The organism is Sporosarcina saromensis (genome assembly GCF_033253735.1).
GTDB classification, from domain to species: Bacteria; Bacillota; Bacilli; order Bacillales_A; family Planococcaceae; genus Sporosarcina; species Sporosarcina saromensis.
Map to the genome: position 1 here is coordinate 1 of NZ_JAUBDI010000009.1, position 57671 is coordinate 57671.

The 57671-nt window shown below is 37.9% G+C and carries 64 protein-coding genes and 1 riboswitch (1 of these 65 running past the window's edge); of the genes, 12 read left to right on the forward strand and 52 right to left on the reverse strand.

Annotated elements, in window-relative coordinates; all coding sequences use genetic code 11:
- Positions 1-316, forward strand: a 316-nt coding sequence (locus QT711_RS10365; RefSeq protein WP_317944041.1) for an integrase core domain-containing protein, incomplete at its 5' end; no start/stop codon positions are given.
- Between the two features lie 178 nt (positions 317-494).
- Here the strand turns inward: QT711_RS10365 and QT711_RS10370 are convergent.
- Positions 495-902 (reverse strand): UPF0158 family protein, encoded by a 408-nt coding sequence (locus QT711_RS10370; protein ID WP_317944043.1) that lies wholly within the window; start codon positions 900-902, stop codon positions 495-497.
- 78 nt (positions 903-980) lie between these two features.
- Entirely contained in the window at positions 981-1394 is a 414-nt protein-coding gene (locus QT711_RS10375) for a universal stress protein (RefSeq protein ID WP_317944045.1), read from the reverse strand.
- Positions 1395-1655: 261 nt separating this feature from the next.
- On the opposite strand from QT711_RS10375, the gene QT711_RS10380 reads away from it, so the two are divergent.
- Positions 1656-2777 carry a YibE/F family protein gene (locus tag QT711_RS10380; RefSeq protein WP_317944047.1) on the forward strand — a complete coding sequence of 374 codons (1122 nt, stop codon included), beginning with the start codon at positions 1656-1658 and terminating at the stop codon, positions 2775-2777.
- A complete protein-coding gene (locus tag QT711_RS10385) occupies positions 2774-3535 on the forward strand; it encodes a YibE/F family protein (RefSeq protein ID WP_317944049.1) in 762 nt (253 codons plus the stop codon). The genes QT711_RS10380 and QT711_RS10385 overlap by 4 nt, the downstream gene beginning before the upstream one ends.
- 76 nt (positions 3536-3611) lie before the next feature.
- Here the strand turns inward: QT711_RS10385 and QT711_RS10390 are convergent, their stop codons facing one another.
- Positions 3612-3866, reverse strand: coding sequence for a hypothetical protein (locus QT711_RS10390; RefSeq protein WP_317944051.1), 255 nt, complete (start codon positions 3864-3866; stop codon positions 3612-3614).
- Positions 3867-4195: 329 nt separating this feature from the next.
- On the opposite strand from QT711_RS10390, the gene QT711_RS10395 reads away from it, so the two are divergent.
- A complete protein-coding gene (locus QT711_RS10395) occupies positions 4196-5230 on the forward strand; it encodes an EAL domain-containing protein (protein ID WP_317944052.1) in 1035 nt (344 codons plus the stop codon).
- A 67-nt stretch (positions 5231-5297) separates the two neighbouring features.
- On the opposite strand, the gene QT711_RS10400 is transcribed toward QT711_RS10395, so the two are convergent.
- Both QT711_RS10400 and tenA read right to left on the reverse strand, forming a co-directional pair.
- Positions 5298-5750, reverse strand: a complete 453-nt coding sequence (locus QT711_RS10400) for a hypothetical protein (protein WP_317944054.1) — start codon at positions 5748-5750, stop codon at positions 5298-5300.
- Between the two features lie 150 nt (positions 5751-5900).
- Positions 5901-6584, reverse strand: coding sequence for a thiaminase II (tenA, locus tag QT711_RS10405; protein ID WP_317944055.1), 684 nt, complete (start codon positions 6582-6584; stop codon positions 5901-5903).
- 98 nt (positions 6585-6682) lie between these two features.
- Positions 6683-6790, reverse strand: a riboswitch (TPP riboswitch).
- Positions 6791-7012: 222 nt separating this feature from the next.
- On the opposite strand from tenA, the gene QT711_RS10410 reads away from it, so the two are divergent.
- Entirely contained in the window at positions 7013-7897 is an 885-nt protein-coding gene (locus QT711_RS10410) for a DMT family transporter (protein WP_317944056.1), read from the forward strand.
- A 67-nt stretch (positions 7898-7964) separates the two neighbouring features.
- On the opposite strand, the gene QT711_RS10415 is transcribed toward QT711_RS10410, so the two are convergent.
- On the reverse strand, positions 7965-8333 hold the full coding sequence (locus tag QT711_RS10415; protein ID WP_317944057.1) for a nuclear transport factor 2 family protein: 369 nt from the start codon (positions 8331-8333) through the stop codon (positions 7965-7967).
- A gap of 171 nt (positions 8334-8504) precedes the next feature.
- Positions 8505-9029 (reverse strand): D-glycero-alpha-D-manno-heptose-1,7-bisphosphate 7-phosphatase, encoded by a 525-nt coding sequence (locus tag QT711_RS10420; protein ID WP_317944059.1) that lies wholly within the window; start codon positions 9027-9029, stop codon positions 8505-8507.
- Positions 9030-9225: 196 nt separating this feature from the next.
- Between QT711_RS10420 and QT711_RS10425 the strand changes: the two genes are divergently transcribed.
- From QT711_RS10425 to QT711_RS10440, 4 genes are all read left to right on the forward strand, one after another.
- Positions 9226-10611, forward strand: a complete 1386-nt coding sequence (locus QT711_RS10425) for an MDR family MFS transporter (RefSeq protein ID WP_317944061.1) — start codon at positions 9226-9228, stop codon at positions 10609-10611.
- A 111-nt stretch (positions 10612-10722) separates the two neighbouring features.
- Positions 10723-11340, forward strand: coding sequence for an NAD(P)-dependent oxidoreductase (locus QT711_RS10430; protein WP_317944062.1), 618 nt, complete (start codon positions 10723-10725; stop codon positions 11338-11340).
- An 88-nt stretch (positions 11341-11428) separates the two neighbouring features.
- The gene (locus tag QT711_RS10435) at positions 11429-12346 is read left to right on the forward strand and encodes an MBL fold metallo-hydrolase (RefSeq protein ID WP_317944064.1); all 918 of its coding nucleotides are present in this window, start codon (positions 11429-11431) and stop codon (positions 12344-12346) included.
- A gap of 140 nt (positions 12347-12486) precedes the next feature.
- Positions 12487-12873 (forward strand): hypothetical protein, encoded by a 387-nt coding sequence (locus QT711_RS10440; RefSeq protein WP_317944066.1) that lies wholly within the window; start codon positions 12487-12489, stop codon positions 12871-12873.
- 119 nt (positions 12874-12992) lie between these two features.
- Here QT711_RS10440 and QT711_RS10445 read toward each other — a convergent pair whose 3' ends face one another.
- The 4 genes from QT711_RS10445 to QT711_RS10460 form a co-directional block, all read right to left on the reverse strand.
- Positions 12993-14432: an NAD(P)H-binding protein gene (locus QT711_RS10445; RefSeq protein WP_317944067.1), complete on the reverse strand. Its 1440-nt coding sequence runs from the start codon at positions 14430-14432 to the stop codon at positions 12993-12995.
- A 196-nt stretch (positions 14433-14628) separates the two neighbouring features.
- Complete coding sequence (locus tag QT711_RS10450) at positions 14629-14979, reverse strand: DUF2200 domain-containing protein (RefSeq protein WP_317944069.1); 351 nt, start codon at positions 14977-14979, stop codon at positions 14629-14631.
- A 272-nt stretch (positions 14980-15251) separates the two neighbouring features.
- Entirely contained in the window at positions 15252-15689 is a 438-nt protein-coding gene (locus QT711_RS10455; protein ID WP_317944070.1) for a cell wall hydrolase, read from the reverse strand.
- 80 nt (positions 15690-15769) lie between these two features.
- Positions 15770-16147, reverse strand: a complete 378-nt coding sequence (locus QT711_RS10460; RefSeq protein WP_317944071.1) for a hypothetical protein — start codon at positions 16145-16147, stop codon at positions 15770-15772.
- 402 nt (positions 16148-16549) lie between these two features.
- On the opposite strand from QT711_RS10460, the gene QT711_RS10465 reads away from it, so the two are divergent.
- Both QT711_RS10465 and QT711_RS10470 read left to right on the forward strand, forming a co-directional pair.
- Positions 16550-17350, forward strand: a complete 801-nt coding sequence (locus QT711_RS10465) for an alpha/beta fold hydrolase (RefSeq protein WP_317944073.1) — start codon at positions 16550-16552, stop codon at positions 17348-17350.
- Positions 17351-17368: 18 nt separating this feature from the next.
- On the forward strand, positions 17369-18310 hold the full coding sequence (locus tag QT711_RS10470) for a GGDEF domain-containing protein (RefSeq protein WP_317944075.1): 942 nt from the start codon (positions 17369-17371) through the stop codon (positions 18308-18310).
- Positions 18311-18642: 332 nt separating this feature from the next.
- Here the strand turns inward: QT711_RS10470 and QT711_RS10475 are convergent, their stop codons facing one another.
- From QT711_RS10475 to QT711_RS10500, 6 genes are all read right to left on the reverse strand, one after another.
- Complete coding sequence (locus QT711_RS10475; RefSeq protein WP_317944077.1) at positions 18643-19881, reverse strand: GIY-YIG nuclease family protein; 1239 nt, start codon at positions 19879-19881, stop codon at positions 18643-18645.
- 28 nt (positions 19882-19909) lie between these two features.
- Positions 19910-21112 carry a hypothetical protein gene (locus QT711_RS10480; protein ID WP_317944079.1) on the reverse strand — a complete coding sequence of 401 codons (1203 nt, stop codon included), beginning with the start codon at positions 21110-21112 and terminating at the stop codon, positions 19910-19912.
- 116 nt (positions 21113-21228) lie between these two features.
- On the reverse strand, positions 21229-22797 hold the full coding sequence (locus QT711_RS10485) for a recombinase family protein (RefSeq protein WP_317944080.1): 1569 nt from the start codon (positions 22795-22797) through the stop codon (positions 21229-21231).
- 1 nt (position 22798) lies between these two features.
- Positions 22799-23215, reverse strand: a complete 417-nt coding sequence (locus tag QT711_RS10490; RefSeq protein WP_317944082.1) for a recombinase — start codon at positions 23213-23215, stop codon at positions 22799-22801.
- Positions 23215-24777 (reverse strand): recombinase family protein, encoded by a 1563-nt coding sequence (locus QT711_RS10495; RefSeq protein WP_317944084.1) that lies wholly within the window; start codon positions 24775-24777, stop codon positions 23215-23217. Before QT711_RS10495 ends, QT711_RS10490 begins: the two co-directional genes overlap by 1 nt.
- A gap of 118 nt (positions 24778-24895) precedes the next feature.
- On the reverse strand, positions 24896-25057 hold the full coding sequence (locus tag QT711_RS10500) for a hypothetical protein (protein ID WP_317944086.1): 162 nt from the start codon (positions 25055-25057) through the stop codon (positions 24896-24898).
- Between the two features lie 200 nt (positions 25058-25257).
- Here QT711_RS10500 and QT711_RS10505 point away from each other — a divergent pair, with 200 nt between their 5' ends.
- Positions 25258-25818 carry a class I SAM-dependent methyltransferase gene (locus QT711_RS10505; RefSeq protein ID WP_317944087.1) on the forward strand — a complete coding sequence of 187 codons (561 nt, stop codon included), beginning with the start codon at positions 25258-25260 and terminating at the stop codon, positions 25816-25818.
- Positions 25819-25912: 94 nt separating this feature from the next.
- Here the strand turns inward: QT711_RS10505 and QT711_RS10510 are convergent, their stop codons facing one another.
- The 35 genes from QT711_RS10510 to QT711_RS10680 all read right to left on the reverse strand — a co-directional run.
- Positions 25913-26620 carry an N-acetylmuramoyl-L-alanine amidase gene (locus QT711_RS10510; protein ID WP_317944088.1) on the reverse strand — a complete coding sequence of 236 codons (708 nt, stop codon included), beginning with the start codon at positions 26618-26620 and terminating at the stop codon, positions 25913-25915.
- Positions 26617-27027, reverse strand: coding sequence for a phage holin family protein (locus QT711_RS10515; RefSeq protein ID WP_317944089.1), 411 nt, complete (start codon positions 27025-27027; stop codon positions 26617-26619). Before QT711_RS10515 ends, QT711_RS10510 begins: the two co-directional genes overlap by 4 nt.
- A gap of 76 nt (positions 27028-27103) precedes the next feature.
- Positions 27104-29575: a glycosyl hydrolase family 18 protein gene (locus tag QT711_RS10520; RefSeq protein WP_317944091.1), complete on the reverse strand. Its 2472-nt coding sequence runs from the start codon at positions 29573-29575 to the stop codon at positions 27104-27106.
- Positions 29572-30153 carry a hypothetical protein gene (locus tag QT711_RS10525; RefSeq protein WP_317944092.1) on the reverse strand — a complete coding sequence of 194 codons (582 nt, stop codon included), beginning with the start codon at positions 30151-30153 and terminating at the stop codon, positions 29572-29574. The genes QT711_RS10520 and QT711_RS10525 overlap by 4 nt, the downstream gene beginning before the upstream one ends.
- Before the next feature lie 9 nt (positions 30154-30162).
- The gene (locus QT711_RS10530; RefSeq protein ID WP_317944093.1) at positions 30163-30357 is read right to left on the reverse strand and encodes a hypothetical protein; all 195 of its coding nucleotides are present in this window, start codon (positions 30355-30357) and stop codon (positions 30163-30165) included.
- A gap of 11 nt (positions 30358-30368) precedes the next feature.
- A complete protein-coding gene (locus QT711_RS10535) occupies positions 30369-32888 on the reverse strand; it encodes a phage tail protein (protein WP_317944094.1) in 2520 nt (839 codons plus the stop codon).
- 7 nt (positions 32889-32895) lie between these two features.
- A complete protein-coding gene (locus tag QT711_RS10540; protein WP_317944095.1) occupies positions 32896-33669 on the reverse strand; it encodes a distal tail protein Dit in 774 nt (257 codons plus the stop codon).
- 15 nt (positions 33670-33684) lie between these two features.
- Entirely contained in the window at positions 33685-36306 is a 2622-nt protein-coding gene (locus QT711_RS10545) for a phage tail tape measure protein (protein WP_317944096.1), read from the reverse strand.
- Positions 36307-36377: 71 nt separating this feature from the next.
- Entirely contained in the window at positions 36378-36554 is a 177-nt protein-coding gene (locus tag QT711_RS10550) for a hypothetical protein (protein ID WP_185354217.1), read from the reverse strand.
- A gap of 11 nt (positions 36555-36565) precedes the next feature.
- Entirely contained in the window at positions 36566-36949 is a 384-nt protein-coding gene (locus QT711_RS10555) for a hypothetical protein (RefSeq protein WP_317944099.1), read from the reverse strand.
- A 15-nt stretch (positions 36950-36964) separates the two neighbouring features.
- A complete protein-coding gene (locus QT711_RS10560) occupies positions 36965-37561 on the reverse strand; it encodes a major tail protein (protein WP_317944101.1) in 597 nt (198 codons plus the stop codon).
- Between the two features lie 3 nt (positions 37562-37564).
- Entirely contained in the window at positions 37565-37912 is a 348-nt protein-coding gene (locus QT711_RS10565) for a hypothetical protein (RefSeq protein ID WP_257455529.1), read from the reverse strand.
- Positions 37909-38340, reverse strand: coding sequence for an HK97-gp10 family putative phage morphogenesis protein (locus QT711_RS10570; protein ID WP_061114367.1), 432 nt, complete (start codon positions 38338-38340; stop codon positions 37909-37911). Before QT711_RS10570 ends, QT711_RS10565 begins: the two co-directional genes overlap by 4 nt.
- Positions 38333-38668 carry a head-tail adaptor protein gene (locus tag QT711_RS10575; protein WP_317944103.1) on the reverse strand — a complete coding sequence of 112 codons (336 nt, stop codon included), beginning with the start codon at positions 38666-38668 and terminating at the stop codon, positions 38333-38335. The genes QT711_RS10570 and QT711_RS10575 overlap by 8 nt, the downstream gene beginning before the upstream one ends.
- 3 nt (positions 38669-38671) lie before the next feature.
- A complete protein-coding gene (locus QT711_RS10580) occupies positions 38672-38980 on the reverse strand; it encodes a head-tail connector protein (protein WP_061114369.1) in 309 nt (102 codons plus the stop codon).
- 14 nt (positions 38981-38994) lie between these two features.
- Positions 38995-39222 (reverse strand): hypothetical protein, encoded by a 228-nt coding sequence (locus QT711_RS10585; RefSeq protein ID WP_061114370.1) that lies wholly within the window; start codon positions 39220-39222, stop codon positions 38995-38997.
- An 18-nt stretch (positions 39223-39240) separates the two neighbouring features.
- Positions 39241-40437: a phage major capsid protein gene (locus QT711_RS10590; RefSeq protein ID WP_317944107.1), complete on the reverse strand. Its 1197-nt coding sequence runs from the start codon at positions 40435-40437 to the stop codon at positions 39241-39243.
- A 12-nt stretch (positions 40438-40449) separates the two neighbouring features.
- Positions 40450-41136 carry a head maturation protease, ClpP-related gene (locus tag QT711_RS10595; RefSeq protein WP_317944108.1) on the reverse strand — a complete coding sequence of 229 codons (687 nt, stop codon included), beginning with the start codon at positions 41134-41136 and terminating at the stop codon, positions 40450-40452.
- Positions 41105-42388, reverse strand: coding sequence for a phage portal protein (locus QT711_RS10600; RefSeq protein WP_317944109.1), 1284 nt, complete (start codon positions 42386-42388; stop codon positions 41105-41107). Before QT711_RS10600 ends, QT711_RS10595 begins: the two co-directional genes overlap by 32 nt.
- Positions 42389-42409: 21 nt before the next feature.
- Entirely contained in the window at positions 42410-44008 is a 1599-nt protein-coding gene (locus tag QT711_RS10605; RefSeq protein WP_317944238.1) for a terminase large subunit, read from the reverse strand.
- A 144-nt stretch (positions 44009-44152) separates the two neighbouring features.
- Complete coding sequence (locus QT711_RS10610; protein ID WP_317944110.1) at positions 44153-44599, reverse strand: DUF5412 family protein; 447 nt, start codon at positions 44597-44599, stop codon at positions 44153-44155.
- Between the two features lie 331 nt (positions 44600-44930).
- Positions 44931-45413 carry a gamma-glutamylcyclotransferase family protein gene (locus QT711_RS10615; protein ID WP_450097599.1) on the reverse strand — a complete coding sequence of 161 codons (483 nt, stop codon included), beginning with the start codon at positions 45411-45413 and terminating at the stop codon, positions 44931-44933.
- 45 nt (positions 45414-45458) lie between these two features.
- Entirely contained in the window at positions 45459-46358 is a 900-nt protein-coding gene (locus tag QT711_RS10620) for an amidoligase family protein (RefSeq protein ID WP_317944112.1), read from the reverse strand.
- Positions 46359-46461: 103 nt separating this feature from the next.
- Positions 46462-46689 (reverse strand): DUF4314 domain-containing protein, encoded by a 228-nt coding sequence (locus tag QT711_RS10625; protein ID WP_257455549.1) that lies wholly within the window; start codon positions 46687-46689, stop codon positions 46462-46464.
- Entirely contained in the window at positions 46686-47336 is a 651-nt protein-coding gene (locus tag QT711_RS10630; RefSeq protein ID WP_317944113.1) for a virulence protein, read from the reverse strand. Before QT711_RS10630 ends, QT711_RS10625 begins: the two co-directional genes overlap by 4 nt.
- Positions 47337-47426: 90 nt before the next feature.
- A complete protein-coding gene (locus QT711_RS10635) occupies positions 47427-48932 on the reverse strand; it encodes a DNA cytosine methyltransferase (protein ID WP_317944115.1) in 1506 nt (501 codons plus the stop codon).
- Positions 48919-50157: a site-specific DNA-methyltransferase gene (locus QT711_RS10640; RefSeq protein WP_317944117.1), complete on the reverse strand. Its 1239-nt coding sequence runs from the start codon at positions 50155-50157 to the stop codon at positions 48919-48921. Before QT711_RS10640 ends, QT711_RS10635 begins: the two co-directional genes overlap by 14 nt.
- Positions 50138-51313, reverse strand: a complete 1176-nt coding sequence (gene metK, locus QT711_RS10645; protein WP_317944119.1) for a methionine adenosyltransferase — start codon at positions 51311-51313, stop codon at positions 50138-50140. Before metK ends, QT711_RS10640 begins: the two co-directional genes overlap by 20 nt.
- Before the next feature lie 18 nt (positions 51314-51331).
- Complete coding sequence (locus QT711_RS10650; protein WP_061114380.1) at positions 51332-51883, reverse strand: P27 family phage terminase small subunit; 552 nt, start codon at positions 51881-51883, stop codon at positions 51332-51334.
- Positions 51884-51988: 105 nt separating this feature from the next.
- Positions 51989-52354, reverse strand: a complete 366-nt coding sequence (locus QT711_RS10655) for an HNH endonuclease (RefSeq protein WP_120021212.1) — start codon at positions 52352-52354, stop codon at positions 51989-51991.
- A gap of 214 nt (positions 52355-52568) precedes the next feature.
- Complete coding sequence (locus QT711_RS10660) at positions 52569-53027, reverse strand: hypothetical protein (RefSeq protein WP_317944121.1); 459 nt, start codon at positions 53025-53027, stop codon at positions 52569-52571.
- Positions 53024-54382, reverse strand: coding sequence for a DEAD/DEAH box helicase (locus QT711_RS10665; RefSeq protein ID WP_317944122.1), 1359 nt, complete (start codon positions 54380-54382; stop codon positions 53024-53026). Before QT711_RS10665 ends, QT711_RS10660 begins: the two co-directional genes overlap by 4 nt.
- Entirely contained in the window at positions 54363-54644 is a 282-nt protein-coding gene (locus QT711_RS10670; RefSeq protein ID WP_317944123.1) for a VRR-NUC domain-containing protein, read from the reverse strand. Before QT711_RS10670 ends, QT711_RS10665 begins: the two co-directional genes overlap by 20 nt.
- A 259-nt stretch (positions 54645-54903) precedes the next feature.
- Complete coding sequence (locus tag QT711_RS10675; RefSeq protein ID WP_317944124.1) at positions 54904-57249, reverse strand: virulence-associated E family protein; 2346 nt, start codon at positions 57247-57249, stop codon at positions 54904-54906.
- Positions 57250-57267: 18 nt separating this feature from the next.
- Positions 57268-57671, reverse strand: the 3' portion of a protein-coding gene (locus QT711_RS10680) for a phage antirepressor KilAC domain-containing protein (RefSeq protein WP_450097600.1). Its footprint extends 376 nt past the window's final position; only the last 404 of its 780 coding nucleotides appear in the window; its start codon lies beyond the right edge, outside the window; the stop codon is at positions 57268-57270.

The following is a 57671-nucleotide window of genomic DNA, read 5'->3' on the forward strand; positions in this document are numbered from 1 at the left end:
CCAATATGCATCTCATGACTACCAAAACATTCTGAGGGGGTACGGAATTACAACAAGCATGAGCCGTAAGGGCAACTGTTATGACAACGCCTGTATTGAATCCTTCCACGGAATAATTAAACGCGAGCTAATTTTCCACGAAACGTATGCGACAAGGGAACAAGCAAAAAACAGTATCATGGAGTACATTGAATGTTTTTATAATACAAAACGAATCCATTCCACAAATGGTTATTTGACACCAATGGAGAAGGAAGAGGCCTACTACCAAGGTCTATCAGCAGAAATTGAGGAGAGCCCCTTGACCTTGTCGTAAGTGAATAGAGTGAAACTCTGTTCGCTTATGACAAGGCGAACAAGCAAAGCGCGTTAGCTTGAATATACAATTAGCTATGAAACTCAATTCAATGTGTCCAATTTCTTGACAGAGTATCACACCGTGCCGCCTCCTCACTGATCTTTTCCCTCTATACGTCAATTACGGGGAAAAAGTTTCAGTGATTCTCCTGCATGGATACTGCTGATAGCCAGTCCTGCATCTTTTCTGTGGCATAAAGTTGTTCAAAATCATACCATTGTTGATCAATTCCAACGTTATTTATAGCATCCTTGAAACGTCTAAAAGGTTTTCTTCCGTCTAATGCTGTGAATAACAATTCAGCAATACGTTCAGGTTGTTGCTTCGTAAACACAACCATGACTTCGAACATTTCCGCAGAAGAAGCGGTCAGAATCTCAACTAAAAAGCAAGACTCTTCGTCATCCCAATCGATTGGAGGCTCACCTGTTAGCGACTCTGGTGCGTCCAATAAAATATCTCCAGTGCGAGTATCCAATACGGACATCATTTCCGCCTGCGGCCCTTGCAAATAAATGTCTACTAATTCATCTAGTAATTTCATCTAGTTCAGTCACTCCATAATATTGTTTTTGAGTATCGAAAATACTGTTGCACTTCATCAGTCGAGCCACATACAGCTTTACTTTACAATCGTCACTGGACATTTCATACGCTTTACTGCTTTTTGGTTAAAGTCTCCAAAAACAGAGCCTTTAAAAGCATGTAAACTGTTGCTTCCGATAACAAGCTGATCCACTTCATGTGCGTTGACGTACTTGATGATTGTTGGACCTGTTTGGCCTTTCAACAAGGTAACGGTCGGTTCAACGCCTGCTTCTTGAGCAACTTTCACAATCGGATTTACATTTTTTCGTTGATAAGCCGCTAAATTCTCAGGGCTTTGTGTCAACAGACGTTCGTCTTCGACTTTATTAAAGTCTGTCACGAAAATGATTTCTAACTTTGTATCCGGCAAATGCTTAACGAGCATAAGCGCATGATACGTTGCCCGAATAGCACTTTCAGAACCATCTACCGCTACCGCAATATTCATCCTCAACCACCTCATCGCTTGTTTGTTTATGAATAATATCACCGATTTTACCAAACCTCCATAAGATTTCAATGAAAGCGATTGGCAAATCTCCTTTCTTTCTATACCCGTTCTACTCGCATTAACCCCCACTATTATCCTTTGCATAACTGCTTCGCTTTCTGTAAAGTGATACTAGCTTATTGTCCGTTTTTGGCGGTCATACAATCATTATGCGATCCATCCCTTACGATCTATTTACTCTGTCGAGGTGATTAATTTATGTTTAAAAAATTCACACGTAAACAATTGGTTTACTATACCATCCTTGCTTTTTGTTTTATCACCTCAGTACTATTCGTCAATCATAATTATTCTTTATACAATCGTTCCATTGCTGAAATTACCGCTATATCGATTGAAGAAGAGACACCGATGACAGATCGGCATGGCAATGAAGATTTGCTCGTTGTGCAACAGATTGAGGCTATCGTAAAAAACGGCATTGAGAAAGGACAACATGTCCAATTGACCAATGAATATTCTTATTCAGGCGCATTTGACCAAGCGTATCGAGTGGGACACGAGGTATTCATTCAGTTAGAAACAACCACACGAGATGTCCCAACGTTAACAGGAACAATTACTGACTTGAAACGGGACAAGCACGTAGTACTCATTGCTTGGATTTTCATTTTTGCCTTACTCCTTATCGGCAGACGGAGTGGATTTTTTGCAATTTGTAGTTTTGTCATCAATGTACTCATTTTATCTTTTGCATTAGATGTTTACATCAAACATTCTTCTATTAACTTATTGCTCATTTGCGGTGTCTGCATACTTTTGTTTACATGTATTTCGTTAGTATTTGTAAGTGGGTTTACAGATAAGACGTATGCAGCGATCGTAGCAACATTACTAAGCACGTTCTTATCACTAGCAATTACGTACGTCGTCATTTCAGTGACATCTGGGAATGGATTACGGTATGAAGAAATGCAATTTCTGACGCGTCCCTATGAACTCGTTTTCATGGGTGGTCTCTTCATCGGTTCTTTAGGTGCAATCATGGATATTGCCATTACAATGTCATCGTCCATTTTCGCACTGTATGATAAAAACCCAACTATATCATTGAAAGCGTTACGAAGTTCAGGCATGGCGATTGGTCGGGAGATTATGGGTACGATTACAAACATTTTGTTTTTCGCGTATATTAGTGGTGCTCTCCCTATGCTCATCTTATCTTTTAAAAATGCAACACCGTTAGGATTCACCTTTTCCATGAACCTTTCACTAGAAATTGCTCGAGCATTAGCTGGTGGCATCGGCATCGTTCTTACCATACCAATCGGTGTGTATACGACATTATTTTTCATTACACGAAAGAAGGATCGCTTATGAATGTGCTCATTTTGCTTGCTTTAATTTTATTAGTTTTAATGGTTTGGATTGGCGGCAAACAAGGATTGCGTTCCTTTCTATCATTATTCATGAACTTCGGCGTTTTCTTTTTTACACTAGCCTTAATGCTAAATCCCGACTTTGACCCAATTATCCTAACGTTCATTGCGAGTGCATTAATAGGCTGTATCAGTTTGTTTTTCATTAATGAAGTGAACCGGACAACGGTCATCGCTTTCATCTCAACGATGATTACAATTAGTTTGCTGCTTGTATTCATCGTATTTGTATCTAACACATTAATGATACAAGGTTTTGGGGAGGAAGAAACAGAAGCAATTAGTGGCTACTCACTTTACATTGGTATCGACTTTATGAAAATCGGTGTGTCTGTCATCATCATGAGCACAATCGGCGCGATCATGGATGTCGCAATTTCGATTGCAGCTTCGATGCAAGAGATGCGCAAACAATATCCTTTGATCAAAAAAACTGAGCTCTATCACTCAGGTATCGATATTGGAAGAGATCTTTTAAGTACAGACACGAATACGTTATTTTTCGCATTTTTTGGTGGGTACTTAGCGTTACTAATCTGGTTCAAGGATTTATCGTATTCCGTTGGTGAAATTGTAAACTCCAAAATCTTTAGTTCAGAGATGATGCTTATCTTTTGCGCTGGGACGGGCATCGCTGTCGTCATCCCGATTACTTCCTGGATAAGCGCAAACTATTTGCTGAAAGAAGACGTGGATTGACACATAAAAGGAATCCAATCCTCATTATGCGGGACTGGATTCCTTTTTTATTGCGGGGCGGCTACATGTGCCCATTTTATTTTGAATCGCTTTCACCATCATCTTCAGCGTTTTCGTCTGCTTCACTGTCGGTTGCATCATCGTCCTGTTTTTCGGTTGCATCTTCATCTGTTGTATCTTCTACTTTATCTTCATCTTGTTGACCTGGCTCTTTCAATATTTCCGGGGATTTATCAACGCCGCCCATTTGGTTTCGATTGTCTTTAACATTACACGCTGCCAAACCTACGAGTAGTAAAAGTGATAAAAATACAGAACTGATTTTCTTCATCGTACCATCCTTCCATTCTTGTTTTGTTGTTAGAATACCCTACTTTTCAAAATTCACGCATGGCTCATTAACGATTAGCGAATTACATAACTTGCATCTACACGCCTTCACACAAATCTTTCTCCATCTGCTACAAATCTTGTCTTATTAATAGAATCTTAACTGGCATACACGTATACTGAAACACATGGCTTGTACATATTAGCAACGTCATACAAGCACATTTAGCTATTCACAATTTGAGTGCTTTGATGAGCTTGAAACAAAAAAAGCCACGTTTCGTAACAAACGACACAGTGGCAAGTCGGTAACTAAAAAGGAGATCTCGAATGACATGTGAACTTTGCAATCCCAAGACCATTGGCTATACCATCTATTTTTCAAATGAACAACGCATGGATTTGTTAGTAAAGTATTTTACTGACTATCCGAAAACTACGTGGCAAAAGCTGAATGAACGGATGTTTTGGGCGCTTGAACCTGTTTTATTTGACTTAATGGATTATGTTCAAACTCACATGGATGCCGAGGCAATTTATGCAGTAAAAGCAGACAAAGAAGATCCGATGCGAGACTTAAACAAATTAAAACCAATCAAGTCATTTCAATCTGAACGTGAGGCCAGTTGGATTGATGCAATCATTCAGAAAAAATCAATTCGTACACATTATCAACCAATCGTCAAGATGCTCGATCATGAAGTTCATATTGTTGGAAATGAGCTGTTGAGTAGAGGGATTGATGACCAAGGTCAATTGATTGCTCCGTTCCACCTTTTTGAAGCCGCGAGAAAACGCAATCGCTTGTTTGCACTTGATCGACTATGTAGATTGGAGTCCATCAAAAATGCAGCACCTGTTGCAGACAGACTAATTTTCATCAATTTCATACCAACTTCCATTTATGTGCCTGAACATTGTTTGGCGACGACGTTTGCTGCAATTCAACGAGCAGGCATTCGTCCTGAGCATGTCGTATTTGAAGTTGTGGAGACAGATAAAGTCGATGATATGGCACACTTGCTGTCCATCTTGGATTATTATCGTACGCACGGTGTAAAATATGCACTAGATGATGTAGGAACTGGTTTCAATGATTTGGAGTTGTTAGCTCGCATGCAACCCGATTTCGTCAAACTTGCAAGAGAGTTTGCTGATGGCGTAAGTGTAGATGCCGAGAAGCAAAAAGTCGCTAGAAATGTGATGCGGTTAGCACATAAGGTTGGCGCACTTGCACTTGCTGAAGGAATTGAGCAAGCTAGCGATTTACGCTATTTGCAAGAAATGGGCTATGATCTTTTTCAAGGGTACTTATTCGGAAAACCTGATGCAACACCTATCAAACAGGTTCATGCAATACAGTAAATTGAAGCAACAAAAAAAGAGTCCTTGCAGCTGCAATGTCTGCAGGGACTTATTCTTTTTCATATGCCTACCAATTAAGAATCATTGATACTTCGCAGCAAACAGCGCCATCTACTTCTTTATGGAGTACGAATCGGATTCCACTCGGCGTGTACTTTGTAGTCACTTTCGAAGGAATTCCAACTGACGCAATCAGTTCATCAACTTTACGCTGATCAGATTTTTGTGCAGCCGTCATGAGTTCCTTTGCAAATGTGGTTGACTGAGAAATTTTAGTAACAAGTTGGTTTGCGTGCTTTGTTAACTCCATGGAATACGTTGCCGACTGGTGCAATCGTGTAGGATCGACAGGCGGATAAGGATTTGAATCGTTCGGGATTCCCGTCAAGTTGTTTGCCTCTAAGGTCGAATGGGCAACTTGTTGCAGTTGGGGATAAGCGATATGAACGAAATAAGGATGATACCAATAATACAGCTTCCTTTCCTCCTTTTCGCGGTTCTTACAGTATATGTAGCGCAAATTCCATTGTGCTGATTCGTAGAGAATGAAAGGGAGAAGATCCAGTCGTATCGTCTCTCCCTTTCATTACCTATCTAAGTAAGTGTACAAGGACTAATAGTTTTCCAGCTAGTGAACAATCGTCCGAATAGGATTGGCAAAATCGACTGTCTACACTTGCAATTCCACTTTCTCTAAATCCCAATTTTGCTTTGTATAGGCCATCTCCCAAAACTGTAATTCATAGTGACAGCTTTTTATGAAATGGGCTTTAATTTCTGCACGACGTTTTTGAGATAAATCTTTTGTGAGTTCGTTTAGTCGTTCAATTTGTTCGTTCGTGGATTGTTCAAACCACTCAGAGCTATACATCGCAATCCATTTGTCGTAAATCGGATGATTCGGAGTTGCCTCTTTTAACCGTTCGCCAATCTCATAATAGACCCAATAGCATGGTAATAATGCGGCTAATGTTGCAGCTAAATCCCCTTCCATTGCAGCTCTATAGAGGTGGGAAGTATAGGCATACGCAGTTGGTGCTGGTTTGAATTGTGCTAAATCCTGTTCTGTCACGCCCAATAAGCTGAAATAACTTTCATGTAAATCGATTTCAGCTCCACATGTCCCTTCTGCATGCTGTGCAAACCGTCTTACAGTGTGCATATCTGTTGCTTGTGCGGCTGCTAATGCATGTAGCTTTGCGTAATGCTGTAAATAATAGGAATCTTGAAGAATGTACTCTTTGAAAATGTCTTCCGATAATGTGCCTGTAGCAAGCTCCTCAATAAACGGATGATTGAAATTGGCTTCAAAAATTGCGTCACACTCTACTCGTAACTCTTTACACAACGTCATCTTACCCACTCCTCTAGTTTTTGTAGAAAACCAAAAAACCGCTCCCTCAACACATACGTTGAAAAAGCGGCTCGCAAATCGGCGTAGAATAACCATGGAAGACGTGCGGTCCACTTCCCTACGCTGGTATGAGCCAGATCAGGTTCTAAGGGTCCGCATATTCATACACGTCTCAGTCTTTCACAAAGACTCCCCCAGTGGTTAACTCTTTTTAGTTTTCAACTTCACTATAACATAGATAGAGAGTTTGACAAGTCGTGTGAATGGTCCGACTTTTTTCCAACAATCACTGAGTTCCTCTTCACTTTAATATTCATTTTTGGTGTGATGAAATCGTCAACTCGAAGCAAATGAAGCATGTACCTGCTCTTGAAGAATGGATTGTGGTAACATACAATTCGTATGTATTCAAATACCGGAGGCTTCTTATGACAAACCAAAACAAAGGTATTCTACTATTATTGGCATCCGCATTCGGCTTTTCTCTTATGACATTGTTCGTCAAGCTGTCAGGTGATGTATCAACTTTACAAAAAACCATTTTCAGAAATGGCGTATCAATGTTCATATCGCTATTCTTCGTCCTACATTTTAAAGAAAGACTAATAGGGAAACGTGAGAACCAACCATTGCTATTATTACGTTCAGTTTTAGGTGCAATTGGCATCATCTTACTCTTTTATGCAATTGATCATCTTGTGTTAGCGGATGCAGATATGTTGAACAAAATGAGCCCATTTTTCACGATCGTTTTTGCCGCTATCTTCTTACAAGAACGCGTGAAACCATTTCAAGTGTATAGCATACTTGTCGCCTTTCTCGGTACGTTGTTTATTATTAAGCCCTCATTCTCGCTTGATATCGTGCCCTATGCAGCGGGCATTCTTTCCGCTATATTCGCCGGAGGAGCGTACACCGTATTACGAGCACTAGGCAATCGAGAGCAGTTTTACACGGTCGTATTTTACTTCTCAGGTTTCACGACAATCATCTTGTTGCCTTTCGTAATTTATCATTATGAGCCCATGACCTGGCAGCAGACTGCATATCTATTACTCGCTGGACTAGCCGCTACAATCGGCCAATTTGGCATTACATTAGCTTACAAATTTGCCCCAGCAAAAGAAATTTCCGTATTCAACTATTTTACTGTCGTTTTCACCGCTTTATTTGGTTTTGCTTTTCTCGGACAACTACCGGATGTCTATAGCATCATCGGATATATCATCATTTTCGGTGCGTCTTTCTATATGTTTCTAAGAGGTAAAGAAGGTGACGCTGCGAACGAAAAACTAGTGACACCTAAAGATTAAATGAGGTGTAAACAAAAGCAAAAGGAATCGAGCAACTGTTATCGCTTGCTTCCTTTTCTAATTACAATTAAAACATGCCCTGTTCATTCGGTGAATTACTTACAACGGATTGGCCGACATCCCACATTTCGATAATCTTTCCTTCTTGAAATCGGAAAATATGTACTACAGCAGCACCAAGATCATCGGTATTCTGTTGTATATGTGAATGAATCATAACTCGATCCTCTTCTTCAATTGCTTGGACAACCGTCCATTGTTTGTTTGGACTTAACTCAGCATTGTCCATCATTGCTTTCATTAATGACTGCGCGCCGGCCTCATAATAGGCATTATGATGAATAAACTCGGTGTGAATTGCATCGCCAAATGCTTCTTTAATCTTTCCGCTAACAATTTGTTGGAGAAAGGTCACTGCTAGCTCTTTTTGTGACATAATATACATCCTCTCTATACACGTAATGATTTGTGTACCACACATGTATAAACATTCAACAACAACTCCGAAACTCCTCCCTTTACTGTTAAATAGTAAGTAGGAGTTTAACTTAACCCAATAGGCATTTTAACAGTACCCATACTTTTATGTTTGCGTAATGATACGTTATTAAGTAGCATCGTCAACAATCCAGTGAGCTGCTTGTAATAAATCCGGGTATACTGCGTCTGCCAAAGGATCGCTTTTACCAATGAACACCGTTTTGGTCCCGGCTTTCTTTCCAGCAATAATATCTGTATCCGTATCACCTACCATGTAAGAGGACTTTACATCCACATCATATTTTCGAGCTAAGTCCTCAATGAGCTTACTGTTCGGTTTTCTACATGTACAACCTGATTTTGGTTTATGTGGACAATAGACTACCTCTTGAATGAGTGCCCCTTCTTTTTGCAATGACGTAATCATATCGCTATGAATTGCCTGCAATTGGGCCTCTTTCATAAAACCAAGGCCAACGCCTCCTTGATTGGTGACAACAAACACATAGTCAAATGTTTGATTGAAAAGTCGTATAGCCTCGGCTACACCTGGAAAAAAATACATTTGGTCTGAGCGATTCACGAATTTCACACGATCTGTCAACACTTCATTGATAACCCCATCACGGTCCAGGAATACAGCTTTGTTCATCCTATCACTCACCTTCATTTGTATTACTTCAAGCATGCCCAATACTTGGTTCGAAAAACGTATTTCGATTCAAAGGTGTTTATAGTACCTGTATTGACTAAACTGCCACATAAATAGACAACCACATGGAGGTCTAGTAAAATTACGTCTACTACGGAAGAAGCAAAAGAAAAAATTGTTAGGTGGCTTATCAATTATGGAGAACACTCAAGCATTCGATTTCAAAAAGAACATTCCTTTGTTAGCCGTCTTATTATCGGGTGCATTCATTACAATATTAAATCAAACGCTTTTGGCAACTGCATTGCCGCCGATTATGAGAGATCTTAACGTGTCAGAAAGTACTGTCCAATGGTTACAATCTATTTTCATGCTCGTCAATGGCATTATGATTCCTGTGACTGCTTTTTTAATCGGAAAGTTTACGACACGTAAGCTATTTTTAACAGCGATGAGTATCTTTGCTGCAGGTACCGTTATCGCTGCCATTGCACCGAGCTTCCAATTTTTATTAATTGGTCGGATATTTCAAGGTGCAGGCGCCGGTATTATGATGCCACTTCTACAAACAATCATGTTCCTTCTATTCCCGATTGAACAACGCGGAAAGGCAATGGGGATGTATGGGCTTGTCATTGCTTTTGCACCTGCGATTGGGCCTAGTTTATCTGGGTATCTTGTCGATCATTTCGCTTGGAGAAGTGTTTTCTATGTTGTCATTCCCATTACGCTTCTCATTATTATTGCTGCCTATTTCTTATTAAAGAATGTTACAAAATTAACGAACCCCAAGATGGATAGCTTGTCGATCTTGCTCTCTACACTCGGTTTCGGTGGTTTGTTATACGGATTTAGTGTTGCTGGTAATACGGGTTGGCTACATTTGAACGTCGGTATCTCCCTTGCAGTAGGAACAATTGCACTCGTTGTATTCATCCGACGTCAATTGCATTTGGAACAACCCATTTTAGAATTTCGCGTATTTAAATATCCGATTTTCAGCTTGGCGACAGCACTTGGTATGATTGTATTTGCTTCCATGATTGCCGCTACCGTAATTTTACCGATATTCATGCAAAACTTACTTGGATTTAACGCGTTCCATTCAGGCTTAATGCTATTACCCGGCGCTATTGTTATGGGGATCATGAATCCTGTATCAGGTTCGTTGTTTGACAAATTCGGTGCAAAGTGGTTATTGCGTATCGGTTTCGCCATTTTAGCTGTGACAACGTTCATGTTTGGGAACTTATCGGCAGACACAACCTTTACCTATTTAGCTGTGTTAAATGCAATCCGTATGATTGGTATCTCCATGGTAATGATGCCTTCTACAACGCTTGGCTTAAATCAGTTGCCGAATCATTTAATAGCACACGGAACGGCTATGAACAATACGTTCCGTCAAATTGCAGGAGCAGTAGGGACTGCTGTCCTTGTAGCCATCACCATAACAGCAGCTACAGGCGATTCAATTTCAGGAGCCATTCAAGGCGTTAATGTTGCGTTTCATGTAGCCGGATATATCGCGGTTTTTGGCTTGTTATTGTCTTTTGTTATAAGGGATCCTAAAACAATTTAGCTAATCGTGTAAACATTTCCCGGGAAATGTAAGACGGTGTCATATTTCCGAAAAAGTTGTCGTGGAGATCTATCTTTAATAACTTATTATAAATAAACAGGGGGAATTGCAATGAAAATTGCTTTATTCGGAGCTACGGGGAGAGTCGGTCAACAAATTTTACAATTAGCAATCCATAATGGCCATACGATAACCGCACTTGTTCGCAATCGAAGTAAGTTGGATAAACACGAACAATTGACAACTATTCAAGGCGATGCAAGGGATTCCCAAGCAGTTGAACAAACTATAAAGGGAGCAGATGTAGTCGTTAGTGCACTCTCCACGGATAAGACAACAACATTAACGGATGCATTGCCGCACATAATTCAAACAATGGAACATGCAGCTATTCGACGAATCGTGACAATTGGGACCGCTGGTATCTTAACTAGTCGCACCGAGCCTGGAAAATTCCGCTATGAGACGAGTGAATCGAAACGTCGTTTAACGTTCGCTGCGGATCAGCACCGTCAAGTATATGAGATGCTAAGTGCTTCTGGACTTGACTGGACGATCGTCTGCCCCACTTATTTACCTGATGGTGCCGCCAGAGGAAACTATCGTGTTGAAGAAAATCTGTTGCCTATAGGAGGCAAGGAGATAACTGTTGGGGATACAGCTCATTTCGCGTATGATGTAGTTACTCAAGATAAGTGGATAATGTGTCGAGTCGGCATTGCCTATTAATACCAATACTTAACAAGACGCCGATACTCATAAGACTATATTTTCCTACTCTAGTAATCTCCATTGTTTGACCATAGGGGGTATTTACATGTTTCGTAAGCATCGCTATACAAATTTAGATGAAGTAAATACGACAAAAACGTTTAATGACTTTCGGCTTTGGCAAAAGGAACGGAGACAAAAGAAGAAAGATTTAAGTATTCATATCGAACATGTTCCAGTGCAGCTTGAAGAACTCCATGCCAATCAATCAGAAACATCCATTACGTGGATTGGCCATTCAACATTTTTAATTCAAATGAACGGTTTGAATTTCTTAACGGATCCGGTTTGGGCAAATCGCATGGGGTTTCAAAAACGTTTAACTGCGCCAGGGATGGATATAAAAGATTTACCCAACATAGATTGCGTGTTCATTTCCCATGGCCATTATGATCATTTAGATTTTCATACAATCAAACAATTGAAAGGAAATCCGATTTTCTATGTACCAATTGGACTCGGACATGCTTTTTCCAAGCGCGGTTATGATCATTTCATTGAAGGAAATTGGTATAATACATTTCAGTATCACGGACTAACGTTTTCGTTTGTCCCTGCACAACATTGGACGAAAAGAACTTTGACAGACACGAACACTTCTCATTGGGGTGGCTGGATCATTGAAAACGAAACTCAATCGATCTATTTCGTTGGGGATACAGGGTATTTTAAAGGTTTCTCCGACATTGCTCAAAAATTTTCGATCCAAACCGTATTAATGCCGATTGGAGCTTACGAGCCCGAATGGTTTATGAAAGAAAGTCATATGAATCCAGAAGAAGCAGTGAAAGCTTTTTTACAAGTAGAAGCTAAAACTTTCATCCCTATGCATTACGGAACCTACCATTTAGCAGACGACACCGGTCCAGAAGCGCTTGAACGGCTAAAAGCAGAGTGGAAGAGATTGAAACTGGATGATAAAGATTTATTGACATTACGAATTGGAGAAACATACTGGTTGTAACGAACAACTCGAGTTTTATGTATTAATTCACGCCAACAATGATCACATATGAAAGATGTTAAACTTAATCGTTTAGAAGACCGCTCTCTACGTTTGTGACTTACAACAATTGACTTCGAACTTTCTTGTCGAACTGTGGTATGCTATTCAAAGAACCATTCATTGTAAAAGAGGTGAAAAAATTGAATCAATCTATTAGCAATGAAGTCATTCTTCAAGCCATTACGGAATTGTCATATCTTGTAAAGGACAACCAATCCGACTTGAAAGAATTACGGACTGTCGTTGAGTCGAATCACAACGAATTGAAAGAGTTGCGCTCTGTCGTTGAGTCGAATCACAACGAATTGAGAGAATTGCGCTCTGTCGTTGAGTCGAATCACCTTGAAGTTATGGGACGCATTGACACCGTGGAAGATCATCTAAGTGAAAAGATTCGTAAAGTAGACGGCAAAGTGACCATCCTATCGAATGAACTGTTAGAGACAAAAGCCGACGTCCTTCGGTTACAACAAGCCCGATATTGAAAGAAGCCGATGACCAAGCCTTTTCACTTGTTTGGTCATCGGCTTCTACTTTTAGGGTTAGACTCGAAAATGCATTTTACTATCTATCACATTATGAATTTGCATTTCTTCGCTCTCCGCTATTCAATCATTAACACACCTTTTGTCTCTTCAATAGTACGTTGATTGTTGCACAATGCATGCATATGACGTTGAAAACGCCACATAACAAAAGCGTGCATGTTTGCTTGCGTAATATAATAAATAAACCAAGGCAACGATGGTAAATAATCATGAATGGCAATGATTACTTCTTGGGTACCTGGAATTTTCCGAAATTCCATTCGTCCTCTTTGGTTGACATTGGGATCCATTAGAAAGCCACCCGTTATATAGTACAATGCGCGTTCTTCCGTACTCCGCTCTTGTGAATAATTCAGTTCAAGTAATGTCCGATTGCCAATGAATCCAATTTTGCAATTCAAATTCCCGTCTACAGAAGTCAATACCCACGGGTTTAAGAACGTTTCCAACCATCTTACATAGTAGCGTGCAACACGGTCAGCTGACCATCCGTCGGGCAACTCAATCCGCTGTACAGAACGGACATCTTGTTTCAAAGGACCAAAGCTCGGTGATTTCATACCATGTTTCCAATCGGACGCTTCACCTTGTAAAGCAGCTGCTGCCGCTTCCATAAATGTGAAGTCCCCTTCACTGATGCCGTCAACTTTATTTCTCGGACTCACAACCATCGGATGTTTTAAACTTTCAACTAACGGATATACCATTTCCTTTGACGACTGTGTAATAAGCGTGAGCCATAAGCGAGAAAGATTTAACGAAAAGAAGGGGACATCGACAAATTTACGCTTCACTCCTAGGACTGCAGCTGTTTGTTCCATCATCGACTTATACGTCATCACTTCTGGACCACCAATGTCAATTGTTCTTTCCTTCGGTTCAAAGTCAAGAAGTATTGAACGTAAAGCTCTGAGAAGATCATCCAATGCAACAGGCTGTGTTTGTGACCTTGTCCATTTCGGCAGAATCATTAACGGTAAGCGCTTAACTAACTTTAAAAGGATGGGGAATGAGGATCCTTTTGGACCGATTATTAATCCTGCTCGCAAAGCTGTTACGGGAACACCATATGCGCGTAATATCCTTTCGCATTCTAGCCTACTTTTCAAATGCCTCGACAGATGCTTCTCATCTTCATTTGGAATGATGCCACTTAAGTAAACAATCTCCTGCACACCTTGTCTCTTTGCCGCTTGTGCAAAGTTATCAGCTAAAATGACATCCATATCTTCAAATGACCCTTGTGTGAGTCGGGCAGACTTCAACATTGAATGTACAAGATAGACAGCAATATCCGCTCCCGCTAAACCTTTCTCCGCATCTTTCATCGAAAACAAATCGCAACAACGCCATTCCACATCTTCTGTATTATTATGGTGATTGTCAGTACGAGACAATGCAATGACCTTTGCGTGACCTTTTAATTGTTTTACTAAATTCCTGCCAATGTATCCGCTAGCTCCCGCAATGGCAATGACCAATTTTCGTTCTCCCATTAACGCTCCCCCCGTTCATATCAATTAACTATTCAACTACCCTGCGGATCATGTCGTAAAACTTATGCATCCATTTATATAGCTCATTAACTATACCTCCTATCCGGAGAATAAGTCTTGATTGATAGTAACAAAAAAACAATCACTTTCCTCGGGCGTAACAAGAAAAGTGATTGTTGTTGAATCGGTTATTCCATTAACTACGTAAAATCTTCTCCATCTTCTTCCCTTTCGCCAACTCATCAATCAGTTTGTCCAAGTACCGGATTTCCCGCATCGTCGGCTCTTCTACTTCTTCTACACGTATGCCACAAACAACACCTTTTATCAATTCACGAGATGGGTTCATTTGTGTAGCTTCCGCAAAGAACGTCTCAAAGTCCGTTCTTTTCTCTAGATGTTCATTCATTTCTTTCTGCTGGTAGCCCGTTAACCAACAGATAATTTCATCCACTTCAGCCTTTGTCCGTCCTTTCCTCTCCGCTTTTGCAATGTAATGCGGATAGACATCAGCAAATGGCATTGTGTAGATTTTGTGTTTGGTCATTTATTCGCGACCTCCAAAATTGTCCATTCACTTTATATAAAGTGTTAAGTACAGTTTATAGAGTTATTGGATAAGAAGCCAACTTTTTAAATGTAATCAAACACTAGTTCAAGTGTATTTGTGCACAAGTTAGGCAGGATAATTCTAACTAAAAAGTAATTCCCCCGCTCGGCCATGAACGAGCAAGGGGAATCACTTCTCTTTAGAAATCATTACAACTCTTAGATGTTTACTTACACTTCTTTAATCGCAACTGGATAACTAGCTACTCATCAGCTATAGACACTTGCGCAAGTTCCGGCTGCTGGTTCGTAAAAACAGTGATTTTTATACTGTCCAGTAAACGGTTGCCCGTACCAAGTTGGCGGGCATGGTGCGTAAGGATTAAAATACCAAAGTGCATATTTAGCCGGCTGAACTCTCCAATAATCCAAGTTCTGCTTTGCTAATTTCTTCTCAACATTTCTTGCGCGTTGGTAAAATAGATTCCCTTTTTGAACAGCTTCAAAAGAATAGTTGCCGCCTTGTATTTGAAAAATGACGTCGTTAATAGTCCGAACATCATTAAAATCTAGACAGTTGGCGACAGCTCGGTTCACAATGACATTTCCTACATATAACATACCTTGCTTTCCTTCGCCTTCAGCTTCCGCTCGCATCATCCTCGCCATGACATCGACATCCGCATCTCGGTATTTGACTCTAGGCATTTTGCCACCTCCAACTATAGCATATGAAAGGAGGTGCAAATCGATGCTGATCGTACTCCTGGAAGCGCGTCCATTTCTATTCAGAATTTAACAATGAACTTGAAAATGACAGTCATCGTGATGATAAAAGCTAGCATAATTACGCTAGCACCCACCGCTAAATATTTAAGACGCAAACGGAACAAATCTTTGTGATTCAAAACAGAATTCGTTTGTTCAAACCAACGCTTCTTTCCACATTCCTCACAAAATAATCGGTAGTGTACGCGGTGAGTCGTTTTGGAAAATGGTCCTGCTGCCACCGTAACACTCTTCTCTTTCTTCATTGTAAACGCAAATTTCCAGTCAATTTCAGTCAGTTTTATTTGCTTCTCATGCCGGCAATCAGCAGATCGAAATTCATATTGAAACGTCTCATACCAGTCCTTGCTCGTTAACTCCTTCTTATATTTCTTCATCAATAAAACAATTCCAGTTATAACAATAAAAAGCACAATCCCTATCACAATCAATATACTTACTAACACCTACACTCCCAACCTTTCATACCAACTAAACTCTTATATTTTTAATTTTCTTAATTATTCAGGGGACAGGCACCAAAACAATTTAGATTATTCCGCTTACTACACGAAAAATATAATTTCTTGTATTTTTTCTTTCGACAGTTTTCTACATACTCCTTGTAATTCGTTAAAAACGTTACTTCCTTCTTAGAAATTGCAAGGTTTCTATAATTTTTTTAGACATTAGACACATTGATTCCTAAACTTTTTACCTGATTGCCGATATATGCAGTAAATAGATTGCATTTATTCAACAGGGATTGATAGAATCCTATCAAAGAAAGGGTGATAGTTTTGGAATCAACTATTTTAAAACGCAACAATGTTCGGATCAGTGGAGCTGGTCGACAGACTATTCTTTTTGCACACGGGTTTGGGTGTGATCAATCCGTTTGGGATAGAATTGTTCCCGCTTTTGAAACTGACTATCAAGTCGTGGTATTTGACTACGTTGGCTCAGGTAGAAGTGATAAATCGGCCTATGATGCAGAACGCTACAGCAACTTGCATGGCTATGCACAAGATGTAATTGACGTCTGTGATGCACTTGAATTGGAAAAGATATTGTACGTCGGCCATTCTGTCAGCGGTATGATTGGAGGATTAGTCTCCATTAAACGTCCAGACTTAATCGGTAAACTTGTTATGATCGGACCTTCTCCCCATTATTTAAATGAACCAAATTACAATGGCGGATTCGACGAATCGGATATCCACGAACTATTGGACATGATGGAAACGAATTATAAAGAATGGACTAAATACTTAGCACCTGTTGCTATGGATACACCAGATCAACCTGAATTAGTGGCAGAGTTTGAGGAACTGCTCTATTCAAATGACCATCAAATTGCTCGTCAATTTGCAGAAGCCACTTTCTATTCGGATCACCGCCAAGATGTGCACAATATTCCTGTGAAGACACTGATCTTGCAAACGACGTTAGATGCCATTGTTCCACTAGAAGTAGCAGAATTTCTGCAGAAGGAAATTACAGATAGTGAATTGGTCATTATGGAAAAAGCGAAAGGCCATAATCCACACATTAGCGAACCTGAAGAGACAATCGAAGAAATTCGTCGTTTCATTCGCTAAGCTAGGAGGGGACGTTCAATGGATGAACAACTTAATCTTGCTCCTTGTGGTTTTTTTGTGCTCAATAAAGACTTAGAAATTATTGAAATGAACGAGACACTTCGTACCGTTTTAAAGCTAGAGCACACAGTCCATTTCCAAGATTTGCTTACCTTGCCTTCTCGTGTCTATTTTCAAACGTATTTCTTACCCACCATATCCATCCATCACCAAGTACGGGAAATGTATTTGAATTTTAAAGTTGAAGGTCATACAATTCCTGTGCTCGTAAATGTTAACGAGCGGAATGGCGTATATGAAGGAATTGTTGTGAAAATCAATACGCGAAATGAATACGAAGCGCAAATGCTTGCTGCACGGAAAAACGCCGAACGCATTCAGAAAGAAACCGATCTTGCAAACGCAAAATTGCTTGCACTTCTGGAGGACGTAGAGAGAAAACAACGCGAGCTTGAATTGCTAAATACAGAGCTTGAAAAACTTGCCGCTCATGATGAGCTAACAGGTTTATATAATCGACGCGTTTTCCAAAAAGAACTGGCATTGGCAGTGCAGCGTGTGCAGGCGAAGGAGCTTCCAGGGTTTTCTTTGGCTATTTTGGATATTGATCATTTTAAAAAAGTGAACGATATTTACGGTCATGCCATAGGGGATAAAGTGCTCGTGGAACTGACGCATAAAATGCGAACGATGATTGAAAAACCACATCTCCTTGCAAGAATTGGCGGCGAGGAGTTTACCATCATTCTCTATGAACCTGATCCTCATAAAGCTGTTGCGCTTGTAGAAAAGCTTCGCGAGCATGTCGCTGTGTCACCGTGGGAAAGTATTGCAGCAACTATCTCACTTGGCATTACGCCTTTTAGGGAAGACGACAATGCAAACAGCTTGTTCACCCGTGCGGATGATGCGCTCTATGAATCTAAGCGGAACGGCCGAGATCGCGTTACGTATTTGTAAGTTGCTTCAATGAAGGATATAGCGTATTAAAGCAATTTTCTCTACTATTTTTTTTCTGAAGCTGGAACAATAAAGTCGACACACCTCGGCGACGACTACCACGACAACCTCCACAAAGACATGTATTCTAAACAGCAAAAAGGGAAACTCCGTAGTCGGCAGTTTCCCTTTTCTCATTAGTCCTCAATCAATTCTTCATTTAATGTCAGCAAGGCCACACACTCCACATGGGACGAGTTGATAGAATTGATGTTTTTGCGATTTTTAGTGAAACGGTTGTATGCGGGAACATATCGACTATTTCCTACGTTCGTGGGAACATGTCAAAGAAATTATAGTTTATTTTTCATTTTAAGTTCAATACTTCTATCTCGACGATCTTTCCACTTTTGAATTACTATTTCATTATTACCTACACTAAACCTTTTAATTGCTTCATCTAAAATTGCTATCTCATTATCGTAATCTTTTAATTTACGATAAGCCATTGCATATGAATTGTATAATGCAGGTGCTTCATATCCATGATATCTAGCTTTATCAAATAAACTTATTGCTTTTTCAACATTTCCATTTTTTCTTTCTGCATCTCCATCCTCCCAATAAGGCATTCCTTCATCAAAACCTTTTTCCCAGTTATTAAAATTCTTTATTTCATTTAATGGGACTCTATTATGATAGGGCTTGATTTCGATTTTTTTCACTTTAGGATTTTCTAAATTTCCATATTTAATTTTTAAAAATTTCCATACGTCAATCAAATGGTACGTTGGGACTTCTCTTCCTATTCTCTCTATTGCTTTATCTTGATCAATTTCATAATTATAAACATCATCATCTCCAATATATATCCATGCAGTAACCGATTTTGCAAATTGAGTTTTCAATACTCTACTTCCATGCTTATTTAACAATTGTTTTGTTTCATCAATATATCTTCCCATTTCCCCACCATAAATTCTTTCAATGTCATTACGAATACTACGTTCAATAAACATCACTGCTTTTAAATTTTCTTCAGTCACCTTGTCAAACTCTCTATAAGATTTTCCGAAATAATGTTCATCAATTTCAGTAGCGTATAAAACAGGTGCTTTTTCAAATTCAAAATATGGGGTATTTGGGCTTCTATCATAACCATTCCCTCGCTTTGCTAACAAAGGGGTGATTCTATTAGTCAATCTGTGATTAGTTTCATTTAATATACGTAACATTGTCTTGCTTTCGAGCTCTATCGCTTCTACTTCCGTTAAGTTTATTGCAACAAATCTTGATTCTGTCTCATATAATTCTTTTATTTTTTCAGCAACATATGCTCTATCGTGATATTCTTTATAACGATTACCTCTACCCTTTCCAACATAAAACACCTCCCCCGTATCTTTTAAAAACCATTCATAAACATAAAAATCATTATGTTTGCTTCCCGTTATTGTTCCTACCGGCGATGAAGTTACAGAAATTTCACTTTCATCTGTTGATAGTTTTATTGATAAAGCATTCATTAAACCCTTATTTGATTTACTGTGATTCTCTTTACTTTTCTTGAATATTTTTTTAAATAAACTCATAGTGTTTCCCCCCCTAAAAATAAACTCGTCACCAAAAGTTCGTACGGTTGGTTTTCTTATTAAACAGTTTCTCTTTTTCATTCTCCCTTAACAACTCATCAGGATGTTTTTCTGAATCCCGAATCCAATTGGCCTTTTCCATCGCCCATCTATACTCCTCTGAATCTTCTTCCATTTCAGCAGCAACATACTCCTGAACTAATTTAGAATAGAAGTAATTCAAGGAATTGTTTATGAGTTGCTGTGTTTTTATGTATTCATTGTCCCGCTTTTCCTGTAAGATTAATCTTTCTTCCTCCTCTTTTAAACGTTGTTTTTCTTGTATTATATACTCCTTTTCTCGCTCATCAATTATTTCTGGTAATGAAAAAACATAGACAAATACTTTTCTTAAAAGATCCTCAGTAGACATTCTTTTGGTTTGATTTATATTTTTTTCACTTCTTCCCCAGTTACGCCAATACAGCTTATAACCAACTTCCACATTTATTGTTCCTTTAGTTTCATATTCAAACGTATGATATGTAGAATATCTTTCATCTTCTGGTGATAAGTTAATTTTTCTACATGGCAATTTAAAGTTCAAAGTAATAGTATATTTATCTTTCAATATAATTTCCGTTTCCTCATATTTGGGAACAATCTTAGCGTCCGCTCTCTCAAGAGCTTTGAATAAACTATCTATAAAAGGTAAAACTTCTGGAAATATTTCTCCAGATGCCGATTTAATTCTTAATCTATCCTCTCGATAGGATTGAGTTTTTTTACGATACCCAATTATCGCCTTATGTGGTTTTGAAGACAGTGTTTTATTTATTTTTAAATTATTATAAATATCTATTAACCTATCTTCATCTTGTTTAAAGTAAGAAAAATAACTTTTTTCCTGTTCTGATAATTTTCCGTCACTTGTTTTTAATGGTGGTGATTCTTGTTTTTCTTTTTGTTTTGTGGACTTAACAATCTTTTTTGGAGCTAATTTAACTTGATTCTTTTTCGCTTTTTTAATTGTAATCACTACACTATCTTCCGCATTCGGTAATTTTGGCTGCGATGGCTTTTCATTCCCCATGTATAATTGACTCCAGTAAGATTGGGTAGGCAATGGTATGCCATAATCAACACAAGCCTTTTTCAGATTATGATAAGGTATATCAAGTTTCTTAGCTGCCTTTGTCATTCCAACAGACCAAACTTCATCATATAAATCTTTCCTAGAAATTGATAACAAATATACCACCCCATCTAGTAGCGTTTACTTATATTTTATACTATTAAAATTTTCGGTCAATTTAACACTAATAAAAGCCCATGCCTTTTCCGACATGAGCTCGTAAAGTATTCATATTATATTTCTTTTGCGATCTCAATCCCCGACTTAAATTCAATTGTTAATTGTCTTTCATGAATCGTTATCTTTTCAACCAAGCGCCTCACAAGTAAATCGTCATACACTTCAAGTTTCTGCGGTTGCTCTTTTAAAAATTTTGTCATTTCCTCAATCTGCTGTCTAAGTCCCTCTCGTGCTGCATTTTTCATCATGACTTCCTGCTTCAGTTCCCGTAATTGGTATATTTCTTCTGCCACGTCATCATAATCTTCTTTTGAATTTGCTAGTCTGAGCAGTTCCATTTGAAGTTCCTCTAACTTTTTGTCAATATCAGTTGTTGGTTTATCCGCATTTTCATTCAAAACTGTTTCAATATTTTCTATTAATATATTCAAATAGTTATCCTTGTTTCCTAACACTTCATTGATGGCTTGTACTATAGCTTGGTGAAGTTCATCTTCTCTGATTGTTTCTGCATTACAAAGGTGTGTTTTTCTTTCTAGCCTGCTAACGCATCGCCACACGATAGATCTGTATCCTCGGTTATTCCAATGCACCCTTCGGAAAACATCTTCACATTCTTTGCAAAAGACTATACTCGACAAAGCATACTTGCTGCTATACACTCGTTTCTTTCCAGTTTTTCCGTTTCGAATGTTTGCCCTTCGCATCATTTCTTCTTGAACTTGTAAATAAATCTCCCTTGGAATGATGGCTTCGTGGTTATTTTCTACATAGTATTGTGGAACGTGACCATTGTTGACAACTCGCTTTTTCGTTAAAAAATCTACGGTATATGTTTTTTGAAGCAATGCATCTCCGATATACTTTTCGTTTTGGAGAATCTTTTTAATCGACTCCGGTCTCCACTTAGACCGTTTAGCTGCGGTAAGTATTTCATCCGCTTCAAGTCCACGTGCTATTTGAACTAAACTTGCTCCTTCTAAATATTCCCGGTAAATCCGTTTAACGATTTTCGCTTGTTCTGGGTTAATGACTAGTTTGTTGTTCTCATCTTTGGTATAGCCTAGAAAGCGATTATGGTTCACTTGCACCTCACCTTGCTGGTATCGGTATTGTATTCCTAGTTTTACGTTTTGGCTAAGTGACTGACTTTCTTGTTGTGCTAGGGATGCCATGATGGTGAGCATAATTTCACCTTTTGCATCCATTGTATTGATGTTTTCTTTTTCAAAAAACACAGGTATTTCTTTATCTTTTAATTGCCTGATGTATTTTAAACAGTCCAGCGTGTTTCTCGCAAATCGACTGATGGATTTTGTGATGATCATGTCGATTTTTCCATTCATGCTATCCTCAATCATCTTATTAAACTGTTCACGCTTTTTGGTATTTGTCCCAGATATTCCATCGTCCGCATAAATGCCTGCCAACTCCCATTCAGGATTGTTCTGAATATAGGTAGTATAGTGTTCCACTTGAACTTCATAACTAGTTGCTTGTTCTTCGCTATCTGTTGATACACGACAATAAGCTGCCACTTTTAATTTTTTCTTATCCTCTGCATCAACATTTCTCGTTCTTCTCCTAGCTGGGATAACTGTTACGCTTCTTGCTAAAGCCATTTTAAGTCACCTCTTCTTTAATTAAGCTGTATACATATTCTGCTTGTTTAATTGGATTGTCGTATTTGTCTTCCACTTCTCCGATCGTAAATTCAAAACATGATGTAAATGACTCTTCCTCTTTCGTTCTATTTAATCGTCCTAGTTTTTTCGCTCGTTTAAATCTTTCGTTTTTTAATTGTTCAAATTGTTCTTTTGAAATTAATCTCGGAAACAATTCATTTCCTAGATACCTTTCATCTGTTAATATTCTAGTAATTCCGCCATGTGACCGATTAATACCAGATTCCCTTGCTGCATTAGCTAAAGATTGGCCCGATAAGTATGATGCGATTAAAAGCTTTAATTGCTCAGCTTCTTTGGCATGAACTTCAATTTTTCCGTTTACTATTGCATATCCAAAAGGTGTATGTGCCATTAGCGATCAATCCTTTCTCTAAGTGTAATGCCACAATTCAAATGAAATCCTATCTCATTTGGTGAATATACGATTATCTTTTTTACAATGTCTTGAAAAGATTCTTCATCAAATGCATCTATAAATATTCCTTGCTTAAAATATTTAATGAGCCGCTTCACTTCATTTAGCTGATTTGAACCATCATTAATTGAATACAGTAACTGTTCTCTTTCTTCTTTTAATTTCATGTGTTTTTGAGACAATTCCATTTTCTGTTCATTAAAAATTACGGGTTCTAAAAAACCTTTTGTCATTAATTGTATTAACGTATTCAGTTCGTCTTTTGTAACTTCGAGTTGTTTTTCTATCTCGTTGATTTTTTGATAGTTTTCATCTTGATTCAACGTTTCTAGTTGTTTGGATAGTGGGGTTAAAACATAACTATATCCAAAATTTAGTTTATTCATCATCGTAATAAAGGCTTGATGAATTCGTTCTTCTCTTATAAAAAGCATGGAGCATCTATCTTTATTTTTGATATGTGTTGAACAGCACCAGGCGACATATTTTTTATGGGTTGAAGTATGAGTTCTTCTTTTAAATGTATCGCCACATTCCGCACATTTAATCTTTCCTGAAAAAGGATAGCGATTTAAATATTTTCTACTTCCGACCGCTACATTCTTCTGACTTGCTTGGTATTCGAGCATCTGATTAGCCGCTTCAAAATCAGTATGTGTGATGATTGCTTCATGATGATTTTCAATTAAGTATTGATCCAGTTCACCTTGATTTACTTTTCGATTGAAATGTTCATCGGTAAAAGTTTTTTGAAGTAACACATCTCCCGTGTATTTTTCGTTCTTTACTATTCCACGTATCGTAGTGCCTGTCCAATTACCATTTCGTTTTGTTGGAACTCTTTCTTCGTTTAGCTGCCTAGCAATGCGTTCAGTTCCCACTCCTTCAAGTACACTATTGAATATTCGCTTGACGACCTGTGCTTGTTCTTCATTTACAACAACCTGTTCATCGATATAATCGTAACCGTAAGGCGGATACGATAATTTGTACGTTCCACGTTTGAATCGTTGCCTAATCGACCACTTACTGTTTTCTGAAAGCGACACTGATTCATTTTCTGCAAGGCTACTTAAGATTGAAAGCATGAGTTCACTTTCCATTGAGTTCGTATTGATGTTTTCTTTTTCAAAATAAATGTGTACGTCTAAATCCATCAATTTTCTAACTAACTCCAGGCAATCAATCGTGTTTCTCGCAAATCGACTAATTGATTTTGTTAAAATGAAATCAACCTTTCCTTTTTCGCAGTCAGATATTAAGCGAAGCAGTTCAGGTCGTCTATCCTTTTTCGTCCCTGTGATACCTTCATCACTGTAAATATCAACGAGCCGCCATTCTTCATTTGTTTCAATCAAAGTTTTGTAGTGTCGTCTTTGTGCTTCTAAACTAATAAGTTGATCCTCATTTGATGTTGATACACGTATATAGGCAGCAACCTTTTGTTTCGGTTTTATTGCTGAAGATGTTGTCACATCAAGCATTGTTATCTTTCTCATCAACTCCACCCCCTTCTTGTACGTGATACATTACCGTTAAAGCACTGTCATATCAAGGTTTATCGCACATTAAAGGGCCTAATAAAGGGGTGAATTTTTGACGATTTAATTTACTTAATTAATTGAATTCATCCTGTGAATTGAGTTCTTTTTCTTGTAATATCATTAGAGTTTTTTCAGCAAGATAAAAATTAAGTTCATTTTGAAGTTGTTCCTTGGTTGGTTTTGATGGTTTATGGTTTGGTGTTTGATGATTAGGTGAGAGTTGTGTCATTCGCATATATTTTTCCTCCTAAATAGTCTTCTACCTATATGCGAAAAATAGTGGTAATTCGAACCCTTATTTCTGTAATATGTTGATTAATAGTTGATATGTAATTGAAGTTGTAGATATAATGAAAGTAGATTATTCAACAAACGGGCCAGATTGATGAACTATGTAAATATAGACAGAATTTATTATAGTAGAGGTTGATTTTGATGAAAAAAGTAGCATACGATGACTATTACCAAGAGCTTAATTATTTTGGAAATCCATATCCAGGCCTTATTGATTTTTTTACAAATTATCAACCTAAAGGAATAGTTCTTGACTTGGGCTGTGGGCAAGGAAGAGATTCCTTGTTCATTGGAGACTTAGGATATAAAGTTATTGGAATTGACCATTCAACAGTCGGGATTAACCAGCTTAAAGAGGAAGCTAAAAAAAGAAATTTAGATGTTGAAGGCATAGTAGATAACGTATATAACTTTCCAATATCCAAGGACATTGATATTGTATTATTAGATTCAATGTTACATTTTTATAAAAATGATTTACAAAAAGAGATTGAATTTGTAAACAAAATACTAACCGAACTCAAAGAAGGCGGTGTTTTCGTAAACTGTATTTTAAAAGGAGATGCACGTGAAAAGACTTTGAAAAAAATTATTAATGAATCTCCATATGAGTGGGAAACATTAACTGATACTTATACTGAGTACAGTGAAGCTAATGCAGAATTTCACCTACTTGCCGTTAAAAAAGGAAAGAAACATTGAACAATCTAATTCACTAATTGGGCGCGTTTGTGGAAGAACAAATAGTCATTTAAGTTACAACCGAAGAGTTTAACTACTCCTCGGTTGTTTTTATTTATTCATACTTCACAAACGCATCTTTAAATCCTGCCTTCTTTGCCTTTGCCAATTGTTTGTCAGCATTTGCTTTTACACTATAAGCACCAATTTGTACTCGGTATAATTTTTTACTACCAGTTGATGGTTTAGATGCTGTTGTACTTTTTGCTAATTCTTTCTTCACATCTGCCCGGAATGTATCCATTGACTTACCATGTTTTGAAAACCAATGACGTGGGTCACCATGATTACTAGCAATTTTCTTCTGATAGCCTTCATAATGACCGAAGATGTTTTTCTCTGTCAATTTGTATTGTTTACAAAGGTAAGCAGCAAGTTCAACCGCTTCTTTATAAACCTTATTAAAGTAAGTTTTATCCGTTAAATTATCTTCACAGATTTCAAAACCAATATGGGTATTGTTCGCATCACCACCCGCATGCCATCCACGATGATTCCAAGGTAATGTTTGGTAAGTGGCAATAGACCCATCTTTTAACTTTCCGATAAAAGCATGAACACATACTTGCCTGCCATCTGGACGTGGCTGGTTCCAGTGATTGTTGTATTGATTCTTTCCTAACAATCCATCGTCTGGGCCAACGTAACGTTTTAAATTCGGATTGTTTGCCCCTGTGCTATGAACCATAATTCCTTTTGGAGTAATCTTTCTTCCCGCTTTATAGCATTCATTTTTCGTTAAAAATAATTGTTTTAATTTCATTCTTCATTTCCTCCTTTATCGTGTAACTGAGCAAGTACATTTTTCAACTTCTCAGGTATTGGTAAACCCAAGTGTGAAGCATTTTCTAGCATGGAAATTCCTTCATTTGAACAGTAAAAAAAGATGACTGCTGTTCTAAGAACGCTGCCATTCCCTATTAAATGTGTGTCAATCATATGCCCGACACCTACCAGTATAAAAATTAATACCTTCTTAAATATCCCTCGGTAACCAATCTCACTAGATAGTTCCTTATCAACAATTGCACACATAATTCCAGTGATATAATCAGCAACAACCAATATGATCAGCGCATACAAAAAGCCATCTAACCCTCCTAAAAACCAACCAATAAATCCGCCTAGCGCTGTAACGATAATCTGTATCCAGTTCCATATATCCTTCATAGAAAATTTCCCCCTTCAGTTTTAAAAACATCTATATAAAAAGGGTGTCCACATTTTGTAGACACCCTTGAATTATTCATATTTGTTTGGGTAATGCTTCCCACACTCGCATATCTTCCTGCCCTAATGACCAAATGGCAATCCCTCGTAATTTCCATCGGTAAGCCGCTTCATTTGCCCAATAAACCAGACTATCGACATCTTGATAATAAAGAATCGAAAAACCATCGGCATCTCCTAGAAATAATCGTGATATCCAAAGATTAATATCCTTTGGTTTTATTTTGACGGTATAATCATTTCCCGCAATTAGTGGTAATTCTTGTGAGTGGAAGAAATCATAATCCATTGATATATCATCATTTCTTGTGCTTATTTCTTCTACATCATTATTTACTTTAAAGACTTGGAACTCATTATCCCAGGTAACTCCTGTTCTTGGTATTCTTCCAAATTCTACTGTGTTTCCATTTGGAAAAGTTATATCTACACTTTCATATGGTTCGTATGTCCATGCATCTCCTAAACGAAGCAAGTCAGATATCATGCGGTTATCTGAACGAATTCCTGCATAGCCTCCACTGAAATCATTTATATCCACTTTAAATCTGAATGTGTTTGCTGCCCCGGAATACACCCTGACAGAATTATTACGAATTCGCATTTCAATCGTGTACAGATTAGGAGCAGTTCGTAAATTAGCGTTTGATGTTCGTTCAATTTGAACATTATAACTACCCAGTAATGAATTACTTTTATACAACTCTAGACGTTGAGAAGTATAATTTAAACAGCAAAACAAATCTCCACAAAAAACTCCTGCTCTCCCACTTCCGTTTTGTGGGAATCCAATTCTTGCTCTAATGTGTATATCTTTAAAATCTGAATATCTCCATGTCAATTCACCTTTTCCATCAAGCTGTGCATAAGGACGTGGATTGTTAAAATCATCTTTTTTCCATACTTCCCATTCACCACTTAAGGTTATCCAATAATTGCTAGGTAGCGGATTTTCATCCCTGAAGTCTTCGTACCAAATAAGGGCTGAGTCTGGTTTTCTTCTCAATACTTCGGTCGTTAATTTAAATGCCCGGTCAGGTTCTACCATTTGACCATTTACCCCTTTAAATTTTCGCGGGGCAAGTAAAAATTCCGCTTCACCCGCGCTAGATGATTGCCTGAAGTCTGAGCAAACTCTAAAACCATAAAACTGTACACCAGGTATTCCTGCTTTAACTTTGATGGTATGTGCACCTGCTGTTAAGGATATATTCTTCTTTAACGTTAACCAACAAGTTGTTCTCCAATAAGGCCACCATAGCCTACTCTCTTTAATAGTTGTTTCATCATTATCAATTGATATCTTAATAGAATTCTTATCCCAAAATGGAAAACCAATTCTTACTGCAATGTCATAAGTTCCACTAGATTGTAATGTGAAATTATATATCGTTTCACCGTTTTCACCGAGAGTAACCATCTGAGAAGAATCAGATACAATTCCCGCATGACTATCATAATTACTGCCTTGACGGTCAATATATATATTTCCAAACTCCGTCTTTTGTTGTTTACTATACGCTGTTAAAAAGCTTCTTCGGTTATAATCTTCTGCAATTAATGGATTGGTTCTCGTAACTGCATCTGGACCTTCCATGTAATCATAGACATGTGGCAATGCCCATGGGACTTTATCGTAATCATCCCAATAAGCAATGATAGGAATCATCGGTTGCGGTGGTGCATCATTAGTAAAATTATAAACACCTGTCATCCAAAGTTGTGCAGCATAATAGGTGTTGGACGTACCACGATAAACCCTATTTAAATTCTGAGGAGTATCATCAATTCGCCAGTTCCAACCATAACCAGGAAGACCTAAAAATATCTTCTTAGGTGACATGACGCTCGTAGCATAATTATAAATACCTTCCAACCAATCTCGCGGGGAAACAGGACCAGGAGCCGAACCTGCCCAAGCCATCCCATAACTCATAATCGCAGCCGTATCACAATAAGGATCTAAATCTTCATATACACACCAGTTTTCTCCACCAACAGAACCTTGAACCCCTGTCATCCCAGGTAAGCAAATATTGACAAGCTTTGATGAGTCATACTGTTTTACAGTTTCATAGATGTTTTTAAATAAAAGATTTGCGGCATTTTTGTTTTCATAGCCACCGCCACGTTCTAAATCAATATCAACACCATCACACCATGAATATTTCTTCATGATTCGAATGATTTCTGATAAAAATTTATCTTTTGCTCCATTCGTGTTATTTCTGATTGCTGTAAATATAGATGCCGTTCCATGATTCATGATTGTCAGTAGCCACTTTATATGCGGCCATTTATTAATATATGGCATCATGCTCGATATACTTGTCCCTGTTTCTTTAATAGTACCTGTAATATCTACCTCAAATGTAAATATACCGACCGTGTCAAGCCTATCCCCGTATTTGTTTAAAGCCTCATACATTCTTGCATTTCCCATGAAACTCCATATCATTGTCTTTCTACCCTCTAAATATTGACTCATTGCTTGCCACTTCCTTCTTGCATCTCCTGGAATTCAAACAAAACTCGTGCTGCTTTTCCTTCTTCGAGTTCTACAATATGTTTACTATCAGATGCTGCAGTATATTGATAGAACCCTTCTTTTTCTGTTTTACTTTGATTTCGCAATACTTGTCTATTGGAAGCCAATATTGAAAATGTATCATCCGAATTTGCCGCAGCTTTAAATTTCATCCTGTGCGAGCCATACCCTTGCGATAGTTTAATACTTCCTGCTTTCATTGATTGAAGGGGTGTGATATGACAGTCCAATCCAGCTGAAGTTGAACCCAGATTAAATATGACAATTGTTTCTTTACTTCTAACCACTCCGTTATAAAAACGAACTGGGAGAACCCCGCTTTCTTCTCTATATTTTTCAAGTGAAGTTTCTGTATTTAAGACATATCCCGTTAGCTTATCGCCTTCTTGAAGTTGTATATCTGTATAATAAATCGTCCCCGTACAGTCTGTAACGAACAATTTCAAAGTTACATTTACGACTCTTTTATCTTCTTTCACACGTATCGTTTCACTAAATCGAGTAAATTGTATCGCCATTCGAATCACCTAACCATCAAGAGTCCACTTTATTTCTGATACATGCCCAACCCACCCAGTAGCGATTGAACCACCTTGCAATAGAAGATCCGTAAAATATACAGTTCCAGTACAATCTCTTACAAATAATCGGATTGTAATTCTTCTAATTTTCCCAGATCCTTTTGGAGTAATTGCATGTGCAGTTTGAGTTAAAAAAACCATTTCAAACACCTCTAATATAAATCAATAATTCTCTTTTCAATCGATCCATCTTCGTATTCAATTTCCACTTCAATCCCTACTTGCCCATTTGGTCCTTTCTCTAGATTTTCAGAACCAATTTGTGCGGATATAGTATAATTCTTTCGATTTGCTGGATATACGGTTTGATACATAGATTTCGTCATTCCCAAAACACCTTCTGCTTTAAAAGATGCATCACCGCTTGCACCATTATTCGTATCAACATTAAAACCAGAATTCACCCAGTAAGTAAATCCATCATCTGCTCTGGAGTTTCTTAAATGGTTAAACGGTACTAAGTCTTTTATTTCCTGCCTATCAAGCACATCAGTATCGTGTAGCATGTCCGCAGCTTTATCCCACTGGGCTGATGAATCACCTAATTCTTTTAATTTTGTCGATAATTCAATCACTGTTTTCCAGGGTTCTTGTAAGTTATATTGTCTGCGTACAATACGAGTTTTCACTTGTAAGTTTAATTCTTTATCGTTCACGGTAACAATATCTCCTAAATCCCACTCTTCGTGTTCATAACCTGTTAGTACAGACAAGTCCATTGCTGTTAAAACATACGACACTCTCGGTTTTGCATATTGTCCCAGCCTCATATTTGCAAATTCTAACATTTGATAAGGATTGCTAAATGATGAGGCATCAAGTGTTGCAATTCGAACTTCCGATGTAAAACTATAATCTTCTACATATGCTTTGTTATTATTGATAGATGAAAATGTCATGCCATCTTTACCGTATGCGTATAATCTTGTCACTAAACTTCTTGTATCCACTGTTCTTTGAATACTTTTCATATTCTTTCTATAGCTAAATAACGCACCACTATCTTTACCGCCAAATGTCAGTAAATGAACTAAACGATTCGCACTATCAAAAATTAAATCTCCACCATGGATATTTTGCACTTCTCGTAATATAGATAATGCATTTTTCTCCTCTGATTCCCACGTCCGCTTTGTAGTTACATTCACATTTCCAACAGACCACTCCGTTCCTTCTAACGCATATTTCATCGGGACATCAGCAGTATCTGCATTAAATTCAATAGGCTGTTTGTCCGTACTAAAAGCTAAGTCATAAAAATCTGCTTCTGCATATACGTGAGTGATGATATTACCTTCTTGGCTTTTTTCATCCGTTATCGTTCGTATGCGATACACATCGTCTACGATTTGAATTTGTTTTTCGTTTTCAATACTTTCCCTTTTTAAATCATGAAAAGGAATCTTAAACTCTAAGATGTCAGCACCATTAATTTCACTTGTAACAATGACATCAAACGCATTTTCTAAAACTGCATCCCATGCTCCATTACTATCCAAAACGACAGGCCTAGCAAATCCAAGTTTTTCATAGGCAGGTTTTGGGATATCATGCAATATAACTTCTATTAGTTTCGGTGTTTTCGTTTCATCTTCTGTCGTTAAAGTAATGCGATAGCGGATATAGGCTCTATTAGGTGAAATTAATTCACCTGTTGGTCCAATTGTTTGCCACGAAGTCCAATCCTCAAGGTCATCTGATGTGGATGTTTCAACTAAACTAATCGCAGTTGTTCCAGCAATATATTCACTAGTTACTGAAACTCTACCATTGCCACCTAAACCACACTTTTTAGGTACTGTATAGAGCACACCACTACTTGGATATTTGTTATCTTCTTGCTTTAAAATAACAGAACCTAGCTCTTTTAATGCATCGACTTGAGCTGCATTATCCGCACCATTTGCATGAATCGAAGATTTAAAATATAAGTGTATATCTTCTATCGTTAACTTTGAATCTTTCTCAAAAAACCAATCATCAAAACCTCCAGCATAGTAATAAGTATCTTGTAACATCCCCATTACAATATCAGCGGTACATTCTTCATTCAATACACCTGTATAATCTCTTACAGGTGATTGCCAAGTTGTCCCATTCGAGCGATCGCCGATAAAGTTTTGTATTGTTTTATTGTTTCTATTAATAATCGTTGTGATAAAATACCAGCCATTATTTACAAAGCTAATACTTGGTGTCTCGGATGTATCATAAATTAATGTTCCAGCATTGTTATAAAGCATTAATCGTAGTCTTCCTTGATATAAAGATATATAGAGAATTGGTTGTCCAGGTCCATTTCTAGTACTAAATATAGGAATAAATGTTTGACCAATTGAATACGTTGTTGGATTTATCCAGCCACCGACAACAATTTTCTCCCCTAAATCAGTAAAAAAGCTACCATCATTGGTAGCAGTAAGATATGTCTTTTCACTTGTTGGATTGACAATATTCTGCCTGAAAAATCGCCCAAACTTCCCTGCCACTAAACTGGCAGATGTTCCAGACCAATTTGATATAGTAAAATGATGATTATTTGTGCCACTATCTATCAGCTGACTTGCATTTGGCTGCGATTCATTAAAACGCCATAATGCAACTGTTTCATCATGAATCGGAAACTCACCAGTAAAATCTGTTTGAGATGTTACAACCGATTTAATCGCCATAATAAAATCACCTCCATCTACTTTGACTTAATACATGAAGTTCCGTAAATGCTGCTCCTGTACTATTTACTTTTATTTCATTACTACCAGGATATAAAACTGGAAAGTTTAACTCGTCTAAAATAGACAACCCATTTCGGATTGTATTACCACTTGTATCTGTTATTTTTGCAGTTAGTAATCCACTATCAATGATTAATATTTCATTTGATGATAATGGTCCATTAACTTTTAAACTTTCGCCATTTGTGGTAACCGTTAAAAATGTTGAACTTGAATTACTGATATTTCCTTTCATTCGATATATCGGGAAAGATTCTATATTGCCTAACTCCCTTTCAACTACATGGCTACCAGTAGAATTAATCGTAAATTGCTCATCTGTAATCGCATAACCATAAGGGTCTGGACAAACAAATGTAAGTTCAAAGGAACCTGCACTTCTTAATATTCGTTCACAATCCACTTCCTCTACTAAACGTGCTAAAAAATATCTGTTTGGAATATCGTCTAGCACTAATTGTTTTAATCCTAAATTAGGGTTCAACCATTCAGCTACATCATCCAATAGATGAATCACTTCGGTAAATGAATGCTGCGGAAAAATATTACAAATGACTTTGATATATTTTTCTGATGTATCTGAACCTAGATCGGCAATTCCCATTCGACCAGGTATAACTTCAAATGCATTTCTAGGAGCGGGAGAAACTTGCCAACTAACAATTCTTGCGGTGATTTTCATGTTTTTCGAATGAACGCCATCAAATGTAAACCCCATTCATCCCACTCCTTTCTAACTTGGCACGAACCTCCCTTGTGCTCGAGACCCTGTTTGAATCAAGTTATATAATTCTTGTGAAACTTTTCTAATATCATCTTCACTTCTGACAATCATTTGTTGGATTGTAATTAATGATCCATATCCATCTTGACTTGTTGTAATACCGTTTGCCCCTACATTCATGTTTGATTGAATGTCGAAATCTGTGGGAACAGCATCTTGAATATCTTCAGATACTTGACTCATTGCCTTATCAAAACCTACCCCTAAACCTTGAGCCATATCATCACCAATACCAGCAAATACAGTTGATGGTGATTTAATACCAAGTAAACCTTTTACTCCACTTACAATTCCACCAACAAAATTACTGATTTTATCTTTGATCCAAGTAACCATAGAGGCAATTCCATCCCAAAGACCACGTACAATATTTCGACCGATATCGACAATTGCAATTGCTGCTTTTCCTATTCCCGTAATTAATGCCATCACAATTTGTGGTAAAGCAGCGACCAGGGAAGGTATAGCTTTAATTATGCCTACTACTAATTGCAAAATGATACGGATCCCCATATCGATAATCATCGGTAAGTTTGAGGTAATAAAGTTAATAATTGAATTTATTATTTGTGGTAAGGCAGCTATCAATCTAGGTAAAGCTGCAACAATACCTTCAGCTAAAGCCATAATAATTCGAAGAGCCGCATTTAATATTTGCCCTAAATTATTGATTAACGTATCTACAATTAAAATGATTGCATCTATAACCGCTGGAATTAGCTGTGGCAAGGCACCTGCTATTCCGTTCGCTAATGCGATAACTATTTGAATAGCCGCTTCAATTAAAATAGGTAAATTTTCAATGATAAACTCCGCAACAGTTGTTACTAAATATACGACCATTTCAACTAACGGCTCGATATTCCCTACAATCGCTTCAATAATTCCTGTTAATAAAGCAATCGCACCTTCTAATAAAGGTGGCAGTAAAGTAGGCAAAAGTTCTACCAATACATTCACCAGCTCTGTTAGCATTGTGGCTATCATATCAATGGCACCCGGGATATACTCTGTAATTCGATTAATTCCTTGAATTAAAAAAGATGATATTCTCTCGCCTATAGCGGTAATATCACCTTCTTGAAATCCATCATTTAATATTTCAGTTATATCTCGAACTAATTCTGTCACATCACCAACTGCCCCTTGGGCCATTTCTGCAAACTGTTCTCCGATAACGATTTGTAGTCCTTCATAGGCTGATTTTAAACTTCGTACAGAACCCGCTAGTCCACTTTCCATCGTGTCTGACATTTGCTGCGCAGCACCATCAGCATTTTCAAGTTCCTTATAAAGGTTATTCATCTCATCGCCAGTTCCAGATAATAATGCATTCACACCCGCTAAGTCTTGTTTATTGAAAATATTACTTAATGCGTTCATTTTATCCGCTTCTGACAAACCATCGAGTTCTTTATTTAAATCCGTAAATATATCGTTCATATCTCGAATATTCCCCGATGAATCAGTAACGCTTATCCCCAGACTTTCTAATTCTTTTGCAGCAGCTGATGTGGGAGAAGTTAAGGACATAATGATGTTTCTTAGTTTCGTTCCGCCTTCTGCTCCTTTTATCCCCCTGTTAGCGAGAACTCCTAACATCACATTCAAAGTATCCAAATCTTGCCCAGCATTTTTCATTGTCGCTCCCGCAACAAGTATTCCTTCACCTAATTGCTGTACATCCGTGTTTGACTTTTGTGACGTCTTTGCCATTTTGTCCATATATAGATCCATATCAGCGATTTCAAGGCCTAAAGCTGCCATCGAGTCTGTCACTAAATCAGATGCTCTTGCTAAATCCATATCACCCGCAGCTGCAAGTGTAAGCACACCTGGAAGTGCTCCTATCGCCTGTTCTGTATCATATCCCGCTAAAGCTAGATAATTTAACGCTTCGGCTGATTCAGATGCCGAGAAACGTGTACTTGCTCCAGCATCTTTTGCTGCTTGAGATAATTTATTAAAGGCTTCTTCCCCTTCTTCGCCTGTAAGTCCCATTGTTGCCTGAACTTGCTTCATGGCATCTTCATATTCACCGTAAACATTTAAAGAGTCCTTTATAAACTTACCTGATGCGACTGCCCCAGTTCCAATTGCGGCCATTGCTGCGGCGGCTGCTTTTAAGCCTGCTACTAATACTTTACCTGCAATTTCACCCGCTGTTTTTAAACCATTCACAAGTTTTTCTACTTTTTCTCGATTAAGATTCTTTACTTCTTCTTGTGAGTCCTTCAGTTCACGTTCTAAGTTATTTAACTCAGCATTAGCATTATTTAACTGGGTTTGCCAAGACAATGTTCTTCTATCATTTTCCCCAAAGGATTCAGCAGCATTGGCAAGGGCCTTTTCTAGCGTTGATATTTTTTCCTTTTGTGCATCAATTTCTTTATTCAATACTGCATTTCTTGCGGTTATTGCTTTAATCGATTTATCATTTCTATCGAATTCTGATGTCACTAATTTCATTTCTGAGCCTAACACTCTGAAGCTTTGGTTAATTTCCCGTAGAGATTTCTTAAATTCACGTTCTCCTTCAACACCAATTTTAAGCCCAAAATTGTCTGCCATACTGCCACCTCCTATCCATAACAAGTAAAAAAGCACCTCTTTGATTTGAGGTGCTAGTAGAAACTTTATATTTAAATACCATATGGAATAACTTCATCAATTGAAAGTTCATTTTTAGGTTTTGTGAGACCCGTGAATTGTTTGTGGATTTCCCATTGATCAAGTAAATGGCCAATAGGCATTAACCACACTTCTTCTTCAGTCCTTTTCAGCTGTGTCACGCCATAATAAATAAGTCGAGCAAACATTTCTTCATCGTTTACTCGTCCACTTCGTTTTTTGTATCGGTTTCCTCCGACTCAATATGTCGTTTTGTCCCTTTAAACATTGCTTCCATAATTGCATCTTTAAAAGTTGCCATCTCAGCAGGAGATGTTAACAGTTCCACATCATCTTCCGTTAACAATTCTTTCTTTTCTTCATTCAATCGATTATGGATATAAATATTTTGATTGGCAAGTAGGGTAATTAACCAGACAATCTCATCTAAAGCCATCTCAAAGTTTTCAGCTTTCATTAACTTCTCACCTAAATCTTCTAAGCCACCATACCTTTTTGCAATTTCCTTTGTTGCTTTTGTTGTTAAGATTAATTCATAGTCCAAACCACCAATCGTAATCTTAGCACTTCTTTCATTCGTCATAATTGATCGCTCCTTTTATCCTTCAGTCCCCGCAGCAAAAACAGGTTCATAAACTTCGCTATACCAACCTGTGATAATTTCTTGGTTTACTCCATCATCACCTTCACTAACTTCCGCTTTCCATGGATGTTTTCCTTGACCATCAAGCTTGTTTCTCCGTAAAACCGTACCTTCAATTGTTGGTGTAGAGAAAGTGATGCTGTCCCCTTTTGTCGCAAGGTTTGTCGCTGGAATACCAAATTTCACTCGGTATAGCCAAAAATATCGGTATTTCCCATTTGCCTTTTTCGCCCTAAAACCAATCGCAACTGGATCTCCACCATCTTCACTTGTAGATATCAGTACATGATTATCGTCAATTGTTGCACCTGTTAAATCACTAGCTGCTGCCACACCGATATCATCAATACCAAGCGATAATGTTCCGCTTTGAAATTCTTTAATCACTTCAGCCGCACCATCATCTGCATATAAAGTTGCTTCAGCTAGTTCAACAGATAATTCAGCACTAATAGCTTTTGCTAAAGGAGTAGGGTTTTCATAGGTTTCATCACCGTTTTCTCCTTCTGTTATTGTTGCATAATAAAGCCGATCAAGACCTATAGTAGCCATACTTCATTCCTCCATTTCAAATTCATAATATTTCGCTACATCAATTGCTAAATGGTGATAACCAGTATCATCTTCATGCCCGATATATCTCCTATCTGTAATAACAAAATCCGCACCCAAAAGAGTGCGGACTAAACTATTTTTAATTGATGTATAATTCTTTTTTGAAAACAACGAAACCCTAACTTCTTGTACATCATACTTTGGAATATTATCTGCATGTAATTCAAACATATCAACGATTGGTGTAATGACAATGTATAAATCAGGAGCAGTCTCTGAAAAGATACCTGTTTCAACTGGAATACCACATTGTTCTGCAATTTGAGTCACTTCGGCTAATACATTCATATGCTTTCCACTTCTTCTTCCAATTTTTTAATCATCGCATCCATACAAGGTTGCCTTGATGTTCTTCTTGCTGGTTTTAAAAATGGCTTTGCAGGTTGACCCGATTTTCCGTATTCGATTATATTAGCTAATTTAGCGTTGCTAACCCCATCTTTACGTGGTTCATTAAACCCTACTTTAACATTATGATTTCCTCTTCGGTCAACTAAGGCAGGTGATACTCCTAATGCAGATACCAACTCACCAGTTGATCTACTCGGAAGTTTTGTGTCCTTCCCAATAACCGAGCTTAAATTAGACTTCATTTTATCTAATACAATTTCTCCACCTGCTTCAAGAACCCTCGGAACGATTTCATCTGTTTTACTTCCCAATCTTGAAATCTTCATCAAGAATTCTTCTGGCATTTTAATATTAACTTTAGCCATCTGATGCCACCACCTTTTTTGTTAAAACCTCGATATACATATTTCTATTTTTCACATTATCAACGCTTACTATTTCATACCGTCCGTCATCACATACAATAAACATTTTCGGTTTAATGGTTAAATCGGGAATGTTTCTAAAACGAAATAACGCATTCGCTTCAGAAAAGGCTGCCCTATTTGCCCAAGTCTTACTACCAAAGCGTTCTTCTTTGTATGCTGTCACAGATGCTAGGATTCTATCGGTTTCTTCACTGAAAGACTCTTCATCTTTTACAATTTCACGTGTTACGATATCGATAAATGTACGCATTTTACCAAAACTCATACGCTATACCTTCCAATCTCTATCTAGCCTTAATAAAAGGTTGACTGTTTTCCAAACTTGCTCTCCAGCAAGTGCGCTATCTGCGAAAAATCCACCTGTACTGCCATCTCGACTTTCGTAAAAGTGTGATGCCAACATGATAACCGCTTGTTCCGTTGTCGCGGGCATATTCTCATCTAAATATGTGCCTTCTTTAATATGTTGATAACTCTCTGCATAAGAAATGGCGGCAGTGATGTACATTTCTATTAAAGCATCATCTTTATCATGTTGGAGTATTAAATTAGCCTTTACTTTTTCTAGTAATGTCATCACTTTCGCCACCTTTATTCTTCTGACATATAACCAGATGTTTTTAGTTTCGATAGTAATGCATTAAAATCCGCAACTAAGTCTTCTATTGTTTCTGCTGTACTATCAGATTGATTTGCCATTTTTTCATTTGAAGAAGAAGGAAGGCCAGTGACCTTTGCCCCTTCTTCAATAACAAGTTCCCCGCCAATAACCGTTTTTTCTCCGCCTTGTTCCGTATAATTCTTAGCGTTATACCCCATCGCATTCTACTCCTTTATTTATTTTTGTTGTAAGACTTTAATTGCTTCTGGCAAAATCAACTTTCCATCGACACGTTGACTTGCTAGGAAACCAACTTGCCCTGTTGTTGCAAAAAGTTCGTTTAAACGCTTGAATGAACGACCTTGTCTGTCTGCAATCCAATAATATCCGAAATCACCAAAGGCAATAGACTTTGCTTTCGTTTCAATAGTCGGTGCATAAGCTGAAGTGAATACTGGACGATTCAATAACGTATCTGGTGTACCGGCAGTTAGTGATGGTTGCCATAAGTACTGACCTTGACCATCTTTTAATTTTCGAATTGCTTTTATTGTTGCATCATTCATAATGAATACAGCATTTTTACGATATGGTGCTTTTAAAGAGTAAACTAAGTCAATAATTTCATCTGCAGTAATAGCTGTTGCTGATGTGGCAGTAACTCCTAATTCTGCACCACCAGTATCATGAAACACTCCAGTCGGCTTTCCTGCTCCATCACCGACAAGAAACGCTTCTTCTTCTTTTGCTCCAATTCTTCGAGCAAATTCAGTTGAAATGTAATTCTCTAAATTAAATACACTATCATTCAATAATTCATCCGAAACTTTAATCATTGTACCTAACTTATAAGCACTGATTGAAGTCTGTCCAAACACTGAATCGCTTTCTTCAAATTCTTCTCCTTCATCCAACCATGCCGCTAAACCTTTAGTAGTGACAACTGGAATTTTACGATCGCCACTGGACGTTTTTACAATCTTAGCAAGTTTTCGGAATACGTTCTCTTCTTCTAATGACTGTACAAGTGTACGCTCGAATTCATCGGGAACTAAAAATCCTCCTTCTGAATCTGTTCCCACTGATAGCGAGTTCATAATTTCTTGTGTTGGATTTTTACTTCTCATCGCATTCCAGAATGCCTTTGTATAACCTTCAGAAGCTCGTCCACTCTTTGTTTCCATTCCTGGAACAGATGGATTTCCAATGATAGGTGTATTTATTGGACGATTTAATTCTGCATCTAAAGCCTCTTGCCGTTCTAATCGTTGAATTTCTTTGCCTAAATTCATAATATCCTCTTCCATACGATCATACATCTGTGCATCTTCAGCCGATACCAAACCATCACTTCCACGTTTAGTATCTAAAAAAGTTTTAGCAGCCTCCCATGCTTTTGCTCTTTTCTCACGTAATTCTAAAATTTTATTCATATTGGTTTCCTCCTAATATTTCAATAAATTAAGCCGCTCATAAAGCGGATCAACCGATTGACCTTTTTGTGGTTTTTGTATCTTGTTTATTAATGAATTTGTTACTGCTCGTCTACTAAAAACAAAGCTGTTCTCAGGTTGATTTTCATCTTTACCATTTGCGAACATAATGGCATCCGCAAATCCGAGTTCAATTGCTTTATGGGCATTAAGCCACGTTTCAGCATCCATTAATTCGGATAGTTTATTTCTTGATAAACTTGTTTTAATTTCATATGCGTTAATAATGCTTTCTTTTACTTCGTCAAGCATATGCACCGTCTTTTTCATTTCTTCACTATCACCAATTGCGACAGTAAATGGATTATGAATCATCATTAGGGACGTTGGTGACATTTGAATTTCAGTGCCTGCCATCGCAATCACAGATGCTGCCGATGCGGCAATCCCATCAATTTTGACAGTGACATCACCTGGATATTCCATCAACATGTTGTAAATTTGCGCAGCTGCAATACAATCACCCCCTGGCGAATTAATCCAAACTTCAATATCGCCTTTGCCTTGCACGAGTTCTTCCCTAAAGGCAGATGGTGTGACTTCATCATCAAACCAACTCTCCTCTGCTATTGCCCCATATAAATGAAGGGTTCGTTCATCAGTTTCATTATTCTTTGTCCAGTTCCAAAATTTCTTCATCTTCGGTTTCCTCCTTTTCATATTTCTTTGCAAACACACCTGCGTCTTGGAGTTTCGTCATATTCCCATTGATTAAATATAAATCTCCCCCAAGTTCATCCGGTATCCGGTCTAAATTCTCAAGTTCACGAATGTCATTAGCACTCATCCAGCCATTTTGCCTTGCTGTTGCATAGCCGCTCATTCGTGAGGCATAATCACCTCTAAGCAATCCATCCACATTAAATTTCACAAAATATGCTTTCTTTTCACTTTTAGTAAACAATGAACGACTAATTGCTTGTTCCCATCGAATAACCCATGGATCAAGTGTGTATTTAACGAATTCTAACGATTGTTGCTCTATATTAGAAAAGCTCGATTTCTCCAAATCACCGACCATATGTGGCGGCACCCGGAAAATTCGAGCAATCTCGTTAATTTGAAATTTTCGTGTTTCTAGAAATTGTGCTTGATCGGGCGCAATTGCAATTTGTTGATATTTCATACCTTCTTCTAATACAGCTACTCGGTGGGCATTACTTGAACCTTGATAAGCTTTATTCCAGCTATCTTTTACCCTTTGTGGGTCTTTAATTGTTCCTGGATGTTCTAAGACTCCACCTGGCGCTGCTCCATTGGCAAAAAATTTTGCTCCATATTCTTCAGTAGCCATTGCCAGACCGACTGCATTTTTTGCCATAGCAATTGGTGAATATCCAACTAAACCATCAAAACCAAGTCCAGGTATGTGAAGAACATCTTCAGCTTTTAATGCAACAGTTGTCTTCTCTGAACCACTCATTTCATCAAATGTTTTTGTGTATAAATAATATAAATTACCTCTAGCATCTCTTTCGACTGACATTTTATTTGGCATGAGTGGATAAAGCGCAATGACTTCACCTTTTCCATTTCGAATAATTTGTGCATACGCATTTCCCCATAATAAAAGATGAGTCATTAATGTTTCTCTAAACACAAATGAACTCATCTCAGGATTTGGTTCGTCATGAAGTAAAAAATATAAGGTATGGGATATTGCTTTTTCCTTACCACCTGTTTCTGTGTATCTATATAAATGCAGCGGTAAACCAGCCACTGCTTCAGCTAATATCCGTACACAAGAATATACTGCAGTCATTTGCATCGCTGTAAATTCATTGACTGCTTTTCCACTACTAGAGTTTCCAAAGAAGAAACTATAATTGCTCCCAAATGAATAGTTTTGTGGTTTGTCCCTTGCTTTAAACAAATTTGTAATCCACCGCATATGAATATCACCTCCTCAACGTTAGAAGACAATTAATCCCCTATCATCATAAACAGAATCACTTGTTCCGCTTCTTCTTATTGCTCGGTCAAGTGCCATAATTGTTGCCACCGCACCATCAATTTTTTCCGTTGATTTTTCCTTATCCGGTTTAATGTTTCCAGCTGGATCCGTTCGAACGTGAATGTTATCCATCATCCAACGTAAAACTGGCTGTCCACCATGCGCAAGCTTTTCTTCTAATGTTAACTTCATCAATTCCTTTGATGATGGGCTCATATCTTTAAACCCTTGTCCAAAAGGCACTACTGTAAATCCTAATCCTTCGAGGTTTTGTGTCATTTGAACTGCTCCCCAACGGTCAAAGGCAATTTCCTTAATGTTGTATTTCTTCCCTAACTCTTCGATAAACTTTTCAATATAAGCATAATGAACAACGTTTCCTTCTGTAGTTTGCATATGTCCTTGTTGCTCCCACACATCATACGGCACTCTGTCTCTATCCACACGTTGTCTAATATTTTCTTCTGGTATCCAAAAGTATGGCAATATCACATATTTATCATCTTCATATTCTGGTGGAAAGATTAAAACAAATGCTGTGATATCTGTTGTCGATGATAAGTCTAAACCCGCATAGCACTCTCTTCCAATTAAACTTTCGGGATCAACTGGCAAACTACATCTATCCCACTTTTCCATTGGCATCCATCTGACAGATTGCTTTACCCACTGATTCAGTCGTAACTGCCTAAACAAGTTCTCCTCAGCTGGATTTTGTTTCGCACTTTCACACGCTTGTTCAACTTTCTCAATATCTACTGTAATTCCTAGTGATGGGTTGGCCTTCTTCCAAACTTCAGGGTCTGTCCAATCATCATCTTCCTCTGCACCATAGATAACAGGATAAAAAGTAGGGTCTATTTTTCTTCCTTCAAGTACATCTTTTGCTTTCTGATGTACTTCGTAACATATTGAATGTTGGTCATTTCCTGCAGTAGTGATTAAAAAGTACAGTGGTTGTTTCCTTGCGTCCCCTGAACCATGTGTCATAACATCATATAACCTTCGATTAGGTTGCGCATGAAGTTCGTCAAATACAACCCCATGAACGTTCAATCCATGTTTTGTATAAGCCTCCGCAGATAACACTTGATAGAAACTACCCAATGGTTTATAAATCAATCGCTTTTGTGAAAGGACTGGTTTAAATCGTGCCTTAAGTGCGGGTGATTGTTCTACCATGTCGACAGCAACGTCAAATACAATCGATGCTTGTTGCCTATCCGCAGCACATCCATACACTTCTCCACCATGTTCAAAATCACCACATGTTAAAAGTAAGGCAACCGCAGCGGCAAGTTCTGACTTTCCTTGTTTCTTAGCTATCTCAATATAGGCAGTATTAAACTGTCGATAGCCGTTAGGCTTCATCGTCCCAAATACATCTCGAATAATCTGCTCCTGCCAATCTATCAAGTCAAAGTTTTTTCCAAACCATTCACCCTTTGTATGCTTTAAACAATTAATAAAGTTTACCGCCATATCAGCAGCATCTTTGTCATAATACGATTGTTCAGCTTTAAAAATTGTTGGCTTATACACTTCTAGTTTTCTAATTACCACCACCTCCCATAAAACAATCTTAAAAAACTAAGTGTATTTATAAAATTTTTGCACGACAAAAAAGCCCAGATTGCTATCTGAGCTTAAGACATCTATTTAAATGTTCAACAATCGCGCCCGTTAGTACAACAAGAAAATTTAGTTTTGATAACAATTTTCATACTCGTCTCTCATTATCCAACTATCACAAGCTCTTCCTTTTTCATCATAAATTTCTTTCCCAATTAGTAACTCTATATTTCTTTCAGAATTTGGATATTCAGGACCTTCATCATTTCTTATATAGATAGTGTTATCATCTTTCCACTCCATAGCAAAATTGCTTTTGCCATCGCTATAATAGATAGTTCTAACTTTGCTATTCTCATTATTGGTGATTTCCACCCATACATAAGCTCCACCAGCTGCACCGCCATAATTTTTATAATAAGAGTCAGCCGTAAATTGTCCATTTGGAGAATCAACAGGTCCTTTGTAATATGTACCTTGACCAAGACTACCAAACGTAAAGAAATATTTTTTATATCCAATTAGCAATAAAATTGCTATAAAAATTAGTATGAGTATTTTATATCGCTTTCTCAAATAATCACCCTTTTTTGGTTAATAAAATTCATCAATATTTGTAGACATCAAGTATTCATTGTTGAACTAAATGGCCCGATAATTAAAAAATGGAGCGCTTCGTTATTGCATTAAAGCGCCCGATTCTTGAATGGCTTAGTCATCGTTTTTTAGAAATGGTAAATATGGACCCAAAGTTAAAAATACGATTAAGCCAAATACTGAAATAGAAATTAACAGTTCCATAGTAAAACCTCGCTTAAAATATAGTCATCACAAGTATGCTACAAAATGGCCCGTTTGCTGAACATTTAACTTTGTTTATATCTTATCATAATTATTCGTATTCGAGCTAATCATACCTTCCTCCGTTAGATTCGTTTTCTAATGTAGCACCATCTTTTTCATATGAATATTCAACAGCCTTACGTAAGTATTCAGTATCAAATCCTGCACTTTTATATCCTTCTAGAATAGTTGAATAATAATAACAGCTTGGTTGTTCAAGCGGTCTGCCTTCATTCATAATATAGACCATGGCATTTACTGTCTTTTTATCAACTTTAACTTTGATTGTTTCTTTTCTATAAAGATGTGGCCATCCTTCATAACGATCAAGTGCTTTTTCGTCATTGGGCGTAATCTGCCACACAAGGACCGGAACACTTTCTCCCTTGCATGGTTCAACCGTTGCAACAGCATGCGCGTGTGGCCCCCTAAAAGTGAGTTTGTGGTCCTTTATTTCACTTGTTCCTACTACCTTTGCAGTTGGACATCTGTTTGCCATTTGCTCTAGATTTAAATTTGATCCGTAAGCAATATATAATTTACTCATCATTTCAATCCTTTCACATTTTACTTTAGAATGATTCCGAGTGGCTTATCCTACCCGGAATCTCCATGCTGCTGAGCCTGACAAAGGCTTGGTTAAGTGTGCCCTACAGTTTGCGAACTCTTCTCCAATCAATCCGATTCGATTGAGGTATGTTCGCATGGCAAATTTTTCATTTTCAACTTGCGGTTTTTTCGATGAAGCGCTTTTCTGTGTTAATGCTTGATTGTTGATTGCTAGGGATAAAACGATGAAGCTTCTTATTTTCCCTGCGTGAAGGACACTGTTAAAGCCACGTAATTCAACCGTTCGGTTTCTTCTGAAAAAGCTATGTAGATTTAAGAAATGGTATCGACTATTGTGGTAGTGTCTACTTCTGCTTTCGCCATAGCCTTCATACCAAATGTCCTCAATTTCTCGCATCGTCTTTGGCTTTTTTCGGTTCATCTTTTCAACCAAAATGTCATCCATCCGTTTGCAATAACGCATTCTCTCATTCTTGATTTCTAGTGCTTTGTAAAATAAGTCGTTTCTACTTGCGATGATGTTTACAAAGTTTCTTATGCTTCTTGGAGTATGTGGACTCCCATCCAAGTGAATGTGAATGCCGCATGATGAATTTGTAAAGGCTCCCGCTTTCCGTATCATTCGAACAAGCTCCTGTAAAGTATCAATGTCTTTTCGGTAGGTTAGAATTGGGCTTACAATTTCAACACTATAATCTCTGTTTGCATTAACCCTTCTACCGCTTCGACTAACTTGCGTCCGAATACTTCCGTCATAAACAAATTCCCATATCCGTCCGTCTGGAGCCTTCACTTTCTTTACATCGTAATATGTTCCACCTTCGATGTATTCGCCTTCAAGAAACTTTGCGGCTACCTTCGCTGCCTTTTCTCTTGTGATTCCTGTAAATTCAATTTCAATTCCAAATTTTGCGTTTAACATTTTATCATCCCCTTTTAGAGTGTATGTGTGTTTTTGTTACATACATATATCACTCTAAAAGCCTTATATAGCAAGTGTTATCTACACTTTTTTGAATGTATTTTTATTGTTCGATGATTAGACACTTATCGACGCCAAATACAATCCCGAGTGAACTTCCTTTATCCCATTTAATGTGTATCGTTCCTATATCATCAACATAGGAAACTATTCCTTCATCACCTGGAATTAAATTTGAATATGGATCATCCATTTCAATCAAACGTACCCTTGTTCCAGGCTGATATTGTTTTTTTAACTTGGTCAGCGATTCTTTCGTTATATTGTTCATGAAGCCTCCACCATCTTTTTCGTTCTTTTAAATGAAGAATCACCTGACAGTTTTGACATCAAGAGCTTTCTGTCGGCTTTATATTCATCGCCTATAAAATTCAGTTTTAACAGGAAGCATCGAAATGCATATTTTTCGTTTTCTACTTGTTTTTCAACTGCCGTCACTCGTTTTTGCTTCAGAGCTGTTTCGCATAATGCGACAATGAATTTTGTGTATGTTTCTAGTTCCTCGGATGTCAATTCTCTCTCAAACCATGGAAAGCTTATACGATCGTCCTCTAGTTCAATTTTAGTTGTTTTAATAGCTAGTGCTCGTTTAATTAGTGTACTTTTACTTTGGATTAACTTTTCTAAGTTCTCTATTGTTTGTTCATCGAAAGAATCCAACGGGTATTCAATGGAAAGTGTATAAGTTTCCGTTTGCTCATCCCGCTCTGCTTCAAAGTTATATTTACTTTTTAATGCATGGATTAACTCGTCTTTAGTTGGGCCTTCCAATGTTCCAACCCTATCAACTACATACTCTCCAATCTCGTAAACAAAGCTTGGTGTTCCTTTATACTCAAAAGGAATATTCAAATGTTCGCTTATTGCTTCCACTAACTTTTTCCGTTCTTTTCCCTTCACATTAAATTTTACAATCATTTTTTATTCCACCTTTCAATTTTGGTACATACATATATCACTCTAAAAGGTGTTTATATCAAGTGTTTTGAACAGATTCCATCTGACTTCCTAATCTTTATTTAATTGTATGGCAATTCCAGTTAAAACATATATAACACAAGGAAGTGCGACGCCATTTCCCCACATTTTATATTCAGCTGTATCAGAATGTGGTTGACTTAACCATTTGATAATTTGCTTTCGAGTTTTAGGTCGCTTATTTTTACTAATCAATTGTCGGTGCGTTTCCCACACTTTCTCCCAAAAGTTAATCTCTTCATCCGATGGGTTGTCTTCACTTAAGTTATCGCACCATCCATCTGGGAAACCTTGCAATCTACCACATTCGGTAGGTGTAAGTCTTCTCACAATTAAATCTTCAACATTTACAAGTGGGGGATCCTTATAATCAGTAGCAACAAGCGTACTAGCGAGTTCTTTTTCGGCACTTGTAAAATGTGAATTTTTACTAGATGAATAGGTTGATTGTTTTCCTTTTCTTAATTCATCTTTACTACTCACAATTGCAATTCCGCCTTGATTACTGTTCGGTGAGTTGCCTGATGTATCTATTGTTCTTGACACATCACTTTCATAAATATTTGCTCGAACGTTAACCGTTCCTTCAGATGTCAAACGAATATCAAAGGTTCTCGGTTTCTCTAAAACAAATGGCTGATTGTTTCCACCAGTTCCATATAACGACACAACGGTCTGCGCAACATCAACCGGTCCTTTAATTCTTGCATCCCTTCCATGGTTATCGAATACAAGTGGTGGATGATTTGATTTTGCTCGTAAAGTTGCTGTTACCCCTTTGGTTACATCCATTCGGCTACCACCTTGGTCATTTAAGCAGATATTGCTTGTTTCTCTAGCACTTTTTGAAGTATCTCCGGTAGTTTCTTGCCCCGTTTTTTTGCTCTGCGTAAAATGCCCTCGCAAGCTCTCTGACTCAAATAGTATTTCGGATGCACTTCTTCCATTAAAATCTGCGACAAGAAAGATTCGTTTTCTTCGCTGGGGTACTCCCCAATATTGCGCATCAAGGACTCTCCAGGCAATTGAGTAGTTATCTCCCAACACTTCACCTGCATTTTCCCATTTATCTGGTTTAGGGATATCAACTTTCTCGACCTTGACCTTACAGAATTCCTCGATGACACTTTTGAAGTCTTCTCCTTTATTTGAGGAGAAGGCTCCACAGACATTTTCCCACACTGCGTATCTTGGATATTCACCATTTGTTTTACACCTCATTTCCTTTATAATTCGCATCGCTTCATAAAATAAAGAGGACTGACTTCCGTCTAGTCCTGCTCGTTTTCCTGCAATTGATAAATCCGTACATGGTGAACCAAACGTTATAACATCGACTGGTTCAATTTCAGCTCCATTAATTGAACTAATGTCCCCTAAATGTTTCATTTGAGGAATTCGTTTTGATGTAACACGAATTGGAAATGGTTCAACTTCAGATGCCCACTTTGGTTCAATTCCGCAAATGATACCCGCAAGAGAAAACCCACCTGAACCATCAAAAAGCGAACCTAAGGTAAGTTTACGCACTTTCACTCACCTCAAGTTCGCTATAAGCAATCCTTTTATTATTTCGAATGACATACACATCTTCATTTGTTCCAACTTGTTCAATGTATCTCTTCGCAATCACATCACAGAACTTTTCGTCTAATTCAATCATGTAACATATTCGGTCGGTTTGTTCCGATGCGATTAAAGTTGAACCAGATCCACCAAACGGGTCAAGTACAATACTGTTTGTTAAACTTGAATTCATGATTGGATAAGCGATTAAGGCAATTGGTTTCATCGTTGGATGATCGGCATTTCGTTTTGGTTTATCAAATTCCCAAATGGTCGATTGTTTCCTATCTGAATACCAACGGTGCCTACCTTTCTTTTTCCAACCAAATAATATCGGTTCGTGTTTCCACTGATAAGGTGAGCGACCAAGTACAAGCGATTGCTTCTTCCAGATACAAGTTCCAGATAAATAAAAACCAGCTTCTTCAAATGCTCTGCGGAAATTAAGTCCTTCTGTATCCGCATGAAACACATAAATACTGCCATCTTTCGCAAGTGCATCTTCCGTGTTCGTAAAAGCATCCAATAGAAACTGGTAAAATGTATCATTTTCCATATTATCATTTTTAATTTTCCCCGCACTGCCTTCATAATCAACATTATAAGGTGGATCAGTGACAACCAAGTTTGCTTTTTTATTCCCCATTAACTTATCAAAAGTTTCTTTTTTCGTACTATCTCCACATACAAGTCGGTGTCTACCTAAAATCCATACATCACCTTGCATTGTTATTGGTGGATTTTGAAGTTCTTCATCAACATCAAAGTCATCATCTTCTACTCCATCTCGAAGTGTATCTTTAAACAAATCATCAATTTCAGCTGCATCAAAACCTGTAAGTGAAACATCAAAGTCTGCCGCATCTAAATCCGTCATAAGTACAGCTAGTTTTTCTTTATCCCAATCACCGCTAATTTTATTTAAAGCAACGTTTAATGCTTTCTCTTTTTCTTCGTCTAATTCGACCACGACACATTCGACTTCAGTTCTTCCCATACTTGCTAGAACTTTCAATCGTTGATGTCCACCAACTACTCTTCCAGTTGTTTTATTCCAAATGACGGGATCAACATATCCAAACTCTTCAAGTGACCGTTTAATTTTTTCATATTCACTATCGCCAGGTTGTAAATCTTTTCTCGGATTATAATCGGCGGGAATAAGTTGTTCAACTTTAATCTTCTCTATTATCATATTTACTCACCGCCTGATTAAATTCTTTATACCTTTTCACATCTTCCCATGGAAATAACCAGCTATCAAAATGTCCGTACACCGCTGTGTCTGCATAGTGAATATCTCGTAATTGTAAATACTCGATAATTGCTGCGGGTTTTAAATTGAATACATCAAGTGCTGCTTGTTCAAGTATTGAATCAGAAACATTTCCCGTCCCAAATGTATTTATTGAAAATGCGACAGGATTTGCCTTTCCTATGGCATATGAAATACTTACTTCACATTTGTCTGCGTAATCACACCACACGATATGCTTGGCAATATGCCTTGCCATATAAGCACCGCTTCTGTCGACTTTTGTCGGATCCTTTCCTGAAAATGCCCCGCCACCATGTGCGGTAAAACCACCATAGGTATCAACCATCAGTTTTCTTCCAGTTAATCCTGTATCAGCTGTTGGTCCTCCGACAACAAATCGTCCTGACGGATTGATTAAAATATTTGTATCTTCATCAAACGGGAAGTCTTCAAAAACCTGCCATAAAACATCTTCAATAATATCCTGTTCAATTTCTGCTTGTCTTTTATAAGCCTGATGTTGAACAGATACAACAATTGTTTTAACTCTGACTGGTTGATTATTTTTATATTCAATCGTGACCTGTGCTTTCCCATCTGGAAAATAGCCTTTAATAATTTTTCCTTTGCGCACTTTATCTAATCGCTTTACTATTTTATGTGAAAGGACTAATGGTAAAGGCAACATTTCCTTTGTTTCATTTGTCGCATAACCATACATTGTTCCTTGGTCACCTGCGCCAATTGTTCCGTAAGGCTCTTTGATTCTCTGACGAGCTTCAAGTGCTGTATCTACCGCTTGTGCAATATCTGTACTTTGTTTCTGTAAATATACAGATATTTTAAAATCTGTAGGTTTGTAACCTACATCAACTAATACACTTTTTACAACATCTTTAAGATTAAGTTTTTCGCTACAGGAGATTTCGCCCGCCACGATGATTCTTCCTTTTGTCGCAAGCACTTCACATGCCACACGTGAAGCTTTGTCTTTTGTTAAACAAGCATCCAAAATACTATCTGATATTAAATCACAAAGTTTATCCGGATGACCCGCACATACACTTTCAGCTGTTAAATATTTAATCGTCATCACATTACCTCGTTTCAGTTATTTGCCTTTACGCATCGTTAATAAGCGCTCCATCATATCGTCTTGTGGATTCGCACCAATAAATTCTGTTGCACTGTTTTCTCTTATAATTTGATAAATTTCAAGCCAGAGTCGATTGGTTTGTGTCATAAAGTTTTGACTCATAGCAACATACGGGCTTTGCATAGCATTTCCCGTTGTTGGATGTTTTGCTAAAAAGCCAAACTCTGTCACAGCCGCCTCGCACTGCATCCATCTTGCTGCACTCATTGCGTACCTCTCCAAAAGTTGCGGCATGATTAAATGAGCACAGTCCCTTTCATTTAACCAATTCCACGTTTCTTCATAAATTTCCGCCGCTTCAAGAGTGGAACCATCCTTTTCTGTGGCAGATAGCATCTCCCTTGGCGGTGGCATTTCTTGTCCTTGAAGGTCAGGCGCATGTGTAAATTCGAGCACTTCTAATTTTCGTCTACCTGGATTTCCATCTTCTAATTTTTCATATAATGGCTTTCTTTTACGTCCAGAACCAACCCGAGCACCGCCCCTATTCGTACCATCCTTGGCCATTTCAACACCTCATTTCTTCTCGCCCCCTATATACCCTGTTTGAAATCGCGACTTTTTGCGTGACGTTCCCCGCCCGTTGTCCACATGATAAGCTGTAGAGATTGATTACCCCCTACCCCTTCGCCAACGATCGCCATCTCGTGCGGTAATCGATGAGTGACAGGGTGTGCAAACAGACATCAGATTGCTTTCGTCATGCGTTCCACCACGTGACAGCGGTAGGATGTGATGTACTTCTTGCACTGGAGTTAGCTTCCCGTTTCGCTTACACTCCTCGCAGAGCGGGTTCTTTGCAACATAACGGTCACGTATCCTTTTCCAGGCACGTCCGTATCGCTTTGCGGTGTTTGGATCACGTTGATACCTTTCATATCTTCTCGCCTCAGCCTTCCGGTGTTCATCACAAAAGCGTTCATGCGTTAACTCAGGACATCCTGGCTGTGAGCAAGGTCGCTTTGGTTTTCTCGGCATAACTTTCACCTCCAAACAAAAAAGCCCCCGCAGGATTTCTCCCACGAAGGCTCTCAATATTTTGTCTATATTAATACCATAACATGCTAAATGTCAAAAAGCGTCCGCAATATTACTCACTTGAATATTCAAAGGTCCATTTTGTTTCTCTTTGATACTTTTTCCATACTACCACTATAACCTGCGTAATGTCTAAATGCATCCGTGATTTTACTCACTTGCCATAAAGCAGTAGTGTCAACCTATCCAACGCTCTATTCTTTTTGTTGTAGGCGGATGACCTTTCAATCTTAAAGTAATCACAAATCGTATGCACAGCATCGGTTCGTCTTTGATCTTCCACCATATAAAATTCATACAGAACAAACTGTTCATCATCAGTTAACTCATCCCAAGCAGGCTGGAACCAATTCATATATTCGATGGCTTGTCTTAACCTTTCTTTTAGCACATCAATTTTATCGATGCTATAAGCAATACGGTTTTCATTTGCTTTTGGATTGTGTACAGACGGCATGCCATCATTCACCGGTGCACTTGGGGACAATATTCCATCATGAAGGATTGCGATATCGTCATCAGTATTATCGATAATGTGTTTCATACTATTATAATCTTTTATTACATCAATCGTTGCTGCTCGTTTATCTAGGTAGTGCCATACAATATTCATACAGGAATTCCCCCTTTTAATGTTGCCTTCACCGCATCAATGAGTGCTGACTGCGTATTATTCTTTTTATTTAAAGCATCCATCACTCGTTCGTCCATTGTATCTTTTGCGATTAAATGATGGATAATCACTGTGTCTGTTTGTCCTTGCCTGTACAATCTTGCATTTGTTTGTTGATAAAGCTCCAAACTCCAAGTTAGTCCAAACCATACGAGTGTTGAACCACCCGCTTGTAAATTTAAACCATGTCCTGCGGATGCTGGATGGATTGCTGCAATTTGAATCTTTCCTCCGTTCCATTTCTTAATCGAATCACTACTTGTTAAAACTTCTACTTTAAACCGTTTTTGTATTCGGAGAAGGTCATGTTTAAACCAATAAGCAATTAATACAGGTTTACCGTTTGCCGCTTCAATGATATCTTCTAACTTCTCAAGTTTTCGGTCATGTATTTGAGTAACAGAACCGTTATCATCGTAAACTGCACCATTTGCCATTTGTAAAAGTTTATTTGATAGTGCCGCCGCGTTTGAAGCGGTTATGTCCTCACCTTTTATCGTTGTAATCAAATCACGTTTCATGACATCAAGCGTTTCTTTTTCTTTCATGTTTAACGAAACAGGAACTTCATTCATGATTAAATCGGGTAGTTTTAAATAGTCCGTCCCTTTCATGCTGATAGTGATATCGCTTATTTTTTCATAGATGGATTCTTCAGCACCTGGTTTTGGTTTATAAGAAAAAATCATATGTTGATTTCTTTTGTCAGGTTCGAAGTATGATTCTCTGAAACGTCCGATGAATTTCCCTAATCTTTCACCCATATCAAGTAATCGGTACTCCGCCCATAAGTCCATTAAGCCATTCGATGAAGGTGTTCCTGTTAAACCAACTATTCTTTTAATGTTAGGTCTCACTTTCATCAAACTTTTAAAGCGTTTTGATTGATGAGATTTAAACGAAGATAATTCATCAATAACGACCATATCAAAATTAAAATCGATACCACTTCTAGCAATCAACCATTCTACATTTTCTCGGTTAATGATATAAATGTGCGCGTCTGAATATAATGCTTCTAAGCGCTCTTTTTCTGTTCCAACAGCAACTGCATAAGTTAATCCTTTCAGGTGACTCCATTTTTCAATTTCTTCTGGCCATGTATTTCTAGCAACTCTGAGCGGTGCGATTACTAAAACTCTGTTGACTTCAAATCGTTCTAACATTAATTCGTAAATAGCAGTCAATGTAATAACACTTTTACCTAGACCCATTTCAAGGAATATTGCTGATATAGGATTTTCTATAATAAAGTTTGTTGCAAACTCCTGATATTTATGTGGCTTGAATTTCATCCAACATCCCTCCAATACTTTCAGGATCATCTAGACAAAAGACGATAAAACCTAATGATTCTAACTGCTGTTTTCTTTTCTGCTGAAGCGGTCTGAGTTTATTTCCTGGGGCTTTCACTTCAATAAAGCCAATTTTCCCGTTTGGCAGTAACACTAACCGATCTGGCAATCCATCAAAACCTGGAGATGTAAGTTTAATAGATAAACCCTTCTTATTTCTAACTGCTTCACTTAACTTTAATTCGATCGTTTTTTCCCGCATTCCAAACTCTCCTGTTCCAAACATTTTTAAACTTTCTTACGCGCGTATATGCGTATTTGCGTGATTTCATCCTATATTCTTATATTTTCCTAATATCATATTTTTCTTGGAACATTGGAACAAGTTTTTCACAAACCCTTATACGACATAGGTTAATTGCTGTTCCTAACTATGTGACGAACTTCTTTTATTTTGTTCCAGGAACATAATATTCTGTTCCAATGTGATGTTTTTGTTCCAAACTCGATTTTTTGGAACGTCACTTTTTTAATTCATACACCCACTGCGTTCCGTAAATGGGAAGTCTCTTTTTCTTTGATAAACCTGTCCAGCCACCAATGCTGGCCATAATGGTTGATATTTCGTTACCATCTATCCGTCTTAAATTGGAACGTTCCTTTTGGAAACATTCGCACCAAATCTCCATATTAGAAACATGCTCCCGTTTCCAAACACCTTGTTTTGGACTATCACCAAATTCAGTGCCATTGATAAATGCTCTACGTTCAAATAAGTCCATATCGTCCCAATCATCAGGAAGTAGCGTTTCTAAATATTCACGAACCAACCCTTCTCGCTCGTCCGATTCCATCGCCATTCGCTGTTCTTCTTTTGCTAACTGATCAATATCATGCTCCAAGTACAGCTTTTCACCTTGCTTCACGTATTCGAGTGTTTCTGCCCATATTTGCAGCACTTCTTCTTCAGTAACTTCCCACGATTTCTTTACTCCATCACCTGGGGTTTTCACAGGCCAAAATCGTCTGTTACCTGTCGTATCTCTTAAATAACCTTTTTCAGCATTAGTTGTTCCAAAGAATACACACTGTCTTAGGTGCGGTGTAACTCTTTTAGCAAAACTCGCTCGATAAATGTCGTTTTGTCGTGAAAGGAAACTCCTCAGTGTTTCTACTTCTGCTTTTTTAAGTCCAGCAAGTTCTCCGATTTCAATGATCCAGTAACCTTGTAATTTCTCAGCAGCTGTCTTATCTTTTGTGTCCGATAAACTTAAGCTGTCCGAAAACCATTCACCACCAAGCCTTGCAATAAGCGTACTTTTCCCGACTCCTTGAGGTCCGTTTAAAACGAGCATTGAATCAAATTTAATGCCAGGTTTGAGAACTCTAGATATTGCCGCACATAATGTTTTCCTTGTTACAGCACGAACATATGGATTATCATCCGCTCCTAAATAATCAATTAATAACGTATCGACTCGTGGCACTTTATCCCACTCGGGCAATTCATCAAGATAATCACGAATCGGATGATACGACCTATCATCAGCTACTTTCGCAATTGCGACATCATAATTTCTAGCTGAAAACGTTCCATAGTGCGTATCGATATAACTAACTAACTGAGCATCATCCGCATCCCGCCAATATTTAGATGGGTGCGACCAAGGAACAGGACTAACAATCTCCAAGTTGTCTGATAGCTCATTAAAAACAATACCTTGAAGGTTTTCATCATGTTCCAATATTAAGGTAAGATTTCTAAGTGTATTTTTAACTGCGCCTGTTTTATCAAGCTCAAGCTGTCCCTCCCAGTCATCTTCCGTAAACTCGATTTCTGCTTGTTCTTTTCGTTCTTCTGCAAACTGCACCTTTACCTGCTCATCCTTTAAAGCAAACTCAGTCATAGCCTTAAAGGATGGAAGTTTTGTTACTGCGGTTGAATAAGATGTTTTATCATCTAAATCTTGAAACAAATGTAATCGAACTAGGTCAAATGCATTGAGTAAGTTCCCTGAAGCAGGATCTGTTGCATGATGGCTATAGGCAAACTTTCCGTTATATACAACGACCCCTGCAGACGAATCAGCTGGTATATAATCAAATCTTCCTTCCATCAAACTTGGTTCATACACATGCGACAAAAAACTATCAATGGCTTCTTCGATAGAATAAGCCCTACAAAAAGCGCCAATAATACCATCCTTCTCTAGAGGATCAGCCTGTCTTTTAATATTCCTTTGTACAACTTCGGATTGCCTTGATGATACTGGCCATGTTGTCGTATCACGCCAATCGTCATATTTCGACAAATAGAAATCAGGATCTAATAACTCACCATCTTTTTGCTCGAAAATGAATTCACCATTTGACGGTGTCGATGGCCAATACATTAACCTTGAAGGTTCGTATGTCGTGTCATCAAAGTAATCAATACCGATTTCTTTTGCGACCATTCTTGCTACTGCTGGATATTCATCTTCCGAAACATCACGTTTAAACGGAATAATTAGACGTAGCCTTGGTTTTTCAGGAGTGTGTTTATGTGTTGAATATACGCAGCATTTAAAATCATAAAGAAGTTCAATTTGATCCCAAATACCAGGTACTGCGTAGTCCATATCTAGAGTAAGAAGTGAACGAGACAAAACATGTCCGTTCCTTCTTTTCCCCTGCTTTAAAGCACCGCCAACAAAGCCACCAACATCCTTTGTTGCATCTTGTTTTGCACGATTCATTTTTCTATATTCATCTACCGTTTCAGTTGTACGGATGGTCTGATTTACAAGATTAATAAACTCGTCCCATGTTACATCTTTGTTCTTCCACTTTCTGTCCATTCGACTATTTCCGACAGCTATTTTCATATTGATTACCTCCAATGCTTAACTGTCCATTTCAATTTTTGGTAAGATGCCTTTTGATTTAAGTAAGTCATAAATAAACAATCGGCCTTTTTGCGTCCAGTACGTATGAACTTTTGAACGATCATACCCATTGCTATCTTTATATGTGTGAGTTTTTGTTGTCGTATAACCAAACTCCGCATGATTTTGATATAGCAACCAAATCTTCCCTTGTTTATATTGAACCCCTTGTTCGTGTAAATATTTATTTAACCAACGGGCAGACTTTCCATAATCTTTTGCAATCACCGAGATCGCAACTGCGTCCTCACAATTTAAAACAACATCGTAATAACTTGCTTTGGGTTTCATTTCAACAATTTGCTGTTCCTGGACTTTCACTGTTTCTGATAATTGATTATTTTTTAATCGCTCTGCCTTTA

Excerpts from the sequence above, each read along its gene's own strand:
- QT711_RS10370 (WP_317944043.1), bottom strand. The coding sequence starts at position 902 with ATGAAATTACTAGATGAATTAGTAGACATTTATTTGCAAGGGCCGCAG.
- QT711_RS10375 (WP_317944045.1), bottom strand. The coding sequence starts at position 1,394 with ATGAATATTGCGGTAGCGGTAGATGGTTCTGAAAGTGCTATTCGGGCA.
- QT711_RS10380 (WP_317944047.1), top strand. The coding sequence starts at position 1,656 with ATGTTTAAAAAATTCACACGTAAACAATTGGTTTACTATACCATCCTT.
- QT711_RS10385 (WP_317944049.1), top strand. The coding sequence starts at position 2,774 with ATGAATGTGCTCATTTTGCTTGCTTTAATTTTATTAGTTTTAATGGTT.
- QT711_RS10390 (WP_317944051.1), bottom strand. The coding sequence starts at position 3,866 with ATGAAGAAAATCAGTTCTGTATTTTTATCACTTTTACTACTCGTAGGT.
- QT711_RS10395 (WP_317944052.1), top strand. The coding sequence starts at position 4,196 with ATGACATGTGAACTTTGCAATCCCAAGACCATTGGCTATACCATCTAT.
- tenA (WP_317944055.1), bottom strand. The coding sequence starts at position 6,584 with ATGACGTTGTGTAAAGAGTTACGAGTAGAGTGTGACGCAATTTTTGAA.
- QT711_RS10410 (WP_317944056.1), top strand. The coding sequence starts at position 7,013 with ATGACAAACCAAAACAAAGGTATTCTACTATTATTGGCATCCGCATTC.
- QT711_RS10415 (WP_317944057.1), bottom strand. The coding sequence starts at position 8,333 with ATGTCACAAAAAGAGCTAGCAGTGACCTTTCTCCAACAAATTGTTAGC.
- QT711_RS10420 (WP_317944059.1), bottom strand. The coding sequence starts at position 9,029 with ATGAACAAAGCTGTATTCCTGGACCGTGATGGGGTTATCAATGAAGTG.
- QT711_RS10425 (WP_317944061.1), top strand. The coding sequence starts at position 9,226 with ATGGAGAACACTCAAGCATTCGATTTCAAAAAGAACATTCCTTTGTTA.
- QT711_RS10430 (WP_317944062.1), top strand. The coding sequence starts at position 10,723 with ATGAAAATTGCTTTATTCGGAGCTACGGGGAGAGTCGGTCAACAAATT.
- QT711_RS10435 (WP_317944064.1), top strand. The coding sequence starts at position 11,429 with ATGTTTCGTAAGCATCGCTATACAAATTTAGATGAAGTAAATACGACA.
- QT711_RS10440 (WP_317944066.1), top strand. The coding sequence starts at position 12,487 with ATGCTATTCAAAGAACCATTCATTGTAAAAGAGGTGAAAAAATTGAAT.
- QT711_RS10445 (WP_317944067.1), bottom strand. The coding sequence starts at position 14,432 with ATGGGAGAACGAAAATTGGTCATTGCCATTGCGGGAGCTAGCGGATAC.
- QT711_RS10450 (WP_317944069.1), bottom strand. The coding sequence starts at position 14,979 with ATGACCAAACACAAAATCTACACAATGCCATTTGCTGATGTCTATCCG.
- QT711_RS10455 (WP_317944070.1), bottom strand. The coding sequence starts at position 15,689 with ATGCCTAGAGTCAAATACCGAGATGCGGATGTCGATGTCATGGCGAGG.
- QT711_RS10460 (WP_317944071.1), bottom strand. The coding sequence starts at position 16,147 with ATGAAGAAATATAAGAAGGAGTTAACGAGCAAGGACTGGTATGAGACG.
- QT711_RS10470 (WP_317944075.1), top strand. The coding sequence starts at position 17,369 with ATGGATGAACAACTTAATCTTGCTCCTTGTGGTTTTTTTGTGCTCAAT.
- QT711_RS10475 (WP_317944077.1), bottom strand. The coding sequence starts at position 19,881 with ATGAGTTTATTTAAAAAAATATTCAAGAAAAGTAAAGAGAATCACAGT.
- QT711_RS10485 (WP_317944080.1), bottom strand. The coding sequence starts at position 22,797 with ATGGCTTTAGCAAGAAGCGTAACAGTTATCCCAGCTAGGAGAAGAACG.
- QT711_RS10490 (WP_317944082.1), bottom strand. The coding sequence starts at position 23,215 with ATGGCACATACACCTTTTGGATATGCAATAGTAAACGGAAAAATTGAA.
- QT711_RS10495 (WP_317944084.1), bottom strand. The coding sequence starts at position 24,777 with ATGAGAAAGATAACAATGCTTGATGTGACAACATCTTCAGCAATAAAA.
- QT711_RS10500 (WP_317944086.1), bottom strand. The coding sequence starts at position 25,057 with ATGCGAATGACACAACTCTCACCTAATCATCAAACACCAAACCATAAA.
- QT711_RS10505 (WP_317944087.1), top strand. The coding sequence starts at position 25,258 with ATGAAAAAAGTAGCATACGATGACTATTACCAAGAGCTTAATTATTTT.
- QT711_RS10510 (WP_317944088.1), bottom strand. The coding sequence starts at position 26,620 with ATGAAATTAAAACAATTATTTTTAACGAAAAATGAATGCTATAAAGCG.
- QT711_RS10515 (WP_317944089.1), bottom strand. The coding sequence starts at position 27,027 with ATGAAGGATATATGGAACTGGATACAGATTATCGTTACAGCGCTAGGC.
- QT711_RS10520 (WP_317944091.1), bottom strand. The coding sequence starts at position 29,575 with ATGAGTCAATATTTAGAGGGTAGAAAGACAATGATATGGAGTTTCATG.
- QT711_RS10525 (WP_317944092.1), bottom strand. The coding sequence starts at position 30,153 with ATGGCGATACAATTTACTCGATTTAGTGAAACGATACGTGTGAAAGAA.
- QT711_RS10530 (WP_317944093.1), bottom strand. The coding sequence starts at position 30,357 with ATGGTTTTTTTAACTCAAACTGCACATGCAATTACTCCAAAAGGATCT.
- QT711_RS10535 (WP_317944094.1), bottom strand. The coding sequence starts at position 32,888 with ATGGCGATTAAATCGGTTGTAACATCTCAAACAGATTTTACTGGTGAG.
- QT711_RS10540 (WP_317944095.1), bottom strand. The coding sequence starts at position 33,669 with ATGGGGTTTACATTTGATGGCGTTCATTCGAAAAACATGAAAATCACC.
- QT711_RS10545 (WP_317944096.1), bottom strand. The coding sequence starts at position 36,306 with ATGGCAGACAATTTTGGGCTTAAAATTGGTGTTGAAGGAGAACGTGAA.
- QT711_RS10550 (WP_185354217.1), bottom strand. The coding sequence starts at position 36,554 with ATGTTTGCTCGACTTATTTATTATGGCGTGACACAGCTGAAAAGGACT.
- QT711_RS10555 (WP_317944099.1), bottom strand. The coding sequence starts at position 36,949 with ATGACGAATGAAAGAAGTGCTAAGATTACGATTGGTGGTTTGGACTAT.
- QT711_RS10560 (WP_317944101.1), bottom strand. The coding sequence starts at position 37,561 with ATGGCTACTATAGGTCTTGATCGGCTTTATTATGCAACAATAACAGAA.
- QT711_RS10565 (WP_257455529.1), bottom strand. The coding sequence starts at position 37,912 with ATGAATGTATTAGCCGAAGTGACTCAAATTGCAGAACAATGTGGTATT.
- QT711_RS10570 (WP_061114367.1), bottom strand. The coding sequence starts at position 38,340 with ATGGCTAAAGTTAATATTAAAATGCCAGAAGAATTCTTGATGAAGATT.
- QT711_RS10575 (WP_317944103.1), bottom strand. The coding sequence starts at position 38,668 with ATGAGTTTTGGTAAAATGCGTACATTTATCGATATCGTAACACGTGAA.
- QT711_RS10580 (WP_061114369.1), bottom strand. The coding sequence starts at position 38,980 with ATGACATTACTAGAAAAAGTAAAGGCTAATTTAATACTCCAACATGAT.
- QT711_RS10585 (WP_061114370.1), bottom strand. The coding sequence starts at position 39,222 with ATGGGGTATAACGCTAAGAATTATACGGAACAAGGCGGAGAAAAAACG.
- QT711_RS10590 (WP_317944107.1), bottom strand. The coding sequence starts at position 40,437 with ATGAATAAAATTTTAGAATTACGTGAGAAAAGAGCAAAAGCATGGGAG.
- QT711_RS10595 (WP_317944108.1), bottom strand. The coding sequence starts at position 41,136 with ATGAAGAAATTTTGGAACTGGACAAAGAATAATGAAACTGATGAACGA.
- QT711_RS10600 (WP_317944109.1), bottom strand. The coding sequence starts at position 42,388 with ATGCGGTGGATTACAAATTTGTTTAAAGCAAGGGACAAACCACAAAAC.
- QT711_RS10615 (WP_450097599.1), bottom strand. The coding sequence starts at position 45,413 with ATGAGTAAATTATATATTGCTTACGGATCAAATTTAAATCTAGAGCAA.
- QT711_RS10620 (WP_317944112.1), bottom strand. The coding sequence starts at position 46,358 with ATGTTAAACGCAAAATTTGGAATTGAAATTGAATTTACAGGAATCACA.
- QT711_RS10625 (WP_257455549.1), bottom strand. The coding sequence starts at position 46,689 with ATGAACAATATAACGAAAGAATCGCTGACCAAGTTAAAAAAACAATAT.
- QT711_RS10630 (WP_317944113.1), bottom strand. The coding sequence starts at position 47,336 with ATGATTGTAAAATTTAATGTGAAGGGAAAAGAACGGAAAAAGTTAGTG.
- QT711_RS10640 (WP_317944117.1), bottom strand. The coding sequence starts at position 50,157 with ATGATAATAGAGAAGATTAAAGTTGAACAACTTATTCCCGCCGATTAT.
- metK (WP_317944119.1), bottom strand. The coding sequence starts at position 51,313 with ATGACGATTAAATATTTAACAGCTGAAAGTGTATGTGCGGGTCATCCG.
- QT711_RS10650 (WP_061114380.1), bottom strand. The coding sequence starts at position 51,883 with ATGGCCAAGGATGGTACGAATAGGGGCGGTGCTCGGGTTGGTTCTGGA.
- QT711_RS10655 (WP_120021212.1), bottom strand. The coding sequence starts at position 52,354 with ATGCCGAGAAAACCAAAGCGACCTTGCTCACAGCCAGGATGTCCTGAG.
- QT711_RS10660 (WP_317944121.1), bottom strand. The coding sequence starts at position 53,027 with ATGAATATTGTATGGCACTACCTAGATAAACGAGCAGCAACGATTGAT.
- QT711_RS10665 (WP_317944122.1), bottom strand. The coding sequence starts at position 54,382 with ATGAAATTCAAGCCACATAAATATCAGGAGTTTGCAACAAACTTTATT.
- QT711_RS10670 (WP_317944123.1), bottom strand. The coding sequence starts at position 54,644 with ATGCGGGAAAAAACGATCGAATTAAAGTTAAGTGAAGCAGTTAGAAAT.
- QT711_RS10675 (WP_317944124.1), bottom strand. The coding sequence starts at position 57,249 with ATGAAAATAGCTGTCGGAAATAGTCGAATGGACAGAAAGTGGAAGAAC.